The sequence below is a fragment of the Stenotrophomonas sp. NA06056 genome (assembly GCF_013364355.1).
Taxonomy (GTDB): Bacteria; Pseudomonadota; Gammaproteobacteria; order Xanthomonadales; family Xanthomonadaceae; genus Stenotrophomonas.
Map to the genome: position 1 here is coordinate 3,303,576 of NZ_CP054931.1, position 55,921 is coordinate 3,359,496.

Here is a 55,921-nt window from a genome sequence, read left to right on the forward strand (position 1 = left end):
GGTACAGGGATCGAACCTGTGACCCTTGCCGTGTGAAGGCAATGCTCTACCGCTGAGCTAACCGCCCGGTGTGTTGCTGAGCCGCTCATTATAGGGCGGTTTTTCAGGGCGTCAACACCTTTTCACATCGTGTTTCCCGGCCCATTTGCCCAACCAGCCAGGCATGGCCCGGCTCTACCGGGAAGCGCGATCCGCACCCATCACATCGTATGGGTCGGCTTGTCCGAACCGGTCAGGCCGGCCAGGATCGTCTCGATCTTGTGCCGCACGGTCTCGCCTTCCTGCCCGTCGGCCAGCTGCACGCCGATGCCGGCCACGCGATTGCCCTGCGCGCCGGCCGGGGTCACCCAGATCACCTTGCCGGCCACCGGCAGGCGCTCGCTGGAATCGGGCAGGGTCAGCAGCAGGAACACCTCATCGCCCAGGAAGTAGCGCTTGGGCGTGGGCACGAAGATGCCGCCATTCTTCACGAACGGCATGTAGGCGCTGTACAGCGCGGCTTTGTCCTTCACGGCCAGGGACAGGATGCCCTGGCGGGCGTTGCTGGCACTCATCGATTTCCCCTTGCGGCAGGCCGCTCGTTCACCTTGTTCCAGGCCAGCAGCAACTCGACAACCGCAAGGTCTGCACGCACGGTGGTGCGCAGCAGGTCGCGGGTACGGTTGGCCGCATCGAACCAGGCTGCAAGCTTGTGCAATCGCTCCGGCGTGGTCAAGGCATCGGTGCTGGCCTGCGCCAGCGCCAGGTCAGCGGCGAAGCGCAAGCGCAGCGCCGCGTTGTCATCGGCGCACCACTTCTGCGCCAGCTCCACTGCACCGGTCTTGCCGGCGGCCAGCTGTTCCAGCTCGCGGCCGACGTCGCGGCGCAGGCTCAGGCCATCTTCGCGCAGCCAGTTGTCGGCCTGCCCGGGATGGCCGCGCGCTGCATCCAGCGCCTCGCGCGCGGCCGACTCGCTATGGCCTTGCTGCTGCAGCCAGGCCAGCGCTTCCTCGCGCGGTGGCAACTTGAATTCCAGGCGCTGGCAGCGGCTGCGCACGGTCTGCGGCAGGCGCGCCGGGTCACTGCTTATCAACCACAGGTAACGGCCCGGCTGCGGCTCTTCCAGGGTCTTCAGCAGCGCGTTGGCGGCCGAACGGTTGATGGCATCGGCCGGGTCGACGATCACCACCTGCGCCACGCCGTACTGCGGGGTCAGCGCCAGCTTGTTGGTGATCTCGCGCACCTGCTCGATGACGATCTCGGTGCGCAGCTTGTCGCCGCTCTTGTTCGGAATGAAGCTGATCAGCTGCAGGTCGGGGTGCGTGCCGGCCGCAATCAGCTGACGGGTGCGGGTGGCGTGCGTGGCATCGCCGCGTGCCAGCACGTGGTCGGCCAGCGCAAGGGCCACCTCACGCTTGCCCAAACCGGCCGGGCCACAGATCAGCAGGCCATGGCCCAACCGATCCGCATCCAACGCGGCCACGGTCTGGTCAAACGCGCGCTGCTGCCAGGGCGAAAACGTACTCATGCGCCATGCCCCTCCTGCAACCAGCGCTCGACATGCGCAACCACATCGGCGGCCACGCGCTCCTGCACCTGCCCGGCATCGACCAGCGCAAAGCGCTGCGGGTCCTGCTGTGCGCGGCTGCGGAACACTTCGCGCACGCGCTGGAAGAAATCGTCCTGCTCGCTTTCAATACGGTCTGGCCACAGATCGCGGCCGTTGGCGCGCGCGCGACCGACGGCCACATCCACATCCAGCAGCAGGGTCAGACCGGGCAGCAGGCCGACGGCGCGGCGCTCCAGGTCGGCAATCCACTGCGGGTCCAGGCCGCGGCCCCCGCCCTGGTAGGCGTAGCTGGAATCGGTGAAGCGATCGCTGAGCACGTAGGCGCCGCGCTGCAGCGCCGGCCGGATCACCTGGCGCACATGCTGCGCGCGTGCGGCGAACACCAGCAGCAGCTCTGCCTCGGCGCTGAGCGGTTCGGCAGCGATCTCGGCATCGGGCTTCAGCACCAGCCCGCGGATGCGCTCGGCCAGCGGCGTGCCACCGGGTTCGCGGGTCAGTACGACTTCATGGCCGTGGCGGCGCAGGCACTCGCGGATGGCATTGATGGCCGTGGTCTTGCCCGCGCCCTCGCCGCCTTCCAGGCTGACGAAACGGGGATGGCGAAGCAGCGCGGAACTCATTGCGCCGGGGTCTCCTGGGTGCGTTGCTGGCGCAGCTGCTGCAGGTAGCGGGCTACGGCGGCGTTGTGTTTGTCCAGGCTGGGCGAGAACACATGTGCGCCACTGCCATCGCCCACGGCGACGAAGTACAGCGCATCGCCCGGCGCCGGTTGCGCAGCGGCCATCAGCGCGTCGCGGCTGGGCATGGCGATCGGGGTCGGGGTCAGGCCAGACCGGGTGTAGGTGTTGTAGGGCGTATCGGTGGTCAGGTCACGGCGGCGGATGTTGCCGTCGTACGCCGCGCCGATGCCGTAGATCACGGTCGGGTCGGTCTGCAGGCGCATGCCGATCTTCAGGCGGCGCATGAACACGCCGGCAATCTGAGGCCGCTCGCTGGCCAGCGCGGTTTCCTTTTCGATGATCGAGGCCATCGTCAGCAGCTCGTACGGCGTGTTGATCGGCAGATCCGGCGCACGGCTTTCCCAGGCTTCGTCCAACGCCTTCTCCATCGCGCCGTGGGCGCGCTTGAGCACGTCCAGGTCGCTGTCGCCGCGCTGGTAGACGTAGGTTTCCGGCAGGAAGCGGCCTTCCGGATGCTGGCCGGCGAACCCGAGGCGATCCATCAGCGCTGCGTCATCGAGGGTATCGGTGGTGTGCAGCAGCGGATCGGCGCGCTTCAGCGCAGCGCGCAGCTGGCGGATGTTCCAGCCTTCGATGATGGTGACGCGGTGCTGCAGCACCTTGCCTGCGCGCATGCGCAGCAGCAGTTCGCGCGGGGTCAGGTCCTTGCTCAGTGCGTACTCACCCACCTTCAGCTTGCCGGCCGCATCGAGCTGGCGTGCCAGCAGCTGCCACTGGGTGTCCTGGCCCTCGTCCACGCCGGCCTCGCGCAGCTTGCGCAGCACGCTGTTCATGCCATCGCCACTGGCGATGACCACGCTGTCCGCACTGGGGGTCAACGGCACGTCGGCAAACTGGTTCTGCTTGTAGAAGAACCACGCGCCCGCGCCGGCCACGATGGCCGCCAGCACCACCAGCAGCGTTACCACGAACAGACACCCGCGCTTGGCTCCCGCCATGGACTACCTCTGAACTCGATTCCGTCGTGCAGGATACCGTGCCGGGTGGCGCGGGGTCATGACCGGAGCCACGCGTCCGTGCCGACCAACGGTCGGCACCCACCGGGCCCGGTAGCGCCGGGCCATGCCCGGCGGCGGCACTCGATCAGCCCTGCTGGCCCAGCGCCCGCAGCAGGCCGCGGGCCTTGGCGCGGGTTTCGTCCAGCTCCTTGTCCGGATCCGAGTCGACCACGATGCCGGCACCGGTGCGGAAGCTGACCACGTTGCCATCCACTTCAGCGGTGCGGATCAGAATGTTCAGGTCCAGGTCGCCATCGCGGTTCAGCCAGCCGAACGCACCGGTGTACGCACCGCGCGGCACCTGCTCCAGCTCGCTGATGATCTGCATGCAGCGTACCTTCGGGCAGCCGGTGATGGTGCCGCCTGGGAAGGTGGCGGCGATCACGTCGCCCGGGGTGACTTCCGTGCGCAGGTGGCCGCTGACGTTGCTGACGATGTGGTGCACGTGAGCGTAGCTTTCCACGGTCATCAACTCGTCCACGACAACCGTGCCGGGCAGGCAGATACGACCCAGGTCGTTGCGCTCCAGGTCGATCAGCATCACGTGCTCGGCGCGCTCCTTGGGGTGGCCGACCAGCTCCTGGATACGCGCGGCATCGTCGTCGCCCTCGAAGCGCGGGCGGGTACCGGCGATCGGGCGGGTCTGCGCGTGGCCGCCATGCACCGATACCAGCCGTTCCGGCGACGAGCTGACCACATGCCGGCCGTGAGCGCTGAACAGGCCGGCGAACGGCGCCGGATTGGCGCGCCGCAGCTGCGCATACAGCGCCTGCGGACTGACCGGCGCTGCGAAGCGCGCGCTCCAGCGCCGCGACAGGTTCACCTGGAACACGTCGCCGGCGCGCAGGTACTCGATCACCCGGCGCACGCCATCGGTGAAGCGCTGCGGTTCGTCTTCGCTGACCGACTGCGGCGGCTGCCAGCCCTGCCCGGCCTGCGGTAGTTCGCCCGCAACCAACGCGACCAGCGTGTCCAGCAGCGCCTGCTCACCCGCCTCGGCCACCAGGAAGCTGCTCTCGGTATCGTGGTCGTGCAGTACAGCGGCCGGGCAACGCAGGGCGAGCGCCGTCGGCCGGCCATCATCGCGCGCACGTGCCGGCAGCACCGGCTCGACCTGGCTGGCCACTTCGTAGTCAAGCATCAGCGCCCAGCCACCGCGGAACGGCAGCGCGTGGCCGCCGTCATGCGGTAGGCGCGCTGCCTGCCATGCACGGTCCAGCGCCTGCAGGAAACTGCCGGGCTGCAGCGCACCGTGCTGGTCGCGCACCTGGCCATCGGCATCCAGCTGCAGGGTATCGCCCTGCGCGGCCAGCAGCAGGCTCCAGCGGCCCTGGGCGGTACCCGAGGCGGTGGACTCCATCAGCAGCGGGAAACGCGCTGCGTCGCGCTCCTGCAGCGCCAGCAGGTCGATCGGGTGCGGCAGCGGGTGGATCAGAGGGGCGTGAGTCATGGCGGCCAGTTCGGGAGACGGATACACGGAAGCCGCCTTGCGGCGGCCTCGTGGTTGGCGGAGTCAAGCCTGGCTCGACGCTACCGGTGCGATCAGACGCGCCTGAAGATCAGCGTGCCGTTGGTGCCGCCGAAGCCGAAGCCATTGGACATCACCACGTCGACCTTGGCCTGGCGTGCCTCGTTGGGCACGTAGTCCAGATCGCAGCCTTCGCCCGGCTGCTGCAGGTTGATGGTCGGCGGAATCACGTTGTCGCGCATTGCCAGCACCGAGAAGATCGCTTCCACGCCGCCGGCAGCGCCGAGCAGGTGGCCGGTCATCGACTTGGTGGAGCTGACCATCATCTTGTAGGCGTGGTCGCCGAAGGCGGTCTTCATCGCCATGGTCTCGCCGAGGTCGCCCAGCGGGGTCGAGGTGCCATGTGCGTTGAGGTAGCCGACCTGTTCCGGGGTGACGCCGGCGTCCTTCATGGCCATGGCCATGCAGCGCGCAGCGCCTTCGCCGTTTTCGCTCGGCGCTGTCATGTGGTACGCGTCGGAGCTGGCGCCGAAACCGGCCAGTTCGCAGTAGATCTTCGCGCCACGTGCCTTGGCGTGCTCGTACTCTTCCAGGATCAGGATGCCGGCGCCGTCGCCCAGCACGAAGCCGTCACGGTCCTTGTCCCACGGGCGCGAGGCCTGTTCCGGAGCATCATTGCGGGTGCTCATCGCCTTCATCGCGCAGAAGCCGCCCAGCGCCGTCGGCGAGGAACCGCGTTCGGCACCGCCGGCCACCATCACGTCCGCATCACCGTACTGGATCATGCGCATGGCGGTGCCGATGGAATGGTTGGAGGTGGCGCACGCCGAGACCGCCGAGAACGACGGGCCCTTCAGGCCGCTGATGATGCTCAGCTGGCCCGGCAGCATGTTGATGATGGTCTTGGGCACGTAGAAGGGAGAGATCTTCTTCCCCTCGTGGAACTCGATGGTCTGCTCTTCGATGCCGAGCAGGCCGCCGATGCCGGCGCCAACGATGGCGCCAATGCGGTCGGCGTTGGCGTCGGTGATCTCCAGGCCCGAATCATGCAGGGCCATGAAGGCGGCACCGAGGCCGTAATGGATGAACGGGTCCATCTTCTTGGCATCCTTGCCGCTGACCCGGTACTTGCCGAACAGTTCGTTGTCGGCGGTGATGTCAAAGCCCTTGACCTCACCTGCAATCTTGGTGGTGAACCGATCCAGGTAGGCATCAGAAACGTTGGTCAGCGGACCGATGCCCGAACGACCGTGGGTGATGCCTTCCCAGCTGCTGGCCAGATCATTGCCCAACGGCGAGACCATACCCAGGCCGGTTACGACGACGCGACGCTTCATTGCTGATTCTCCTGACCCGAACGTTCTTTGCGGGTAACGCGGTTTACTTCGGTGTGGTGCGCAAACACACGGGGCCGCAAACAGCGGCCCCATGGGGTGTCGTGCGCGGCGAGCTCAACGCCGGCGCGCGCACTGACGTCCTGCATCAGGCCTTGACGTGGGCCGTGATGTAGGTGATCGCAGCCTGCACGGTGCTGATCTTCTCGGCTTCTTCGTCCGGGATCTCGCACTCGAACTCTTCTTCCAGCGCCATCACCAGCTCGACGGTGTCCAGCGAGTCAGCGCCCAGGTCATCGACGAACGATGCGCTGTTGGTGACTTCTTCTTCCTTGACGCCAAGCTGTTCGATGACGATTTTCTTGACGCGTTCTTCGATGGTGCTCATGGGATATCGCTCCAGATGGAGTAGTGGTTCAAAAGTGGTCGCCATCAAAGGCGATGGCCGTGGGATAGTGTAGTGGAAACCGACGCGACCTTGCATTGCAGCAAAAATCCTCGCAGATCAACCACTTGCGGCGCAATCCCTGCGCCCCTTGCTTACGGCATGTACATGCCGCCGTTCACATGGAGAGTTTCGCCGGTGATGTAGCCGGCAGCCGGGCTGGCCAGGAAGGCCACCGCGTGGGCGATGTCCTCCGGCGAACCCAGGCGTTCGAGGGCGATGTCGCCGATCAGCGCGGTACGCGCCTCTTCCGGCAGCGCCTTGGTCATGTCGGTGTCGATGAAGCCCGGCGCGACCACGTTGACGGTGACGCCACGCGAGCCAATTTCCTTGGCCAGCGACTTGGAGAAACCGATGATGCCGGCCTTGGCAGCGGCATAGTTGGCCTGGCCGGCGTTGCCGGTCACGCCCACCACCGAGGCGATGTTGATGATGCGGCCCTTGCGCGCCTTCATCATGCCGCGCATGACCGCCTTGCTGGTGCGGAACACGCTGGTCAGGTTGGTGTCGATGATCGACGCCCAATCCTCTTCCTTCATGCGCATCAGCAGGTTGTCGCGGGTGATGCCGGCGTTGTTGACCAGAATCGAGATCGGGCCGAATTCCTTGGCGATACCGTCAAGCACGGCGTCGAGAGCGGCGGCGTCGGTGACGTTCAGCGCGCGGCCGTGGCCGCCGTGGGCTGCCAGACGCTCGCCGATCGCGGCAGCGCCGGAATCGGTGGTGGCGGTGCCGATGACGGTGGCGCCCTGGGCGGCCAGCAGATCGGCGATGGCGGCGCCAATGCCACGGCTGGCACCGGTGACCAGTGCGATTTCACCCTGCAGGGGCTTGCTCATGATGTTTTCCTCAGACTGGGGCGGCCGCCGCACCCGTGCCGCTTGCAGCGGCCACCGGCACGGTCGGCAGGAACAGGGGCAATCAGGCCGACCACGTCTCGCGGGCGGTTTCGAAGTCGCCCGGGGTGGCCAGGGAGCGGCCGTCGATGGCCTTGTCGATGCGCTTGACCAGGCCGGTCAGCACCTTGCCCGGGCCGCACTCGGCGACCTGGGTGACGCCACGGGCGGCCAACGCCTGCACGCAGCCGGTCCACTGCACGGGCTGGTACAGCTGCTGCACCAGCGCGGCGCGGATCGCGTCCACGCCGTTGTGCACCTTGGCGTCGACGTTCTGCACCACCGGCAGCTGCGGCAGCTGCCAGGACAGGCCGGCCATCACTTCGGCCAGGCGGTTGGCGGCTTCGCGCATCAGCGGGGTATGCGAGGGCACGCTGACGGCCAGCTTGACCGCCTTGCGCACGCCCTTCTCGGCCAGCAGCGCCAGCGCGCGATCGACCGCGGCAGCGTCGCCACCGATCACGATCTGGCCCGGCGAGTTGAAGTTGGCCGGAACGACCACCTGGCTGCCGGCCGCTTCGGCGCAGACGTCCAGTACCAGCTGGTCTTCAGCGCCGAGCACGGCGGCCATGGCGCCGACACCGGCCGGAGCAGCCTCCTGCATCAGCTGGCCGCGCAGGCGCACCAGGTGCGCACCGTCGTGCAGGCTGAGGGCGCCAGCGGCGACCAGGGCGGTGTACTCGCCCAGGCTGTGACCGGCCAGAACCGACGGGCGCGGCCCCCCCACGGCATTCCAGGCGCGCCACGCGCCGATGCTGGCGGCCAGCAGGGCCGGCTGGGTGTATTCGGTACGGTTGAGCATTTCCTCCGGGCCGCCCTGGGACAATGCCCACAGGTCGACGCCGGCACCATCGGATGCCTCGGTGAAGGCCTCACGCACCTGCGGGTGCAGTTCGGCCAGCTCGGCCAGCATGCCCACAGACTGCGAGCCCTGACCGGGGAAGACAAAAGCGAGGGTGGATAGGGTCACGCGGTCATCCGCTTGTTGCAATCGAAGCGGGCCATGATAAGGGGGAACATGCCGTGTCGTCTGTACGTGCGCGTATGCACGGCGTATGGACGATGCCGCGATACGGGGGCCGCCGGGCATGGCCCGGCGCTACCGTTAGCGCCGGGCCATGCCCGGCGGATGCAATCAGCAGAGCAGCTGCAGGATGTCCAGTTCGCCGTCGGCAAACCAGTCCATGCACAGGCCAACCACCATCAGCAGGCCCAGCGTGGTGGCGCCATGGGTGATGAAAATGGAGTGGGCCAGCGCACGCGCCGAGCGCCCCAGCCTCATGCACACCCGCGCCAGGCGCTGCAGGCGGCCACTGACGGCGTGCACGTGCGCGCGCACCGGTGCCTGCACGCCGTTCATCGCCTCGGCCATCATCGCCTGCAGGCATTCGGGGCGATCGGCGTAGTACTTGGCCACGCCGTAGCCGAACATCAGCCAGTCACGCGCCTGCGCCTCGGCCAGATCCATCACTTCCAACGGATCTTCTTCGAAATCGATGAAACCGACGTTCTGGCCATCCCAGGTGAGGTTGCGTGGCAGGGGTTGGCCGAAATAGGCGCCACGCGCGTGCGCTTCGGCAATGGCCTGCATCGCCGCAGCCACAAGATGATCGCGGCCGGCATCGTCGGCCTCGCGCAGGCAGGTGTTGAACGAGCTGCCGTTGTCGCCGATCACCAGCGCGGCATGGCCGCTGCCGATCACTGTGGGTACGTTCACTCCCTGCGCCTGCAGTTCCGCCAGCCGGCGGGCCTCGGTTTCGCGCGCAGCGTCGCCACCACGGTGCGGTGGCGGGCGTAGGGCATCGAGATGGAACCGGCGGGCTACAAAATTGAGCAGGCCCAGGGCCACTGCTCGGCTTCCTTCGCCGTACTGCTTCAGCCAGGCGCGCTGCCCTTCGATGACGATGGGCTCAACCATGACAGTCTCCTTTAACGCATTACGGCCCCAGAGGGGCCGTAACGACGGTTTCACGTTGTCGTAACTCGCACTATCAATAGCGCAGCAGTGCCGAACCCCACGTGAAGCCACCACCGAACGCTTCCAGCAGCAGCAGCTGGCCGCGCTCGACCCTGCCGGAACGGACAGCCGCATCCAGCGCCAGCGGCACCGAGGCGGACGAGGTATTGCCATGCTTGTCGACGGTGACCACGACCTGGTCCATCGACATCTCCAGCCGCTTGGCGGTGGCTTCGATGATGCGCAGATTGGCCTGGTGCGGGATCAGCCAGTCCAGGTCGGACTTGGTCAAGCCGTTGGCATCCAGGGTTTCGTCCACGACCGAGTCCAGCGCCTTGACGGCGTACTTGAACACGTCGTTGCCCTTCATGTTGATGGTGCCGCCACCATTGTTGCCTTCACCGAAGCCGACCGAGACGCCGACCGGATTCCACAGCAGCTCTTTCTTGCTGCCATCCGAATGCAGGTGCGTGCTGAGGATGCCGGTTTCTTCGTCGGCCTTGAGCACGACGGCGCCGGCGCCATCACCGAACAGCACGCAGGTGGTGCGGTCTTCCCAGTCGACGATGCGGGTCAGGGTTTCCGCGCCAATCACCAGCACATGGCGGGCGTCACCGGAACGGATGAATTTGTCAGCCACGCTGAGCGCGAACACGAAGCCCGAACAGGCCGCGTTGACGTCAAAAGCGGGACAGCCGCTCACACCGAGCTTGGCCTGGATCAGGCACGCGGTGGAGGGAAAGATCAGATCAGGAGTGGTCGTGCCGACCACGATCATGTCGAGCTGCGACGCATCGATGCCAGCCGCTTCGATCGCACGCAGCGCGGCCTGGTAGCCGAGATCGCTGGTGGTTTCGCCTTCGGCAGCGATGTGCCGTTCACGGATACCGGTGCGCGTCTGGATCCACTCGTCCGAGGTCTCGACCATTTTTTCCAGGTCGGCGTTGGTCAGGACTTTTTCCGGCAAATAGCTACCGGTGCCCGCGATCCTCGAGTAGATCCGCTTGCTCATCATGTTTCCTGTTGCACGAGCCGCCGTTCACCGGCGTGCCCGGGAAAGAAGGCGAAGGCCGCTGCCCAGCGGGCAGCGACCTTCCGGCACATCAGTCTTCCTGGACAGCCGAAGACTTGGTCTGGATGACCTTCTTGCCGCGGTAGAAACCGTCAGCAGTGATGTGGTGACGCAGATGCACTTCGCCGGTGGTCGGGTCGGTCGACAGCTGCTTGGCGCTCAGGGCGTCATGCGAACGACGCTGGCCACGACGGGACGGGGTAACACGGGATTTCTGGACAGCCATGGGATTGCTCCAAACTCGGTTCGTTTTGCTTCGTCGTTTCGTCGCACAGGACGCCAGCGTCCAGCACACTTTTCGCTTTCGCCGCAGCCGCCGACGACAACCGGCTGCTATTGTTTCTTCAATGCCGCCAACGCCGCGAACGGATTGGCCTTTTCAATTTCTTCTTCGGTCGGCGCCCAGTCCTTGTCGACTGCCTCACCGTACGGCGACAGGGGTACCACCGGCACCGCCAGCACCAGCTCGTCCTCGACCAGGTCCAACGGACGCAGCTGGCCATCTTCCGGCACCAGCAGCGCCTCGTATTCCTCCGGCAGGGACGATTCCTCGTCTTCGTCGCGGATCAGGCCAAGCCTCTGGGTCATCTTCACCGGCAACAGGAAACGCTGCATGCTGCGCTGACAGGTCAGCGGCAACGCGGTATCGATGCTGAGTTCCACATAGGATACCCGCAAGATCTCGTCGCGACCGAATTCCAGCGAGTAATTACACTCACCTTCGGTATCTGCGACAAGCCCCTGCAGGCGAGTCAATTCAGCCAGGGAGACCTGACCGTCGAAGCGCCTTCGCGCTACGACCATCCGCCAGGCATCCAGCGTTTCGGGTACGTTCGCGGACATAAGCCGCCGAATATTAGGGATTGGCAGGTCGCGTGTCAAATGACTGCCATGAAAGGCTTGCTGTGGCTGGCTTCGCCGGGCCAGACTGCCGCGCCCCGCTCCCGGAGATTTCCGCATGCCTGCCCTGGTTCTGGCCTCCACCTCCCGCTACCGCCGCGACCTGCTGGAACGGCTGGGCCTGCCCTTCGACTGCGCACGCCCGGAGGTGGATGAGACCCCGGCAGCCAACGAAGCTCCGCAGGCGCTGGCGGCACGCCTGGCCAGCGCCAAGGCGGTTGCAGTGGCCGCTCGCCATCCCGGCAGCTGGGTGATCGGCTCGGATCAGGTGGCGGACCTGAACGGTCAGCCGCTCGGCAAACCGGGCACCGCCGAAGCGGCCTGCGCCCAGCTGACGGCGATGTCCGGGCAGACGGTACGCTTCCACACCGCCCTCAGTCTCACCCGTGACCGAGAATCCTTCACGGCAATGGATTTGACCGAGGTGCGCTTCCGCACGCTGCAGGCACCGGAAATCGCCCGCTACGTGGCCATCGAACAACCGCTGGACTGCGCCGGCAGCTTCAAGTGCGAAGGCCTGGGCATCAGCCTGTTCGAGGCCATCGACAATCGCGACCCCACGGCCCTGATCGGGCTGCCGCTGATCGCGCTGTGCGGATTGCTGCGCAGGGCTGGATTCGCGGTGCCATAACCCCGGCCCGTGACACGTAGCCCAATGCGTCAGCGCTGTTCCACCACGAACGGCTGCTCCTGCCACTGCTCCACGCTGCCATCGCGACCATGCAGGCGCAGGCCCAGCCAGTGTTTGCCCGGTGACAAGGTCGCCGTATCGAGCGTTGCATCGAAGCCGACAGCCGGATGTTGCGGGTCAGTGCTGTCCGGCCAGGCATGGCGGACATCGAACACCCGCCCGTAGCTGGCATCGCCGATCGAACGGCCATCCACCAGCACCTCCACCCGCGACAGGCCGACGCCTTCCTTGAACGCCCAGCCCTTGATTGCCAGCGTGCCGCTCACCACGTCGCCATTGGAGGGGGCATCAAACCAGGCCAGTGCCGGTGCTACGCATGGCCCCTGCGCGCGCTGCACCGGCAGGCGGAACAGCAGGAAGCGCTGGAATCCGTGATCGTTGCTGACCACACGCGGTGGCGGCAGCGGCCCGACCTGTTCGCAGATGGCGTGATAGCGGGTGAGCAGATCGCGGAAACGCTGATCGCTGGGCGACAGCACCAGCAGCATCGGCACATCACGCTCGCCCTCATGCACCAGGTTCCACTGCGCCAGCTGCGCGGTACGGCCGTGCTTGTCGTTGAGCGGATGCGGTAGTACTTCGATGTCACCGCGGCCCAGCTGGAAACCCAGTTCGGCCCCCACCTTGAAGTTGCCGGCCAGCACCCGGCTGCCTTCAGGCATCTGCTGCAATTCCTCGCGGACCGCAGCGGCCAGTGGCTGCCAGCCGGCGAAGTTGCGCGGGTAGTACTTGTCACCGGCCAACTGCTCGCGCAGCGATGACGAAGACGCCATCAGGTAATAGCCGAAGGCCAGCCCCATGCCCAGCCCGGCCAGCCACCAGCCGGTGCGCCGCAACCAGCGCGGCCAACCGTTGAGTATCACCGGCACCGCCACCAGCAAGGCCAGATAGCCCGGCAGCGGCCAATGGAAGCTGATGCGTTCGACGTCGGTGAAGAAGCCCAGTGCGAAGATGCCCAGCGTCGATACGCCGCCGACCAGGCCGAAATAACGCCACTGTACGCGGGCACCGCCGCCACTGCGGGTGCCCGCCAGCGCCACTTTCCACATCGCGATGCACAGGATGGGCGTCACCAGCATCGGCTGGATCACCAGGAACCACAGGCCGCGCCACTCGAACGCCCACGGATGGCGCTCGACCACCTGGAACTTCAGACCGGCATCATGATTGTCGGCATTCCAGGCCAGCAGCGGCAGCCATGCCAGTACGCCAACGGCCAGGGCCACCCACACGCGCGGATCTGTCAGCATGCGCCGGCCCTGCGGCAGCACCAGCAGGGCAAGGAAGCCGACGCCGATGACGCCGATGAAACGGTAGTGGCTGAGCGCGCCGATCAGCAGGCCCAGCGCCAGCTTCACCGCTGAGGAGGCGTCGACGTTGCGCAGCAGGCGTGCGCCAGCGTCCAGGCACAACACGGCCGCCAGTGCCATCGGCACATCGGGTACGGCAAGCAGGCCCAGCGTGGCCGACAACGGCATCAGCAGCGTCAAGCTGCCTGCCTGCCAACCGGCAACGTTGCCGAACCACCGCGCCGCAATGCGCGATACCAGCAGCGGCAGCAGTGCACCGATGGCCAGGAACGGCAGGCGCAGCGCAAGCACATGTTGGCCGCCAAGCTCCACACCGAGCCGGGCCAACCAGGCCGTCAGCCCCGGCAGATCCGAATAGGCTGCAGCCAGATGCTGGCCTTCCTGCCAGTAGAACGCCTCATCGACGAACAATGGCAGACGTGCGGCCACGACCAGCTTGGCCGCTGTGACGAGCGTCCATAACCAGAGAAAAATCGTACGTGCGCGCTGTTCGCCCTGCATTGCTCTATGGATAGAATCGACCGGTTACCGAACTTGAGACGACCATGACAGCTTCGTCCCCCATGCCCAGCATGCTAACCGATCAACTGCGCCAGTCCCTGCGCAATGCGCAGGACCAGGTCAATGCGCTGGTGCTGGGCAAGGCGCATGAGGTGCGGCTGGCCTTCGTGGCCCTGCTCTCTGGCGGTCATCTGCTGATCGAGGACCTGCCCGGCCTCGGCAAGACCACCTTGGCCCATGCGTTGGCCAGCAGCCTGGGGCTGAGCTTCCAACGCGTGCAGTTCACCTCCGACCTGCTGCCAGCCGATGTACTCGGTGTATCGGTGTACGACGCCGGCAGCCGCCAGTTCCAGTTCCATCCCGGGCCGGTCTTCACCCACGTGCTGCTGGCCGACGAGATCAACCGGGCGCCGCCGCGCACGCAGAGCGCCCTGCTGGAAGCAATGGCCGAGCAGCAGGTCACCCTCGACGGTCAAACGCATGCCCTGCCCGATCCGTTCTTCGTGATCGCCACACAGAACCCGGTGGATCTGTCGGGTACCTTCCCGCTGCCCGATTCGCAGCTCGATCGTTTCCTGCTGCGCCTGGCGATGGGCTACCCCAGCGCGCAGGCGGAACGTGAGCTGCTGCGCGGCAGTGATCGTCGCGACCTGATCGCCCGCGCGCTGCCGCAGCTGGACGACAACCAGGTGCGTGCACTGCGCGAGGCCGTCGGTCAGGTGCATGTCAGCGACGCGCTGGTGGACTACGTGCAGGCATTGCTGACCCGCAGCCGCCAGCACGCCGGCGTGCGCGTGGGACTGTCGCCGCGCGCCGGCCTGGCCCTGCTGCGCGCCGCCAAGGCACATGCACTGCTGCTCGGCCGTGGCCATGTCGTGCCCGAAGATGTGCAGACTCTGTTCGTAGCGGTGGCTGGCCATCGCCTGGTGGGTGAAGCCGAGTCGAGCTCGGGCCCGGCGCTGGCACGCGCGATCCTGCAGACTGTCGCGGTCGATTGACGATGGCATTGCATGCCTGGCGACTGTTGCAGCTGGCACGACCACGCACGCCGGAACCGTTGCCGCAACGGCTCGACCGCCGCCGCATCTACGTGCTGCCCACCCGCTTCGGCCTCTTCGTGGCCTGCCTGCTGGTCGCAATGTTGCTGGGCGCGCTGAACTACAACAACAACCCTGCGCTGCTGCTGGCGCTGCTGCTGGCCGCGGCGGCAATCGCCAGCACCATCGCCGCGCACCTGCAGCTGTCGGGTGTGCAGATCGACGCGATCTCCGCCGAACCGGTGCCTGCCGGGCAACCGCTGCGCCTGCGCGTGGACCTGTCGCTGCGCGACCCGCGAGCGCGCCATGGCCTGCACCTGCAACTGGGCGACAGCCAAGCGTGGCTCGACCTGCCCGCGCACGGCCGTGGTGAAGCCGAGCTGGAAGTGCCCAGCGAACGCCGTGGCTGGCTGGATCTGCCGCGCATCCGCCTGTCCACGACACAACCGCTTGGCTTGGTCAGGGCATGGTCCTGGGTGTGGCCGGAAGAACCCCTGTTGGTCTACCCGCTGGCCGAAGCGAAGGCGCCACCGTTGCCACAGCAGGGCAGCGATCCCCTGCACACCCGCGCCCATGCCAATGGCGAGGAACTGCACCAGTTGCGCCCGTATCGCGCCGGAGATGCGCCCCGCAGCATTGCCTGGAAACACTCCGCGCGCCGCGACACGCTGCTGGTACGCGAATACGAGAAGCCAATCGGCATCGAAGTGGTGCTGGACTGGCGCGCGCTGGCACCTCTGGGCCGGGAGGCCCGCATCTCGCGGCTGGCACGCTGGGTGGACAGCGCCGAGCGCGAAGGCCGTCGCTACACACTGCTGCTGCCGATGCACCCACCCATCGGCCCCGGCCAAGGCGCCAGCCACCACCATCTGTGCCTGCGCGCGCTGGCGTTGCTTCCTCATGACTGAGCCTGCCCTGCTGCTGGACCGCAACACCCGCACGTGGACGCTGGCCAGCGCTGCACTGGCCCTGTTGCCGCTGCTGTTGCAGCTGCCCACTGCGCTGGCGGCCCTGATCGCCGCGGCAGCGGTCGTCACCGCCGCACTGTCGCAGCGCGGCATGCTGCCGATGCCGGTGCGTGTACTGCTGGTGGTGGGCATGCTGGCTGCCATCGCCTGGCAGATGGGGGCGGTGCGCCCGGGCCGGGATACCGGTTGTGCACTGCTGGCGGCGATGCTGGCGATCAAGTCCAGCGAGCTGCGCACCCTGCGCGATGCGCGCAGCCTGCTCGGCTTTGCCCTGTTCTCACCGTTCGCGGCCTTCCTGCTCGACCAGGGACCGCTGACCACCATGCTGGCGGTACTGGCCGGTACCAGCTCGCTGATTGCTCTGCAGCGGTTGGCGCAGGGTGAAGGCCGCAGTGCGCCGCCGCCGCTGACCGCGCAACTTCGTGGCGTCGGTCGCCTGCTGCTGATCGGCCTGCCGCTGGCGCTGGCCTGCTTCTGGTTGTTCCCACGATTGGACACGCCGCTGTGGGGCATTCCCGATCGTGCGGTCGGCACGCCCGGGTTGTCCGACACGATGGAGCCGGACAAGTGGCTGGATCTGATGGCCGACGACACCCCGGCCCTGCGTGCGCAGTTCTTCGGTGCGATTCCAGAGCCGGCACAGCGCTACTGGCGCGGGCCGGTACTGACCCAGTTCGACGGGCATGTCTGGCGACGCGACCGCCGTACCGAACGTTTGCCTCCCGCGGTCGTCGAACATGGCACGGAGGGCTGGGACTACCAGATCGATTACGAACCCACCGACCGTCGCCAGCTGGTCGCGCTGGATCTGCCCACCGCCGCACCGGACGGCAGCCGGCTTGATGCAGCCCAGAGCCTGAGCAGCGACCTCCCGTTGTCCGCGTTGAGCCGGTGGCGCTTGCATTCGGCCCCACCGCAGCGCTTTGACGCCACGCTGTCGCCCTATCAGCGCAGCGCAGCGCTGCAGCTGCCGGAAAACTTCAACCCCCGCACGGCAACCCTCGCCCGGCAGTGGCGGCAGGATGCGGGAAGCGATGACGCTGCCGTGGTCCGTCGCGCCCTGGCGTGGATCACCGCCGATTTTTCGTACACGCTGGAAACACCAGCCGCCGGGCGCGATCCGGTGGATGATTTCCTGTTCGACTACAAGGCCGGCTACTGCCAGCATTTCAGCTCTGCCTTCGTGGTGCTGATGCGCAATGCAGGCATTCCGGCGCGAGTGGTCACCGGGTTTGCCGGCGGCACGCGCAACCGGATCGGCGACTACTGGGTACTGCGACGGATGGACGCCCACGCCTGGGCCGAAGTGTGGCTGCCGCAACGCGGCTGGGTGCGCGTCGACCCGACAGCGGCAGTAGCACCCGAACGCATCCTGGACACGCTCGACGACCGTCTGCTGGCCGATGCCGACACCGGCTTACAGCAGCGCTGGCAGCAGCTGGGCCAGATCGGCGACTGGATGCGCAGGGGCTGGAACGAACTGGTGCTGTCATTCGACGCGCGCCGCCAGCAGCAGCTGCTGCAACCGTTCGGGCTGGATGACCTGCGCCCCGCACAGCTGCTGGCCGGCTTCGTGACGGCGGCGTTGCTGGCGCTGGCGTGGATGGCCTGGCTGCTGGCCCGGGGCGAACGCGAACGCGACCCGCTGCTGCGCGCCTGGCACCGGCTGGGACAGCGCTATGCCCGGCTGGGGCTGGGCCGCGAGCCGCATGAGACCGCCCTGCACTGGGCGCGCCGGGTTCACGGGCAACGCCCCGACCCGGCCCTCATCGCACTCAGCCAGCGTTTCGCTGACGCACGCTACGCTGGCACTTGTACCGAGCTCGCCCCATTATTGCGGGACCTGCGCAGGCATCGCCCGACTTCCGGAGCCTCCCCATGAATACCAAGTTCCTCCTCACCGCCGTGGCCGCCCTGGCCCTGTCGGCCTGCGCCACGGCCCCCAAGCCGCTGCAGGGACAGTTCAGCCTGGTTTCCCCGCGCGACTCGGTTGCCACCCAGCAGGTCGGCACGCCGGTTCGCTGGGGTGGCCGGATCATCGAAACCAAGCCCGGCCAGGGCGAGACCTGTTTCCAGATCATCTCGCGCCCGCTCAACGGCAGCGGCCGTCCGAACACGACCTCCTCCGATGCCAGTGACGGCCGCTTCATTGCCTGCCGTGCCGGCTTCTACGATCCGGCGGTGTTCGAAGCCGGCCGCGACGTGACCTTCATCGGCAAGATCGACGGCTACGCCAACACCCGCATCGGTGATTACGACTACCGCCTTCCGAAGCTGGCGGCCGACGTGATCTACCTGTGGCCGGAACAGCGCCAGGTCGATGTGGTGCCCTACCCCTATGGGCCGTGGGGCCCGGGCCCCTATGGTCCGTACTGGGGCGGCTATCGCGGTTGGGGCTGGTGGTAGTCCAGGTCCGGTATGCATGATGCAGAAGGCCGCCCATGGGGCGGCCTTTTTTCATCCACGCAGGGGGCGGGCCTACTCGGGGCGATGCTGCACTGTGCTGCTTTTTTCATCCACGCATGGCGTGGATCTACTGCTGTTGGCGCACTGTAGATCCACGCCATGCGTGGATGGCTCCATCAACGCCCCGGCGTACCGAAGTGGCCCAGCGGCGCGCCCGCCAGCAGGTGCATGTGGATATGGAACACGGTCTGCCCGGCGTCTTCGCGGCAGTTCATCACGATGCGGTAGCCGTCCTGTGCGAAGCCTTCCCGACGCGCGTACTCGGCGGCGGCCAGGGCCAGCTTGCCGATCAGATGCGCCTGCGAGGGCTGCAGGTCGTCCAGGGTCGGGATGATCTCGTTCTTGGGAATGAACAGCACGTGCACCGGTGCCTGCGGCGCGATGTCCTTGAAGGCCAGGACGTCTTCGTCTTCATAGACGATGGTGGCCGGGATCTCGCGACGGATGATCTTGCTGAAGAGGGTTTCGCTGCTCATGATCGGCCTCGGCGGGTGTTTTCCGCATTGTAGGCCGGTAACGCCGGAACATGCCCGGCTCGGCTCAATCGCGCACTTCGCTGCGGGAACCGAACGCGTGCGACAGCGTCCCGCGATCGACGTACTCCAGCTCACCACCGAGGGGCAGCCCTTGGGCCAGTCGACTCGGCCGCACCTGGCGGGCACGGGCCAGCTGCGCGAGGTAGTGCGCGGTGGCTTCGCCTTCGACGGTGGCGCTGGTTGCAATGATCAGCTCCTGCACTTCCGCTTCCGCCAAGCGCTGTTCCAACTGCTCCAGACCCAGCTCGCGGGGGCCGATGCCATCCAGCGGCGACAGGCGCCCCTGCAGCACGAAGTAGACGCCGCGATAGCCGGTGGCGTTCTCGATCGCCAGGCGATCAGCCGGCGACTCCACCACGCACAGCTGGCTGCGCTCGCGGCTGCCATTGGCGCAGGTCGGGCACAGCTCGGTTTCGCTGAAGTCGCGGCATTGCGCACAGTGACCGATGCGTTCGACCGCCTGCGCCAGCGTCTCGGAAAGACGTTTGCCACCTTCGCGCTCACGTTCGAGCAGGTGGTAAGCCATGCGTTGCGCGGTCTTCTGGCCGACGCCAGGCAACACCCGCAGTGCATCGATCAGTTGTTCAAGCAGGGGTGCGGACACGGCGGCGTGCTTTCATGGCGTCGAGCAAGCTCGACGGCTACAGGTTCTGTGGCACCGGCTTGCGCAGGTGCCACTCTGAAAATCAGAACGGCATCTTCATGCCCGGCGGCAGCTGCATGCCGGCGGTGGCCGAACCCATCTTCGACTTCGACTCGGCGTCGATCTTGTTGGACGCATCGTTGAAGGCGGCGGCGATCAGGTCTTCCAGCATTTCCGGATCGCTGGTCAGCGACGGATCGATACGTACCTTGCGGCACTCCTTGGCACCGGTCAGGGTAACGCTGACCATGCCGCCACCGGCGCTGCCGGTCACTTCGATCTTGGCGATTTCTTCCTGGGCCTTCTGCAGGTTTTCCTGCATCTTCTGGGCCTGCTGCATCAGTTGGGCGATATTGCCGCGCATGTCGTCTTACTCGTCAAAAGAACGGATGGAATCGGAAACAACCCGGGCGCCGTGCTGCTGGATCAGCAGCTGGACTTCCGGATCGTCCATGAAAATGGCCTCGGCAGCCTGCTGCCGCTCGCCACGCTGGCGGTCGGCACGCTGGTGCAGGGTCTCGGCCGGAGCCTGCTCGGCCTCTGCGGTCTCGACCACGATCTTCAGCGCCTGGCCGAGGGACTTTTCCAGCACCTCGCCCAGCGCTGCCAGCGCGCGTTCGGAGCGCAGGTACTCAAATCCGGGCGAAAGGCCCAGTTTCAAGACCCCATGCTGGCAACTGATGAACGCGGCATTGGCCGCAAGCTGACGCGATGGGCCGCTCAGGCCACTGTTGGCGACCAGGTCAAGCCAGTCTTCGGCGCAGGCCAGGTCACTGACGTTTTCCGCCGGTGAGGCCTTCCCCGATTCTGATCCCGAAACCGGCGCCGGGGCGATGTCGATGCCCTCGGCACGGAACGGGCGCTCCGGCACGGCAGGCGCGGCTTCAACAGGTGTTGCCACCGGGGCCGGCGGCTCGTGCCAAGGCGCGACCATGGCGGCGTCGGGGCCGGCCATCCCGGCCGCCAGTCCCGCGTCACGGGCCTCGGCTTCGTCTGTGGCCCACGGCGGCAGATCGTCGCTTGCCACGACCTCAGCGACCGGCGCCTCCGCCTCGGCCTTTACCGGCGGTGGCGATACGGGTTCTTCAACTGGCACCGGCTCGGGCTCCGGTGTCGGGTCCGATTCGGGCTGCGGCGCCGGCTCGGGCTCGGGTTCGCGCGGCGCGGCCTGCACCGGCGCTGCCACCTGAGCCACGGCCGGGCTCGCTGACGCAGCCGCCGCCGGAGTCGCTTCGTGGGGATCTGTGCCGGCACCGCCGCCGGCAGCGTTGCCGCCCGTCGCTCCCCCCACCGCACCGTCGACCGACTTCGGTACCGGCGGTACCGCCGCTGCCGGACGGAACGCCAGCATGCGCAGCACGGCCATTTCAAAGCCGGCGCGCGGGCTGGGCGCCAACGGCAGATCACGCCGACCGTTCAGGGCCATCTGATACCAGAGCTGGACCACTTCCGGGCGCAGGCGCTCGGCGAATACGCTGGCATCCAGTCCTTCGGCGGCGGCGGACGCGCCCGGCACCAGCTGCTGCACCTGGATCCGGTGCAGGCCTTCGGCCAGCGCCTCGAGCACGCCGCTCCAGTCCGGCGAGAACTCGGCCAGTGCGGCAACGACCTGCAGCAGGCGCGGGCCATCGCCCTCGGCCAGGGCATCGAGCATGGCCGCCACCTGGGTACGGTCGACCGTGCCCAGCATGGTGCGCACCACGTCCTCGCGCAGCGCACCGCCGGCATAGGCGATGGCCTGGTCGAGCAGCGACAGGCCGTCACGCAGGCTGCCGTCAGCGGCCTTGGCCAGCTGCACGATGGCAGTCGGGTCCGACTCGATCTGCTCGGCAGCGAGGATGCGGGTCATCTGCCCCTGGATCTGATCTTCGTCCAGGCGCTTGAGATTGAACTGCAGGCAGCGGCTGAGCACGGTGACCGGCAGCTTCTGCGGGTCGGTGGTGGCCAGCAGGAACTTCACATGTTCCGGCGGCTCTTCCAGCGTCTTCAGCAGCGCATTGAACGCAGCCTTGGACAGCATGTGCACTTCGTCGATCAGGTACACCTTGTACTTGCCGCGCGAGGGCATGTACTGCGCGTTCTCGATCACCTCGCGTACATCGTCCACGCCGGTATTGGACGCGGCATCGATTTCCAGCAGGTCGATGTAGCGACCGGCGTCGATGTCCAGGCAGGCCGCACACTGGCCGCAGGGATCGGCACTGGTGCCCTGCTCGCAGTTCAGCGACTTGGCGAAGATGCGCGCGATCGTGGTCTTGCCCACGCCGCGGGTGCCGGTAAACAGGAACGCATGGTGGACCCGGCCACTGTCCAGCGCATTGCTGAGCGCACGGACCACGTGTTCCTGGCCCACCAGCTCGGCAAAACGCTTCGGACGCCACTTGCGGGCAAGGACGAGATAGGACATCAGGCCACCGTCTTCCATCGGATGTTCCATTGTGCCACGCCTGTCCAGCCCTCTCGCCCTGCAAACCAGTGCTTGTGTCCTGTCGCGGCGCCCGCTAGAATTTGCGCCCCTGCTGAGGCGTTTGCCGATGGCAGGGATCCGGAGAGGTGTCCGAGTGGTTGAAGGAGCACGCCTGGAAAGTGTGTAAGCGTCTAAACCGCGCTTCGGGGGTTCGAATCCCCCTCTCTCCGCCAGATAAATGAAGAAGCCGCCCAGTGGGCGGCTTTTTTATTTGGCTGGCGGAGAGCATCGGGCGAGAGAAGCCCCGCCGGGGTTCGACGGTTCTGCAGGAGCAGAACCGGACCGCCGCAGGCGGGTCCCGGTGCGCAGCGCGCATCGGGATCGGGTGCAGGGATGCACCCGACAATCCCCCTCTCTCCGCCAGATAACTGAAAAAGGCTGCCCGAAAGGGCGGCCTTTTTCAGTTATCTGGCGCGGGACGCGACGCGCGTTCCGCACGTCGCCCCAAACGTTGCTGCGCAACCTTTGGGCCCCTCCCTTTGCCTGCCTCTCCCCGCCCCTGTCGGGGCAGCCCCTCAACAGAGGGGCTTGTTCCTCCAGTTGCATCAGTAGATCCACGCCATGCGTGGATGCCTCGGCCCGGTGAGTCGTCTACCCACCCATGCGCCGCCACCCGCTGCCCCGTCCCCAGCGCCCTCACCTTTCGCTGAACAGCTGATTCAGGGCCGCATGGCCCGGCGCGCCCTCCGGCATCGCCATCGCGCCACCCAGAAAATCCGTGGTCGCCGCAGCCATCGCCGTCCACGCGTGCATGAACAACGCGGGCCCTGCGCTCAACCGCCTCACGCCGGCCTGCGACAGCGCAGCAAACGACGCCATCCCCGGCAGCCACATCAGATTGAGAGGCAGCGATACGGCACTGGCAACGGCCGCAACCTCGTCCAGCGCGCGCAGCCCCGGCACGAAGCCGCCGTCGGCACCGGCACGCGCGTAGGCCTGCAGGCGATCGATGCTCATCCTGACCGCCTCATCCCCTTCGACCAGGCTGCGCAGATACACATCGGTGCGCGCATTGATGAACAGCGATCGTCCACCCAGCGCCGAGCGGATGGCGGTGATCTTGTCCACCAGGGCCGCAGGACTGCCAGCGCCGTCCTCGATGTTGATCCCGACCACACCGGCCTCCACCAGGCGCTGCACCCGCGCCGCGACCTCATCCGGGGCATCGCTGTAGCCATCCTCGATATCGACCGTGACCGGCAGCGAGGTCACACCAACAATTTCGGAAACCCGCTGCAGCAACGCGATATCGGGCAGCGCACCGCCATCGGCATGACCGCAGGACCACGCCATGGCAGCACTGGATGTTCCCACCGCGAGAGCCCCCTGCTGCTGGACCAGCCGGGCGCCACCGGCATCCCATACGTTGGGCAGCACGTAAAGATCGGCACCTTGGTGGAGTTGTACAAAACGGGCATGAGCGTTTGACATGGAACCTCCTGATGACCGGAACCGGCAGTCTGCGCCCGAACCGGATTCCGGGCTCGCCATGTTCGGACATCAATGGTGCGGACCATGCGCACAATGTGCCCGCCACCACCATGACGTGCATGCATGACACCCCGCCCCTACCGCTGCACCGACATCGCCGCTTGCCTGTCGATCTTTGACAGCAACGTGCCCACCTACTTCGCCCCCGAAGAGCGCGGCGATTTCGAGCGTTTCCTGCGCGAGCAGGCCAAGGAGTGCGCCTTCCAGGTAATCGAGCACGAAGGCAGTGTTGTAGCGTGCGGCGGCCTATCGCGCCGTGACGACGGATGTGCCGGTTTCTGCTGGGGGATGGTCGAGCGCGCGCTGCACCAGCACGGCATCGGCCGCGAACTGGCGCTGGCACGCCTGCACCAGGCTGCCGCTGATCCATCGATAGAACGCATCACGCTCAGCACCAGCCAACACACCCAAGGGTTCTACGCCCGCCTGGGTTTCCAGGTGACACGGGTGATAGCCGATGGCCACGGCGCGGGGATCGACGCCGTGGAGATGGAGCGGAGGGTGTAACCCTCCGCCCTGCCCCGGATCCACGCGAGGCGTGGATTCATTGCGGCCCTACTCCCCTCAGAAACCCACGCGCAGGTTCAACTGGCCACCGATATCGTTGCGGCCATCACCATGCTGGCCCTGCACGAACAGCGACAACTGGCTGCTGCGTCCCAGGCCGACCGCTACGCCGACCTGGCTGACCAGCGCATTGCGCGCCATCACGGCACTGTAGGCATCGAACGCATTGCCACCGACGGCGAAACGCTGCCGGCTGGCGACGTCGGTGTCACCGGACGCATGCTGCCAGCCCAGGCCGACCGTCAGCTGTGCGGGATAGCGCTCGCCGCTGCCCACATCCCAGCGGCCGCGAACGCCGACGGTGCTGACATTGAGCGTGTCCTTGCCGCCCTCCAGTACCAGCGCCGCACTGCCGCCCTGCTCCACCGCGCTATCGCTGTCCACCCAGTGCTTGGTGAACTGTACGTACGGTTGCAGTTGGGTCCTGCCATGGGTCCAGGTCCAGCTGCCTTCGATCTGGGCGATGGTGACATCCGCATCCTGGCGGCTGTGCAGGGTCTGGGCCAGCAGCGGCACCTCACGCGTGGTGCGCGTGCGGTAATCGCCGCGCGACACGCTGCCGCCGACCGCGAACCCGTTGTTCCACTCGCCCTGCGCATACAGTCCATAGGTGTTGCCACGCAGGCGTGCACGCGAATGGCGATCGTACAGCCGCGTGTCCAGGCGCTCGCTGCCCGCAGCCGCACCCAGTACCACGTGCTCGCCGAGCTTCCAATCCACGCCGGCCATCAGCGCATTGCGGTTGGCACGGATCTCATCGCCATTGCCATCACCGTCCTGCTTGAACACCTTGCCGCTACCTGCCAGCCACGCCGAAGCGCGTTCGCCACGCACGGTTGGCAGCTCGCTGCCCAGGCGCTGGCGGATGCCCTCTTCAAGGTAGTTGTCGTACAGCAGCACCGCACGGCTGGCCGCATGCACTTCACCGGAGAGCTGGTTGAACGCATTGCGCGCGGTGGCGGCATCGTAGGCCAACAGCGTGTTGTACAGCCCCAGCGCCGCGCCTGTCTGCGGCAGGCTGTCGAGCGCCGATGCCAGGCCCAGCTGGTTGCGGGTCTGTGCTGCCGTAACGAAGGCCGCTGTCTGCTTCACATCGATCTTCAGTTGCGCGGCATTCGGCGTGTAGATCGGGGTCAGTGACAGGAAGGCCGAGGTGGTGGTGGGCGGAACGAACTGCCCGCTGACGCCACCGCCTGCGTTGATGATCGTGTACTGCTGGCCCTGCTGGTAGCTGGTATTCGGGTCGATGGCATTGACCACCACCGATGCACCACCGATGCTCGCGCTGCCGCCCACCTGCACCACGTCACTGCCGGTAGCACCCAGGTCGACCGACAGCGTGCTGCCCGGCGCCAGGGTGAGATTGCCCCCCACGGTGATCGTGCCCGTACCGTTGCCGCCACTGCTGCCATTGCCTTGGCCGTTGCCCGGCGACAGCACGCCGCCACTGCCCACGGTGACGCCGCCAGCGCCGCTGCCGATGGTGCCGGTACCCGACAACGTGGTGCCGCTGCCGATGTTCCATTGGCCACCGATGGTGCCGGTGACATTCAGGCCACCACCGGTGACCTGACCGGTACCGGTGAACCCGCCACTACTGCCCCCCAGGTTGAGTGGACCCGGGCCGGCCTGCACGATGCTGCCTGTGCCACTGATGCTGCCACCCAGTGTCGTGGTGCCGCCGGTGTTGACCACCAGGCCACCATTGTTGGTGATGTTGCCGGCGATCGCGCCGCCGGCGCCGCCGTTGCCAATCTGCACGGTGCCGCCAGCGTTGATCGTGGTGCCGCCGGTATAGGTGTTGTTGCCGGTCAGGGTCAGCGTGCCGCTGCCCGCCTGGGTCAACCCGCCGCTGCCACTGATCACGCCGCCAAGCGCGGTGTTGCCGCCCACGTTGAACACCAGGCTGCCGTTGTTGCTGACGTTGCCGGCGATCGCACCGCTGGCCCCGCCATTACCGACCTGCAGCGTGCCGCCCGTGTTGATGGTGGTACCGCCGGTATAGGTGTTGTTGCCGGTCAAGGTCAGCGTGCCGGTGCCGGCCTGGGTCAGTCCGCCGCTGCCACTGACCACGCCACCGAGCGTGCTGTTGCCACCCACGTTGAACACCAGGTTGCCGTTGTTGCTGACGTTGCCGGCGATCGCACCGCTGGCCCCGCCATTGCCGACCTGCAGCGTGCCGCCGGTGTTGATGGTGGTACCGCCGGTATAGGTATTGTTGCCGGTCAGGGTCAGCGTGCCGCTGCCCGCCTGGGTCAGTCCGCCGCTGCCGCTGACGGTGCCACCGAGCGTCGCGTTGCCCGACAGGTTGACCACCAGGGCGCCGTTGTTGGTCACGTCGCCAACGATCGCCCCGGTCGCGCCGCCATTGCCGATCTGCAACGTGCTGCCGCCGTTGATGGTGGTGCCACCGGTGTAGGTATTGTTGCCGGTCAGGGTCAACGTGCCGGTACCGGTCTGCACCAGTCCACCACTTCCACCGATGGTGCCGCCGAAGGTGGTGCTGGCATTGCCGCCGCCGGTGGTCAGGGTGGAGCCGCCCAGCACCACGTTGCCGCTTGCAACACCGGCCAGGCCACCAATGCTCTGGTTGCCGGCTGCACTGATGTCCAGCGTTCCGGCGCCAGCCAGATTCACCGTGCTGGCCGAGGACAGGCTGCCGCCGGCAGCGACCGCCAGGGTGCCGCTGTTGATCGTCGTGGTACCGGTGTAGCTGCTGGCACCGCCCAGGGTCACCGTCGCTGCGCCATCCTTGAGCAGGCTGCCATTGCCAGCGATATCGCCATCCAGCGTCAGTGGCGTGCCACCGAGCAGGGTCAAGGTGCCGCTTGCCAGTTGCACGTTGTTGCCAAGGGTCAACGGCACACTGCCGTCCAGCGTGGCATCGCCACCCACGGTCAATGCGCCGGTACCCAAAGCACCGCTGCTGCCCAGCGACAGACCACCGGCATTGAGGGCGACTCCGCCACCGAAGGTGTTGTTGCCGGTCAGGCCGAGTACGCCCGCACCGTTCTTGACCAGGCCACCGGTGCCGCCGATGTCGCCGGCAAACGTGCTGTTGCCCGCCGCGTTGGTGGTCAACGTATTGCCACCAAGGCTGATCGTACTGCCGGCAACGCCGGACAATGTACCGATGGCCTGATTGCCACCGCTGGAGATATCAAACGCGGTACCGGCATTGGCCAGGTTCACCGCCCCGGTCGCGGACAGGCTGCCACCGGCACCGATCGCCAGCGTTCCGGCGTTGATGGTGGTGCCACCAGTGAACGTGTTGACGCCGGTCAGTGTCTCGGTGCCCGTGCCGGCCTTGATCAGGCCACCGGTGCCGCCGATCGAGCCACTGAACACACCGTTGCTGGCATCGCCGATGGTCAGCGTGTTCGCGCCGAGGTTGACCGTACCGTTGCCGATCAGCGTACCGAATACCTGCGTACCACTGCCCGCCGAAAGATCGAAGGTGGCACCCGTGGCCAGATTGACGATGCCGCCTGCGTTGAGGCTGGCGCCGGCACCGAGGGCGAGCGTGCCCGCGTTGATGTTGGTCCCGCCGGTATAGGTGTTGGTGCCGTTCAAAGTGAGGGTGGCCGCGCCGTCCTTGGTCAGGCTGCCAGTCCCTGACAGGTTGCCATTGAGCGTGAGATCGTTGCTCCCCAGTACGGTCAAGCCAGCGTTGAGCACCATGTTGTTGGCCAAGGTCACCGCACTGCTGGAATCGAGCGTGGAAGTGCCACCCACCGTCAGCACGCCCGTGCCCAGCGCAGTGTTGTTGCCCACCACCAGGCCACCGGCATTGAGGGTGACGCCGCCACCGAACGTGCTGGCACCGTTGAGGGTCTGTACGCCGCTGCCATTCTTGACCAGTCCACCACTGCCGGTCAGCGCGCCGTTGAAGGTCGTATCAGTGGTGCCTCCCAGGGTCAGGCTGTTGCCGCCCAGCGATACCGTGCTGCCAGCCACGCCCGCCAGCGAACCGATGCTCTGGTTGCCACCGGCAGAAATATCGAACGTGCCGGCACCTGCCAGGTTCACCGCACCGCTCGGTGACAGGCTTCCGCCTGCGCCGATCTCCAGCGTTCCGCTGTTGATGACGGTGCCGCCGGTGAAGGAGTTGCTGCCGGTCAGCGTGACCGTTGCCGCACCATTCTTGATCAGGCCGCCGTCGCCGGAGATCGCCCCGCCGAGGGTCAGCGCATTGCTGCCGAGCAGGTTGAGCGTAGCGCCCGCCAGCAGGCCGATGTCGTTGCCAAGGTTCGCAGCGATGCTGCTGTCCAGCGACGCATTGGCGCCCACGGTCAGTGCGCCGGTACCCAGCGCGGCATTGTTGCCGACCACCAGGCCGCCACCGTTGAGTGCAACCCCGCCACTGAAGAGGTTGGCACCGCCCAGCGCCTGGATGCCCGTGCCGTTCTTGATCAGCCCACCGGCACCACCGATCACGCCATCGAAGGTACCGTTGTCAGTGCCACCGAAGGTCAGCGTGTTGCCACCCAGCGCCACGGTGCTGCCGGCGACGCCGTTGAGCGCGCCGATCGCCTGGTTGCCCGCGGCCGAGATGTCGAAGCCGGTGCCCGGCGCGGAGAGCGTAACCGCGCCTGTTGCCGCCAGGCTGCCACCGGCACCGATCGCCAGCGTGCCCGCATTGATCAGCGTGCCACCGGTGTAGGTATTGATGCCGGTCAGTGTTTCAGTGCCGGTGCCCTCCTTGATCAGGCCACCGGTTCCGGCGATGGAACCGCTGAAGACGCCGTTGGTCGGTCCGCCGACGGTGATCGAGTTCGCGCCCAGGTTGACCGTGCCATTGCCGGTCAGGGTACCGAACGTCTGGGTGCCACTGCCCGCAGAGAGATCCAGGGTAGCGCCGGAGGCCAGATTGACCACGCCGCTGGCAGCCAGGCTGGCACCTGCGCCCAGTGCCAGCGTGCCGGCATTGACGTTGGTGCCACCGATATAGGTGTTCACGCCGTTCAAGGTGAGCGTGGCAGCGCCGTTCTTGGTCAGGCCGCCGGTGCCGGAGATCACCCCGTTGAGCGTCAGCGCATTGCTGCCCAGCACGGTCAGGCCGGCGTTGAGCGCGATGTTGTTGACCAGCGTCGCTGCCAGGCTGGTGTCGAGGGTGGCCGCGCCGCCCACGGTCAGCGCACCACTGCCCAGCGCCGCGTCATTGCCGAGCACCAGGCCACCGGCGTTGAGACTGACGCCGCCGCCGAAGGTGTTGGCGCCGGACAAGGTCTGCACACCTGCGCCCACCTTGACCAGACCACCTCCTCCGCTGATCACGCCGTCGAATGCCGCATTGGTGGCGTTGCCGAAGGTCAATGAATTTCCGCCCAGGGAAAGGCTGCTGCCGGTCACGCCCGCGAGCGCGCCGATGGTCTGGTTGCCACCAGCACCGGAGATATCCAGGCCTGCGCCAAGGCCGCCGAGTGTCACGCTGCCGCCCGCGGCAAGACTGCCGCCTGCCCCCAGCGCCAGCGTGCCCGCGTTCACCAGGGTGCCGCCGGTATAGGTATTGGCACCACTCAGAGTAAGCGTGGCGGTTCCGTTCTTGGTCAGAGCACCCGCGCCGGACAGCGCCCCGCCCAGCGTCAGTGCGTTGCTGCCCTGTATCGCCAGCGTTGCGCCCGATGCCAACGCGATGTTGTTGCCGAGTGCAAGCGCGATACCGGCGTCCAGCGATGCGTTGCCGCCCACGCTCAGCGCACCGGTGCCCAGCGCACCTGCATTGCCCAGCGTCAGGCTGCCGGCATTGAGCGCCAGGCCGCCGCTGAAGGTGTTGGCGCCGTTGAGCGTCAGTGCGCCGGCACCGTTCTTGATCAGGCTGCCGGTCCCGCCCACGGTGCCACCCAGCGTCAACGCGTTGCTGCCACCCAGATTCAACACACCGCCTGCGCCAAGGTTGACCGCATTGCCCAGCGCAAGCGGCACGCTGCCGTCCAGGGTTACGTTGCCACCGACGTTGAGCGCGCCGCTGCCCAGCGCGCCGGCATTGCCGAGCATCAGCCCACCGGCATTGAGGTTCAGGCCGCCGCTGAACGTGTTGGCGCCATTGAGGGTCAACAGGGCCGCGCCGTTCTTGACCAGGCTGCCGTTGCCGGACACCACACCTCCCAGGGTGATGGCCTGGCTGCCCGGCAATGTCAGCACCGCGCCCGCACCCAGCCCGACGTTGTTGGCAAGATTCAGCGCGCTCGATCCGTCCAGCGACACGTTGCCACCGATGCTCAACGCGCCGGTCCCGGCCGCTGCACTGCTGCCCAGCAGCACGCTGCCGGCATTGAGGTTCAGACCGCCGCTGAAGCCATTGGTGCCATTCAAGGTCAGCTGCGAAGCACCATTCTTGGTCAGGCTGCCGACACCGGAGATGTCGCCGGTCAGCGTGATGTTGTTGCTGCCGCCCAGGGTCAGTGCAGCACCAAGATTGACGGCGTTGCCCAGGTTGAGCGCGGTGGTTCCATCCAGCGTCGCGGCACCGTTGATGCTCAGCGCACCGGTTCCCAGCGCACCGCTGTTGCCCAGCAGCAGCCCGCCGGCATTGAGCGCAACGCCGCCGGTAAAGGTATTTGCGCCCGTCAATGTCTGTACGCCAGCCCCGTTCTTTACCAGGCCTCCGCCGACGCCACTGATCACACCCGCGAAGGTCTGGCTGGTCGCATCACCAAAGGTGAGGGTGTTGCTGCCCAGGGCCACGCTGCTACCTGCCACGCCGGAGAGTGCACCGATGGTCTGGTTGCCGCCAAGGGAGAGATCCAGCGCCGCGCCAACCCCCGACAGGCTGACGGCGCCGGTTGCGGCCAGGCTGCCGCCACTGCCCAGCGCTACGGTACCGGCTGCAACGTTCAAGCCGCCGGTGAAGGTATTGGCGCCGGTCAGCGTCAGCGTCGAAGCGCCACTTTTTATCAGGCTGCCGTTGCCACCCAGCACGCCACCCAGCGTCAGCGGCTGGCCGCCCAGCACGTTCAGCGAGCCACCGGCGGCAAGGTTGATGTTGTTGCCCACGTTCAACGCCGCACTTGCGTCCAGCGTGGCCGCACTGTTGATGTCCAGAAGACCGGTGCCCAGCGCTGTGCTGTTGCCCAGCAACAGGCTGCCGCCATTGACGACGACACCGCCGCCGAATGTGTTTGCGCCATTCAACGTCAACAGTGCGGCGCCGTTCTTGACCAGGCTGCCGTTGCCGGAAATCACACCATTGAATACCAACGGCTGCCCGCCCTGCAGCGCCAGCGAACCTCCGGTGCCAAGTGAAACGTTGTTACCCAACGCAAGCGCCGTGGTGCCGTCCAGGGTAACTGCAGCGCCAACGCTCAACGTACCTGTGCCCAGCGCGTTGCTGTTGCCCAGCAGCAGGCCGCCGCCGTTGAGGGCCACGCCGCCGGTAAGCACGTTGCCGCCCGCCAGGGTCTGTATGCCGGTACCCACCTTGATCAAGCCGCCCGTGGTACCGATGAAGTTGCCGGCGAAGCTGGTATTGCCCAGTCCTCCCAGCGTCAACGTGCGCGTACCAAGGTTGACCGTACCGCCAAGCCCGGCCAGCGACCCAACGGTCTGGCTGGCTGCCGCGGTGAGGTCCAGCGTGGTACCGGTGGCCAGCGTCAACGCACCGGTCGGCGACAGCGTGCCACCCGCACCGAGCGCCAGCGCACCACCGATGATCGAGAAGCCACCGGTCAGCGAATTGGCGCCGCCCAGGGTGAGCGTGCCCCCACCGCTCTTGATGAAGTTGCCCGCACCGGACAGCGATCCATTGAGGGTGAGCGCATTGCTCCCCAGCAGATTCAGGCTGCCTCCGCCATTGACGACAATGTTGTTGGCGAGATTGAAGGCACTGCTGGTATCCAGCGATGCGGCACCGCCTACCGTCAGGTTGCCACTGCCCAGTGCGCCCGCGTTGCCGAGCAGCAGGCCACCGGCATTGAGGTTTACGCCGCCGGAGAACAGATTCGCGCCGCCCAGGCTGACCACACCGGCATTGGTCACGGTCAGCCCGCCCGCCCCCGAAAGCACGCCACTCAAACCAAAGGCGTTGGTGCCGCCCAGCGTCAGCCTGCCCGTATTGAGCGCGAAGGGATTTGCAAGCGTGAGCCCGGCTGTCGATGCCGCGATGGCGCCGCCATTGACGTTGAAGGTGCCGGTACCGAACGAAGCTGCATTGTTGAAATTGACCAGACCATCGTTGATCGTGGCGCCGGTTCCGCCCCATCCGCCCAGCAGATTCCAGGTGCCGCTGTTGACGGTCAGGTTCTGGAAGTTGACGTGTCGGTTCCAGTCCAACGAGGTCACCGCGCCGCCGGTACCCGCCCCCGGGCCACTCGCACTGTTCTGCAGGACGAGACGGTTGTTGCTGGCCGAGCCACCGTCGACCACACCGGCCGCCGCCAGATTGACGTTGACGCTGCCGAGAACACCTGCAATCGCAATGCCGGCGTTGTTTACGCTGGAGCCGGACACCGCGGTGAAGGTATTTCCAGCCGTTGAATTGCCCAGGTTCACGCTGCCGTTGAGCGTGCCCGCGTTGAGGAAGGTATTGCCATTGGTTGCCGACGCAGAACCGCCAAAACCAACGCGACCGGTGATCGTTCCGGTATTGGTGAAGTGCGTCTGAGCGCCGCCGTAGCTGACGATGGCCGGAGCATCGGCGGTCGTGAACGCGCCGGCGCCGAAGATCGACATGCCCACGGTGCCGTTGTTGACGACGGTGTTGGTACCTCCGGACGCATTCTGCAGCACCAGCGCCTGCCCACCGAAACCCAGCAGGGAAAGGACATTGACCACGCCGTTGATCGAGCCACCGGCCTGGTTGTTGACGTTGATGGCGTTGCCACCGACCGTGGCGTTGCCCAGCACCATGCCCGATGCCGCCAGGCTCAGGCCACCGCTGATGGCGGGATCGACCGTGCCCTGGTTGTTCACGGTGATGCCGTTGCCATTCAAGGTAACCGCACTGCCGCCGACGATCGGCGGCACGCTGAGCTGAGCGCCCGTCTGGATATCGAGCGTCACGCCATTGATGCTGCTGGCCAGCGAATTGGTATTGGAGCCGGTCGCGCAGGTGACCGTGGTACCAACGGTATTGCATGCCGCAAATGCCGAGCCACTGGCCAGCGTGGCAGCCAATGCGACGGCCAGCTGTTGCTTTCTCAATCGCGGCAACCGCTGCGCGGCGACCGCACTTCCGCCGGGATTCTGGGCGACCTCCGAAGCAACCTGCATTACCCCGAGGGCGCGATTGAAAACCAGACGGTAAATGCGGTTCATCGGTAAATCTCCATGAAATGACCGGTGGCACAGCTGGCAGGTTTTTTCGAGGTGATGACGTCCCGCCCTGCTCCACCCGGGGAGCAAGACCTGCGGTATCAACCTTGGAAAACATTCACACTTTCACATCCAAGCGCTGCAGGAGCTGCGTGCTCCTGCGTGTCCGTCAGAGCGAAAACTCCCCGGTTCCGCTTGACGAATGGCCGCACTGTGCGGTCGTCGCCGCCAGCACCATGTGAATCCGGCACGTTATTTTCATGATGGCCGTCAAATAATCCGGGCAGTCGTCACGACTTTGCCGAAAATGCATATTCTCTTATTCCAGAAGAACGGGAATATCCTTATTCCCGTCGCCCCCATTTCCGGCCTTAGCTGCTGGAGAGTTTCATCAACACCAGCCCGGCGACGATCAATACCGCCGCGCCAATCCGCATCGGGCTGACCTGCTCGCCCAGGAACACGATGCCGACCACGAAGGCACCGACCGCACCGATGCCGGTCCAGATCGTATAGGCGGTGCCCAGCGGCAGGCTGCGCATGGCGACGGCCAGCAGCCAGAAGCTGGCGATCATGCCAACAATCGTGACCACCGTAGGGGTGAGCTTGGTGAAGCCTTCGGACTGCTTCATCGACACGGCCCAGACGATTTCCAGCAGACCGGCAAACAACAGATAGATCCAGGCCATGACAGCCCTCCTTTGGTAGGGCCAGGCCGTCCTGGTCATTGAATCCCGATGTGGGGGAGGTCGTTCCTCCTGCGGCCGGATTCTAGCAACGGCGGCAGTCACGGGCCGATACCGCGGCCAACGGGTTACATCGGATTCAGCGCGTGAAGCTGGCGTCAGCGCCCCTGCCTGCGCTAGAATGCGCGTCTGCCATCGGTCAATTGATGCGCAGTCCGGCTGTGGTCTCCGGCGCTCAACGCGCTGCTTCCCCTGATCCGTGAATCGGCCGCCTCCGGGCGGCCAACGTCTCTATGGTGGCCCCGTCGGCCCCTCGCGACGCTAGGTCGAAAACTCCGCCAGGGCCGGAAGGCAGCAACGGTATCGATCGACGCGGGCGCCGAGGTCAGCCGGCGGGGCCACCGCCTTTTTGGGGCGAGCCCGCCCTGGTAGATGCCAACCCTGGTTGGCGCCCTTCGCCGGGCATGGTCCGGCGCTACCGCGCCTCCGGCGTGCCCTGATGGAACACCAGACGCCACCCGTGCGCATGCCGGCGCCACAGCGAACTGCGCAGCACCCAGCGTTGCGGTTGGCCATCGATGTGATAGCGGCTGCGGTAGCGCACCTGGGCCAGGCCCTCCGCCAGCATCCACACCGCGTACTGGTCCGACTCGATCACCCCCTGCGCACGCTCCAGCGGGATCTCTTCCAGCGCAGCCTCACGACCGTAGCACTGGCCGAAGCTGCCGATCTCACTGAAGTCCTCATCCAGCAGTTCCGCCAGCCACGCGCGGTCACCGCGCACCTGCGGGGTGTGCAGTGCGCGTTCAAGGCGCTCCAGTTCTGCGGCCAACGCTGCATCGGCAGGCTGGCCAACGGCCGTCACGGCGGATCCTGCGCCAGTACGTGCGGTGCGGTTGGGCTGGCCAGCGGCACGCACTGCCCCGGCTGTGCGACCCGATGGCCACGCGCCGCCAAGGCCTGGCCATCGGCCACGCTGGCGTAGTGGTACAGCATCATCCGTGCCTGCAGCTCAGCGCTGTACTCGCGCTCCAGGTCATCCACCCCGGTGTGCGACGGATTGCCATGCAACCCGCAGTCGTGGGCGATCAGTTCATTGTCGTTGGCAAAGCGCGCCAGCATTTCCGGAATCGGCCGCGTATCGCCGCTCCAGGTCAGCGCGCCCTGCAGGCGCAGGCCATAGGCCGTCTCCGGCCAATGGTGGCGCACCGGGAACACCTCCAGGCGTACGCCCTCGTGCCAGAACGCATCGCCCACCACGATCAGCTGGAAGGCATCCCAGAAGTTGGCACCGCCTTCGGCGAGCACATTCGGGTAGTCGCCGATCCGCTTGTGCAGCAACGGCACCACGGTGGCCGGCACGTACAGGCGCACCTTGCCGCGTCGCTGCGCGCTGAAGAAGGTATCCACGAACAGCCGCTCGAAACCCGCCACATGATCCAGGTGCACATGGGTGACGAACAGCGCCTGCGGCATATGTCCGTAGTGCGCCTTGAAGGCGGTCAGGCCTTCACCGCCGCAGTCGATGGTCAGCCAGGGCCGGCCGTCGCGCTCGATCACCGACATCGGAGAACCCAGCTCGACCGCCGACGCATTGCCGACGCCGAGGAAACGCAACGACCAGTCCATCAGGTGCCCCGGTTCCAGGCCATGTCATAGGCGCGACGCAGGCGCGCATAGTCTTTTTCCACGTCTTCCACGCTGCGCTCGCCGCGCAGCTTGATCAACGAGCGCAGCAGGCGCTTGAGATTACGCTCGCGCCAGGCGGTGGCGGGGATGCGGATCACGCCCCGGTCGAAGTCGATCAGCCAGCCGTGGCCATTGCCATCGAACAGGATGTTGTGAGCGTTGAGGTCGGCGTGGTCCAGGCCGGCGCGATGGAAGCGCGCGATCATCCGCCCGGTTTCCTCCCATGGCGCACCGCGCCCGGCCACCAGCGCACGGTCGGCCAGCGAGCGCACCCCTTCGATCCGTTCCATCAGGATCGCGGCGCGGTAGCGCAGGCCCTCACGCATGTAGAAGGCGGCAATCGGCCTGGGCACCGGCAGTTTCTTCTCGCGCAGTGCGCGCATCAGCCGGAATTCGGCAAAGCTGCGGGTCCGGTCCGCCCCCCGCCAGATGTACTGGTCGTGGCTGATCCGGGCCGCCAGCCCCCCGCGCAGGTAGTGCCGCAGCACGCTGGGACCGAACGGTGCATCCACGAACCAGGCGCTGCCGCGGCCGCCCTCGCCCACCGGCCGGGCCTTGCCGGCCCAGTGCTGTGGCGAGAACAGACCGATCTCGGCTTGCCGCAGCCGCTCGCGGTCGAACAGAATGGCCCCGATGCCGCGACCCTCGCGGCATGGCGTCAGCGCTTCATTGGCGTCGAATGCGACCATTCCTTTGAGTCTAACAACACATGGCATCAGCGTCCTCCTCCTTGTGTCTTCTGCGCCTGTCCGCTCTTGGCGATGTGACCCACGTAGTGCCGCTGGTGCGCACCCTGCAGGCCGCGCGCCCGGACACACCGATCCACTGGATCATCGACAAGGTCGGGCAGAAGCTGCTTGATGGCCTGCCGGGCGTGACCTTCCATGCCTACGACAAGAAAACCGGCATGGCCGGGGTAAAGGAACTGCGCAAGCAGCTGCCGCCCGGTCGTTTCGAGGCGCTGCTGCAGATGCAGGTGGCGTTCCGCGCGAACGTGCTGTCCGCCTTCATCCCCGCCGAGCGCCGCATCGGTTACGACCGCAGCCGCTCCAAGGATCTGCACGGTCTCTTCATCAACGAACGCATTGCTGATCGCCCTGGCATCCATGTGCTCGATGCCATCGGCAGCTTCTGCGAGCCGCTTGGCCTGCGCCAGACCGAGGTCAGCTGGGACCTGGCCGTACCGCAGGCAGCCTATGACTGGGCCGCTGCGCAGTGGCAGGACGATGGCCGGCCAGTGCTGATGATCTCGCCCTGCTCCAGCCACGTGCGCCGCAACTGGTACGCCGACCGTTATGCCGAGGTCGCCAACCATGCCGTCACGCGTGGCTGGCGGATCGTGCTGTGTGGCGGCCGCAGCGAACTGGAGCGCAGCATGGCCGACGCCATCCAGGCCCAGCTGGATGTTCCGGCGCTGGACCTGGTCGGCAAGGACACGCTCAAGCAGTTGCCGGCGTTGCTGGCCCGCGCCAACCTGGTGATGACCCCGGACTCTGGCCCGATGCACATCGCCAATGCGATGGGCACCAAGGTGCTGGGCCTGCATGCGGCCAGCAACCCGAACCGCAGCGGCCCGTATTCGGACCGCCGCTACTGCGCGGACCGCTACGACGACGCAGCGCGCAAGTACCTGAGCAAGCAGGCGGCCGACCTCAAGTGGGGCACCAAGATCGAGTTCGACGATGTGATGGAACTGATCACCGTCGAGGACGGCATTGCCGCGTTCGAGCGTTACGTGGCCGACCATCTGGGCTGAGTGGCAGACCGGGCAGCTGAGCGGTGTCTGATGGGTGCGGCCCCCTGGTCCGCACCTTCCCGCAGCCCGGTTGCTTCATCCACGCGTGGCGTGGATCTGCTGCATCGGGCTGCGCGGGATTACGCGCGCTGCGTGTAGTCCTGATAGGACTTCTCTTCCACGTAGGCCGAGCCCAGCGCCAGGTTGATCGCCTTCTTGATCCGCGCGCGTTCGTCGTTGCGCAGGTACACGCTGCGCGCCAGGTCGATGAACCCCTGATCGAAGGCCTGCGCCTTGTCCTTCAGGCGGATGTCGTCCTCGATTTCCCACAACTGCTCGTTGACCGCTTTCAACTCAGCGCGCAGCTTGGCGATGTCCTTCACTGCCGCCGGGTGCGCCATCCAGGTGGTCTCCAGTGCGGACAGCTCCTTGCGCACATTGACCAGCTTGCCTTCGTCACTGATCCGCTCGGATTTGATCTGCAGGATCGAGATCTTGTCCAGCAGTTCGCCGAATGAAACGGGGACGAGGATTTCAGCGGTCATGGGGGCGCTCCAGCAAGTAATGGCACATGGTAACCCGCAGCGTGCGAACGGCATCCACGCATGGCGTGGATCTACCCAAGCATCCGGAGAAGACCGGCAAAGGGAGGGGCCCCAACGTTGCACCGCAACGTTTGGGGCGACGCGCGCAGCGCAGTCGCATCCCCACGCCAGATTAAAAAAGAAGGGCTGCCTTTCGGCAGCCCTTCTTTTTTAATCTGGCGGAGAGGGGGGGATTCGAACCCCCGAGGCGCTATAAACGCCTGCCTGATTTCGAGTCAGGTACATTCAACCGCTCTGCCACCTCTCCAGATGTTCCCCGGCGAACCGGGGACGCGCATCATACGAGGAAGCGCGGCTGACGACAAGTCATTGCGCCCAATGAAGTGAAATTTTCCTGACTGCATGGCTTGCCGGATGTCCGCTTGGCCGTGATGATGCCGTTCTCCCCGGCATTACCCCGTCCCCAGCAGCCACCATGATCGAATTCGGACATCTCACCCACCCCGGCCTGCGCCGCGAGCTCAACGAGGACACCTATTACGGTGACGGCGAGCTGGCCCTGTGGCTGGTGGCCGACGGCATGGGCGGGCACGCCTGCGGCGAGGTGGCCAGCGCGCTGGCGCGCGAGACCATCGTCCGCGAGATCCGCCGGGGCGCACCGTTGGCGCAGGCGATCCGCACGGCCGACGAAGAAATCATCCGCGCCTCGCGCCGGCGCAACGACAGCCTGCCGATGGGCACCACCGTGGTCGCTGCCCGGGTGCAGGGCAATCGCTACGAAGTCGCCTGGGTTGGCGACAGCCGCGCCTATCTGTGGCGTGATGGCCAGCTTGCCCAGCTCAGCCAGGACCACAGCGTGGTGCAGGAACTGGTCGCGCAGGGCAACCTGACCGCCGAGCAGGCGCGTGCCCATCCCCACCGCAACGTCGTCACCCAGGCACTGGGCGTGACCGACCCGGCACACCTGAACGTGGCAACCACCAGCGGCGAACTGCGGCCGGGCATGCAGTTGCTGCTGTGCAGCGACGGCCTGACCGAGGAGGTGGATGATCGCGGCATCGCCCGCACCCTCGCCTTCGACGATGCCAGCGCCCAGGAATGCGTGGACAGCCTGGTCGCCACCGCCCTCGACGGTGGCGGTTCGGACAACATCACCGTGATCCTGGTGCGCTGCCACTGACCAGCGCCATCCACGCATGGCGTGGATCTACAGTAGAGCCACGCCATGCGTGGCTGCATTTCGAACGAATCACCACGCCATGCGTGGCTGCCGCGGCCGCTTACGCGCTCGCGGCTTCTTCCACCTTCGGGCCATCCCACAATGCGTGGCCGGCCTTCTTGCGCAGCCGCTCCAGGCGCGCCGCATGCGCCTCCTGTTCCGATGGCGTAGCCACCACGCGCGGGCGCGGCAGCAGCTTGGATGCATCGAACGCCTGCAACGCCGCAGCGCCACCGGTATCGTCATCGCCCAGTCCGAAACCGATCTCCTCCTGGCCCGAGGTCAGCGCGATGTAGACATCGCCCAGAATCTGCGCATCCAGCAGACCGCCGTGCAGTGCGCGGTGCGAGTTGTCCACGCCCAGCCGCTTGCACAGCGCGTCCAGTGAGTTGCGCTGGCCCGGGAAGCGCTCGCGTGCCATCGCCAGGGTATCGATCACCGTGCAGCGGTCGGTGATCTTCCCGTACTGCGGCCCCAGCAGGGACAGCTCGTTGTCGAGGAAGCCCAGGTCGAACGCCGCGTTGTGGATGATCAGCTCGGCGCCATCGATGAAGGCGAGGAATTCCTCGGCGATCTGCGCGAAGTCCGGCTTGTCGTCCAGGAACTCCAGGGTCAGGCCGGTGACTTCCTGCGCGCCCTGTTCGAATTCGCAGTCCGGCTTGATGTACTGATGGTAGTTGTTGCCGGTCGGGCGGCGCTTGAAGAGCTCAACGCAGCCGATTTCGACGATGCGATTGCCCTTTCTCCACTCCAGGCCGGTGGTTTCGGTATCGAGGATGATCTGACGCATGGGCTCAGTTTACCGGGCTGGAGTCGCGGATCTGGATCGCGGCGTTGCGGGCCAGCGTATCCACGCGTTCATTGTCCGGGTCACCGGAGTGGCCTTTCACCCAGCGCCAGTCGATCTGGTGCCGCAGCGTGGCTGCCTGCAGGCGTTCCCACAATTCACGGTTCTTCACCGGGTCACCGCCGGCGGTCTTCCAGTTCTTGCGGATCCAGCCCGGCAACCACTGGGTCAGGCCTTGCCGTACGTACTGCGAATCGGTGTAGAGGACGATCTCGCAGGGTTCGGTCAGCGACTCCAGGCCGGAAATGGCCGCCATCAGCTCCATCCGATTGTTGGTGGTATGTGCTTCACCACCGCTCAGTTCGCGCTCATGCCCCTTGTAGCGCAGCAGCGCCGCCCAGCCACCGGGGCCGGGATTGCCGAGGCAGGAACCGTCGGTGTGGATTTCGATGGTTTTCAATACAACTCCAGATCAGGTAGCAACGGTGCCGTGCCAGCGCACGGGCAACGGGGTCGGCCCAGGTAGGGCCAGCGTGCGTTTTTCGGCGTGGAACAGACAGGCCGCTCGCAAGGGCGCCCAGCCGCCGCGACGGCGGCTGCCGGCCCCCTGCCACATCGGCCCGAGGTAACGCATGTCCTCGCATTCCAGCCCATGACGCCCAAGCAGCTGGCGGATGCGCTGCGGCGTGCGCACCACCAGCCCATGCTGGCGCCAGCGCGTGCGGAACGGGCTGAACGGATTGAGGCTGGTCAGCCACAGATGGCCGCCGGGCATCAACACGCGCTCGCATTCGTCCAGCAGATGGTCAGCATCACCGACGGTCACGTGCTGCAGCACGATGGCGTTGACGCTCTCGTTGGGCAGCGGCAACGGCAGTGCGCAGCGGGTATCACCGGCGTATCCAGTACCCTGGCGATGCAGGCGCAGCCCTCGCCCGCCCAGCTGCGCATCGGCCAGCCACGCAGCACTCGGCGCGATCCACAACCAGGGCCGCGTCGGCAGCAGCGACAGCTGCGGCAGCAGCAGTTGCCGTTCAAGCACGCGCAAGGACTCCGCCGGTTCGCTGTCGAACCACGGGGCCTGGCTCGCTTGACGGGTGCTCTGCAGCGCGGGCATGGTCCAATTCTATGCGACTGACTGCCCTGCCCGCATTTGCGGACAATTACATCTGGATGCTGATCGCCGACGACGGTGCTGCCGTGGTCGTCGATCCCGGCGACGCTGCGCCGGTACTGGCGCTGGCCGCGCAAGGCGTGCGTGTGGACACCATCCTGCTCACCCATCACCACGACGATCACATCGGCGGGGTACCAGCGCTGCAGGCGCGTTTCCCCGGCGTGCGCGTGGTTGCACCGGTCGAAGAGCGCATCCCGATGGCCACCGAACGAGTCGGTGAAGGTGAACGTGTTCAGGCACTGGGCCGGATGTTCCACGTACTATCCGTCCCCGGGCACACCCGCAGCCACATCGCGTTTCACACCGCTGAACAGCTTTTCAGCGGAGATTCGTTGTTCAGCCTGGGCTGTGGACGCCTGTTCGAAGGTACGCCGTCCCAGCTGCTGGCATCGATGCGCAAGCTGGGTGCCCTGCCCGCGCAACTGCTGCTGTGTTGCGCTCACGAGTACACCGTGTCAAATGCCGTCTTCGCGCGGCATGTCGACCCCGCCAACGCTGCCTTGTTGCAGCGCCAAGAGGAGGCTTTGGCCATGCGCCGCGATGACCGTTCCACCCTGCCAGTATCCCTGGCCGATGAAATTGCCTGTAATCCGTTCCTGCGTACCCACACTGCGCCCATCCGCGCGGCCGTGTCGGCGCACCTGGGGCGCGAGGTCGTGGACGACGTCGACGTCATGGCCGGTCTCCGGCACTGGAAAGACGGCTTCCGCGCATGAGTCGCCGAAGTCTGCCGCTGGCCCTGGGTCTTGTCCTGGGGTTGGCCGGAACTGCCGGCGCACAATCGCTGGGCGCCGGCATCAGCCAGAACCTGACCGCCGCCTCGGCCCTGCCGCTGGATCCGTCGACACTGCCGGCCGCATCGGTACGCAACGGCCAGGAGATCTTCTCCAGCTTCCGCGACGGTCTGGCCGAACCGAGCTGCGACGCCGAGGCGACCAGCCCGCGCTGGCAGAAGCAGTTCGCCCACGCCCCTTCGCGGCTGGCCAACCAGGATGACGACGCGCTGGTGCTGTTCGGTTACGTGGTCGAAGAACTGCGCAAAGCCAACCTGCCGACCGAATTCGCCCTGATTCCCTTCGTCGAAAGCGGCTACCGGCCCAATGCCCGCAACGGCAGCGGCCCGACCGGCCTGTGGCAGTTCATCGCCACCACTGCACGCAACCATCGCGTGCCGATGAGCAACAACTACGACGGCCGGCTGTCGGCAGTGGAGTCCACCCAGGCCGCCGTGCGCTACCTGAAGACCCTGCATGGCATGTTCGGTGGTGACTGGCGCCTGGCTACCATGGCCTACAACGCCGGCGAGTACCGCGTGCTGCAGTCCATGCGCAAGGCTGGCATGAATGCGCAGAACGCCAAGCCGGCCGGCCTGCCCGGGCTGTCGCCGGTCACCCATGCCTACGTCGAGAAGCTGCATGCCCTGGCCTGCGTGCTGGAAGACGTGGAAGACCAGCCGGGCGTGATGGCCTCGCTGGACCGCACCGTACCGGTGCTGAAGGACCACACCCTGCCGGCGGGCACCAGCGTCCAGCAGTGGGCCGCACAGCGCGCCCTGGACCCGGCGAAGATCGCCCGCTTGAACCCGGCGCTGGCCGCCGGCAACCGCCCGTCGGGCACGGCGCGCGTCCTGGCGCCGGTCTCAGCGTCCAACGCGAACGTTGCCGACATCGCCAGCACGGCCGTCGCCACCGCCCTGGCCAGCACCGCCAGCACTGCGCCGGCCCCGCAGGTGGCAAAGGTGGTCGCGTCGGCTGCTGATCGTCCGCGCAACCGTCGCCACACCGTGCGCAACGGCGAATCTGCCTGGACCATCGCCCGTCGCTACGGCATGCCGGTCAAGGCACTGTTGTCGCTGAACGGCTTGAGCGGCAGCGCCGTGTTGAAGCCAGGCGCGGTACTGCGCGTCGAAGACTGAGGTCTTCGCGGCGCTGTCGCGCGGTTTACGGCCAACGGCGGAGCCCCTCGCGGGTGGCCGCAGCAGCAATCATGAGTTGGGACGAGCGAGGTGGGCCCACGGGGGACGCCGTGAACCCATCCTTGGGGGCTTGGCCGCGGCATCCATGCCGCGGACACCCCCGCGCGCCCACCCCGCCCGTCCCCTGATAGTTTCTGGTGGCACCCACGGATCAGAAGATGAAGAGCAGGGGCAGACGCGTGTCGCTTCTGGTAGCGGCCGACCTTGGTCGGCACTCATTGCTCGGGTCACGGTTTGATCGAGGTTGCGACAACAAAAAAGGCCCGGCTGTGCCGGGCCTTTTCGTTCCTGCTCGCCAGCGGGCTTACAGGTTCGCTTCGGTGGTCTGCACCAGGAAGCGCTTGCGCATCGCGTCGATGTAGGCCTTGGCCGCAGCCATGCCGTCGATCTGGCTCAGCTGGTCCTTCAACTGCTTCTGCTGCTCGGCGGTCACTTCCTTGATGTCGCCCGGGTTGACCTTGTTCACCGCGAAGACCAGCGCATGGCCGTTGACATCGACCTTGCCGTAGCTCGGCTTGCCTTCGGCCGGCATCGGCGCGCTGAAGATTGCGCGGTTGATTTCCGGGGTCGGCACCGGCTGGCTGCGCGGCAGGCCCGGCATCGGGCTCAGCTGCAGCTTCTCGCTGGCGGCCAGCGACTGCAGGGTCGCGCCCGCCTTCAGCTTGGCCAGCAGGGCATCAGCGGCCTTGTCACCGGCCTGGCGCTGACGATCGGCACGGATCGCGGCGATCACCTGCTCGCGGGCCTTGTCCAACGGCATCGCCTGCTCCGGGGTATGCGCGGCTACGCGGATCACCACGCTGTGGTTGCTGCTGCCACCCAGGGCGATCGGATCGCTGGCGGTACCGTCCTGCACCAGGACGTCGGAGAAGGCAGCACGCAGTACGGCCGGATCAGCGGCAATGCCGGTGGCGGACGTACGGGTGATCGGGCCCAGCGTCTGCATCGACAGACCGACGTCCTTGGCCGCTGCGGCCAGATCGCTCGGGCTCTTGTTGATGGCATCGACCAGGCGGCCTGCCAGATCGTTGAAGCCGCGCTCGCCGTCGGCCTTCAGCTGCTCGGCAGCCAAGGTGTCACGCACTTCTTCGAACGACTTGCCCTGGCCACCACGAACCGCCGCGACCTTGATGATGTGATAGCCGAAGTCGGTCTTGACCGGGCCGATCACTTCACCCGCCTTGGCACCAAACAACGCGTCTTCAAACGGCTTGACCATCGCGCCGCGTTCCACCCAACCCAGGTCACCGCCCTGCGCCTTGGAACCGGGATCTTCCGAGTTCGCCTTGGCCAGCGCGGCAAAGTCGGCACCTGCCGCCTTTGCTTCCACAGCCAGCTTGGCAGCCTTGGCTTCCGCACCGTCGCCAGTGATCAGGATGTGCGCCGCCTGGCGCTGTTCCGGCGTGGTGAACTTGGCCTTCTCGTCGTCGTAGCGCTTGCGCAGGGTCGCTTCGTCGGCCGCGGTCGGCGCCGGCAGATTCGCACCATTGAGCTCGACATATTCCAGCGACACCGATTCGGCCTGGCGGAAATCCTTGCCATGGCTGTCGTACCACTGCTTGATCTGCGCATCGGTCACCGGCGCGGTATCGGCCGGGACTTCCGGCAGCGCGGCCAGTTCCACGTCACGGGTCTCGCCCAGCAGCTTCAACAGGCGCTCGGTCTCGGCCTGGGTGACAAAGCCGGAATTCTGCAGGCCCGACGGGATCACCGACTGCTGCAGGCTCTCACGCACCAGCTCCTGGAACTGGGTCGGCGTGCGCGGCGGATTGCCACCGGCCAGGGCCAGGCGGTAGTTGCTCTCGCTGAACTTGCCATCGGCACCCAGGAAGCCCGGAATGGTGGTGATGTATTCGCGGACAGCACCGTCGCCAATCACGACACCGGCCTGCTCACCAACCAGGCGCACGACCTGCTCGTCGATCAACTGGTCGAGCACGGCCAGCTTGTTCTCGGTGCTTTCGAACGCGCGCGGGTCGAAGTTCTCGCCCTGCTGCTGGCGTTCGCGCATGCGCTCCTGCTCGAAACGGGTGCGGAAGTCCTGTGCACTGATCTCATGGTGCTGCCACATCATGCGCACCGGCCACCAGGACGGTGCCGAGCGCCACCAGGTCGGCGGCGCCGAAACCTTGGCTACGTTCTGTGCGCCGACGCCACCGAGGTAGCTGTTGTCGATCACGAACAGGAACGGAATCATCAGCAGCCCCAGGATCACAGTGACGATCCAGCCTGAGGTCTTGTCGCGGAGTTTCTGCAGCATGGTGAGGAATCACAAGGCTTGATAGGCGAGCCCGGCAGTGTAACCCGCTTCGCGGCGTGGACCAAAAGCAGTGCCGGTGGGGCCTGGCGCCTCCCGACCCCGGCGGTCGACACGATCGCGTGCATCAAATGATGAAAACGGCACAAAGAAAAAGCCCCCGACTTGCGTCGAGGGCTCTTAGAGTTGGCGGAGCGGACGGGACTCGAACCCGCGACCTCCGGCGTGACAGGCCAGCATTCTAACCAGCTGAACTACCGCTCCGCGCTTGAAACTTTGCAGGCGCTCAGTATATCCGAAGACTTCCTGAAAACCTACCCCGCTGAACACTTTTTTCAAAGTTTTTTCACGAGGATTTAAGAGTTTTGCAATGGCGGAGCGGACGGGACTCGAACCCGCGACCTCCGGCGTGACAGGCCAGCATTCTAACCAGCTGAACTACCGCTCCGTATTGCAGACCTCTTTGTTTTCTCTGCAACCGGATGGTTGGAGAGAAAACAAGGCCCCCAGCTTTTCGGCCGGGGGCCTCGTTGAAATTGGCGGAGCGGACGGGACTCGAACCCGCGACCTCCGGCGTGACAGGCCAGCATTCTAACCAGCTGAACTACCGCTCCACATTTCAAACTTACCGCGGTGCTGTGGTGGGTGCTGAGGGTTTCGAACCCCCGACCCTCTCCGTGTAAAGGAGACGCTCTACCGCTGAGCTAAGCACCCCAGCGAGCCGCTTAGTTTACAGCATCCTTCAGGGCCTTACCAGCCTTGAACGACGGATTCTTCGAAGCAGCGATCTTGATGGTGTCGCCGGTCTTCGGGTTGCGGCCGGTGCGGGCGGCACGGTCGCGGACCTGGAAGGTACCGAAGCCAACCAGGGTGACCGCATCGCCGTCCTTCAGCGCCTTGGTGACGGCAGCAACGACGGCATCGACAGCGCGGCTGGACTCGGCCTTGGTCAGGTCGGCGGCTTCAGCAACGGCATCGATCAATTCGGTCTTGTTCATTCTGTACAACTCCTTTGGCGGTGGGTTCCGCGTATTCGACAGGGAAGCAACCGCACGACGTCTGCATGCGGTTGCCATGTGGAAACGGTTCGCCGAATTCAGTGAGCGCTGACTGCGGTCACTCATTCGCGAGTGCTGCTTTTATACCAGCGGCCCTACCCCCACGCAAGCTGGAAAGCCAGCAACGACGCGGGTTTCAAGCATTTCGACAGGACGCATCAATGCTTGACGCGCGCGTTTCCACTCGGTTTGGCCTTGCTGCGCACCGTGACGCGCTGCGCACTCTTGCGCGTCTTCTTCGGTGCCAGCGGACGTTCCAGCGCCAGATCGAGCACTTGCTCGATGTACTTCACCGGCACGATCTCCAGATCGCGGGTGACGTTGGCCGGAATGTCGGCAAGATCCTTGCGGTTCTCTTCGGGGATGATGACCGTGCGGATTCCGCCGCGCAGCGCAGCCAGCAACTTCTCCTTCAGGCCGCCGATCGCGGTGACGCGACCACGCAGGGTGATTTCGCCGGTCATCGCCACATCGGCACGCACCGCCACCTTGGTCAGCATCGACACCAGCGAAGTCACCATCGCCGCACCGGCACTGGGGCCATCCTTCGGCGTCGCACCATCGGGTACGTGCAGATGCACGTCATGCTTCTGCAGGAACTCCGGATCGATACCGAAGCCGACCGCGCGCGAACGCACCACCGACAACGCCGCCGACGCCGACTCCTTCATCACGTTGCCGAGCTGGCCGGTCAGGATCAGCTGGCCCTTGCCCGGTACCAGCGTCGATTCGATCTGCAGCAGATCGCCACCGACTTCGGTCCAGGCCAGACCCGTGACCAGACCGATCTCGTTCTCTTCTTCGGCACGGCCGAAATCGAAGCGACGCACGCCCAGGTACTTGTCCAGGTTCTTGCTCGACACGCTCACCAGCGCCTTGGTCCTGCGCGCGCCCTTCTTCGCCTTCGCCACCGGCTGCGGCCCACCCAGTGCGATTTCCTTCACCACCTTGCGGCAGATCTTGGCAATCTCGCGTTCCAGGTTGCGCACGCCGGATTCGCGCGTGTAGTAACGCACGATGTCCTGGATCGCATCGCTGCCGATCTCCAGCTCTTCCGGCTTCAGGCCGCTGGCCTTGATCTGCTTGGGCGACAGGTAGCGGGTGGCGATGTTGAGCTTCTCATCCTCGGTGTAACCGGGGATGCGGATCACTTCCATGCGGTCCAGCAGCGGGCCCGGAATGTTGAGCGAATTGGACGTGGCCACGAACATCACTTCGGACAGGTCCAGGTCCACTTCCAGGTAGTGGTCGTTGAAGGCGTTGTTCTGCTCGGGGTCGAGCACTTCCAGCAGCGCCGAGGACGGATCGCCGCGGAAGTCCATCGACATCTTGTCGATCTCGTCCAGCACGAACAGCGGGTTCTTGCTGCCGACCTTGTTGAGGTTCTGCACGATGCGGCCCGGCATCGAACCGACATAGGTACGACGGTGGCCACGGATCTCGGCTTCGTCGCGCACGCCGCCCAGCGACATGCGCACGAACTTGCGGTTGGTGGCCTTGGCGATGGACTGCCCCAGCGAGGTCTTGCCCACGCCCGGCGGCCCGACCAGGCACAGGATCGGGCCCTTCATCTGCTTCACCCGCGACTGCACCGCCAGGTACTCAAGGATGCGTTCCTTGACCTTCTCCAGGCCGTAGTGATCGGCATCGAGGGTGTCCTGCGCGGCTTTCAGGTCCTTGCGCACCTTGCTGCGCTTCTTCCACGGCACGCCCAGCAGCCACTCCAGGTAGTTGCGCACGACCGCCGCTTCGGCGGACATCGGCGACATCTGCTTGAGCTTGTTGAGCTCGTTGCGCGCCTTGGTCTCCACCGGCTTGGGCATGCCCGCTTCGGCGATCTTGCGCGCCAGTTCTTCCAGTTCGCCCGGCGCGTCGTCCAGATCACCCAGTTCCTTCTGGATGGCCTTCATCTGTTCGTTGAGGTAGTACTCGCGCTGGCTCTTTTCCATCTGCGACTTCACGCGGCCGCGGATGCGCTTTTCCATCTGCTGCACGTCGATCTCGCCGTCGACCAGACCGACCAGCATCTCCAGGCGCTCGCCCACGGCCAGCGTTTCCAGCAGGCGCTGCTTGTCCGACAAGCGCACGCTGATATGCGCGGCAATGGTATCGGCCAGGCGCGTCGGCTCATCGATGCCGGCCAGGGTCTGCAACAGCTCCGGCGGCAGCTTGCGGTTGGTCTTGACGTACTGCTCGAACAACGACATCAGCGAGCGGGCGATGGCCTCGATCTCGCGCGGCTCGCGCGCGTCGGCGGCCTCGATTTCCACGGCCTGGCCGTGCAGCGATCCATCACGTTCGCTGACGCTGGTCACCTGCACGCGCGACAGGCCTTCGACCAGCACCTTGATGGTGCCGTCGGGCAGCTTCAGCAGCTGCAGTACCTGCGCCAGGGTACCGACCTGGTAGAGGTCGGCGGCCTGCGGATCGTCGGTTTCGGCCGACTTCTGCGCCAGCAGCAGGATGCGCTTGTCCGCTTCCATCGCCTGTTCCAGCGCATGCATGGACTTGTCGCGGCCGACAAACAGCGGGATGACCATGTGCGGGAATACCACTACGTCGCGCAGCGGCAGGACCGGCAGGTCGAGGGTCTCACTTGGGGAACGGGCCATGGGGGCTCCAGGGAAGGGGAAAACCGTCTCCGGGAGGGCATCTTCCGGAGACAAAAAAAGCCGATGGCCCCGTTATGGGGCCATCGGCTTTCAGATGCAAGGCGTTCGGAGAAAATTCTTTCTATTCAACAAGTTGAAAGAATCACTCGGCGCCCGCGGCCTTCTGTTCAGGGGCTGGCGGGGCCTGGTAGATCAGGTACGGCTCGGACTTGTGCTCGATCACCGATTCATCCACGACAACCTTGCTGACGTTTTCCTGCGACGGCAGGTCATACATGGTGTCCAGCAGGACCGATTCGACGATGGTACGCAGGCCACGGGCACCGGTCTTGCGCTTGAGCGCCTTCTTGGCGATGGCCGACAACGCGTCCGGACGGAACTCCAGCTCGACGTTCTCCATCTCGAACAGCTTCTTGAACTGCTTGGTGATGGCGTTCTTCGGCTCGGTCAGGATGCGGATCAGGGCCGGCTCGTCCAGTTCCTCCAGGGTCGCGACCACCGGCAGGCGGCCCACGAACTCGGGAATCAGGCCGAACTTGATCAGGTCTTCCGGCTCGACTTCGGCCAGCACCTTGCCCACTTCCTGCTTGCGCTCGCTGCTCTTCACCTTGGCGCCGAAACCGATGCCGCCGGCGTCGTTGGAACGCTGCTGGATCACCTTGTCCAGCCCAGCGAACGCGCCGCCGCAGATGAACAGGATGTTCTTGGTGTCCACCTGCAGGAATTCCTGCTGCGGATGCTTGCGCCCACCCTGCGGCGGAACGCTGGCCACGGTGCCTTCGATCAGCTTCAACAGGGCCTGCTGCACGCCTTCGCCGGACACATCGCGGGTGATCGACGGGTTCTCGCTCTTGCGCGAGATCTTGTCGATTTCATCGATGTAGACGATGCCCTGCTGCGCCTTCTCGACGTCGTAATCGCACTTCTGCAGCAGTTTCTGGATGATGTTCTCCACGTCCTCGCCCACGTAACCGGCTTCGGTCAGCGTGGTGGCGTCGGCCATGGTGAACGGCACGTTGAGCAGGCGGGCCAGGGTCTCGGCCAGCAGGGTCTTGCCCGAACCGGTCGGACCGACCAGCAGGATGTTCGACTTCGCCAGCTCGACTTCGTCGTTCTTCTGGCGGCTCTCGATGCGCTTGTAGTGGTTGTACACGGCCACGGCCAAGGTCCGCTTCGCACGGTTCTGGCCGATCACGTACTGGTCGAGCACCTCGAGGATCTCGCGCGGCTTGGGCAGCGAACTGCGCGCCGACTGCGCCTTTTCCTCAAGCTCTTCACGGATGATGTCGTTGCACAGCTCCACGCACTCATCGCAGATGAACACGCTCGGACCGGCAATCAGCTTGCGCACTTCATGCTGGCTCTTGCCGCAGAAAGAGCAGTAGAGGATCTTGCCGGTGTCCGTGGAACGACCTTGGCGGTCTTCGCTCATGCTTCGCTTACCCAGTTACGCCACCCGCTGAACGGGGGTTCGATTCGAGAATAACACAGGGCCGGAAGGACATCAGTCCACCCGACCCTGCAGGAACGGGGCCTGCCATGGCCCCGTGGATGCCGGTCAGCCGGCCTGGATCGACTCTTCCGGACGACGCTCCAGCACCTGGTCGACCAGGCCGTAGGCGACCGCATCGACCGCGCTCTTGAAGTTGTCGCGCTCGGTATCACGCGCGATGGTCTCCAGCGACTGGCCGGTGTGCTTGGCCAGCACCTCGTTCAGACGCGCACGCAGGGTCAGGATCTCGCGTGCGTGGATGTCGATGTCGGTGGCCTGGCCCTGGAAACCACCCAGCGGCTGGTGGATCATCACGCGCGAATTCGGCAGCGCATAGCGCTTGCCGGCCGCGCCGGAAGCCAGCAGCAGCGCGCCCATCGAGGCGGCCTGGCCGACGCAGATGGTGCTCACGTCCGGCTTGATGTACTGCATGGTGTCGTAGATCGCCATGCCGGCGGTGACCACGCCACCCGGCGAGTTGATGTAGATGCTGATGTCCTTTTCCGGGTTTTCCGCTTCCAGGAACAGCAACTGCGCCACCACCACGTTGGCCATGTGATCGTCGATCGGGCCAACCAGGAAGATCAGGCGCTCCTTCAACAGGCGCGAATAGATGTCGTAGGCACGCTCGCCGCGGCTGGTCTGCTCGACCACCATGGGAACCATGTTCAGGGCTTTGGTTCGGTTGTCCATTTCGTGAGGTACCTATCTTGGGGGGAAACACCCCCGCGCCAGGGCTGACGCGGGGTATCCGGCAATCCGCCAGGGATTACTGGCGGATCGCGTCCTGGAACGACAGCTTTTCTTCAGTGTGCTGGGCGCGCTCGGCGATCCAGTCGATCACCTGCTCTTCCATCACGCGGTTCTGCAGGCCAGACATGAGCTGGGGGTCGTTGCGGTACATCTCAATGACCTGCTCCGGCTCTTCGTAGGTCGACGCGATCAGACGCATCGTTTCATTCAGACGCTTCGGCTCCAGGCGCAGGTCGTTGCTGCGGGCCACTTCGCCGACCACCAGGCCGACCAGCACGCGCTTGGCCGCCGCGTCCTTGAAGCCTTCGTGGGCGTCGGCCGGGATTTCGCCCGGGTTGCGGCCGCTGCGGCGGATCTGCTCGACCTGCTGGGCCAGCATGGCGCGGGCTTCGTTCTCGACCAGGCGCGGCGGCATTTCCACCGAAGCGTAGGCGGCGATCAGCTGCTCGCCGACTTCACGACGCAGGCGATTCATCAGCGCGCCCTTCAGCTCGCGCTCGAGGTTGGCGCGGATGTCGCTGCGGAACTGCTCGACGTCGCCGCCCTTCACGCCGAAGCTCTTGATGAAGACTTCGTCGACCGCCGGCACGACCGGCTCGGAGACGTCGGTGACCTTGACGGTGACCTGCACGGTCTTGCCCGCCAGCGCCGGCACGCGCCAGTCAGCCGGGAACGCGACGTCCAAGGTCTTCTCTTCGTCCTTGGCCATGCCGACCAGGCCCTGCTCGATGGTCTCGAACATCATGCCCTGACCGAGCACGATGCTGCCCTTCTCGGTGCCTTCGGCCGGCAGGCGCTCGTCACCGGCCTGCGACCAGGTTTCCAGTGCGACCAGGTCGCCGTCCTGTGCGGCACGGGTGACCGGCGACCAGCTGCGACGCTGGGTCTGCAGGTTTTCGATCATCTGGTCGATGTCGGCGTCGGTGATCTCGGCGGTGTGGCGCACGACGGTCAGCTTGCTGACGTCGATGTCACCGAAGTCCGGCACCACTTCGACGGTGGCCACGAAGGAGAACTCGCCCTCGTCGCCCTTGTCGATGCGCGGGCTGCCGACGATGCGCAGGTCGTGCTCACGCACGGCGGCGTCGAAGGTTTCACGCAGCAGGCCGTCCAGCGCCTCGCCACGGACCTGCGCGCCGAAGCGCTGCTCGATCACCTTGGCCGGCACTTTGCCCGGACGGAAACCCTTGATGCGGGTGGTGCGGGCGATTTCGCCCAGGCGGCCGTTGATGTGGCTCTGCAGACGGTCTTCCGGCAGCGAGAAGCTCAGGCGGCGTTCCAGGTTGCCGATGGTTTCGATCGAAGCTTGCATGTTGACTCCTGCCACCGGTGGCGCCCTGGCCCCCGGCTCGATGATGGATGAAACGGTTGTAAGGACACGACGTCGATGACGCGCCTGCTTGCCGCAGCCCTTTAGTTTCGCCCAATTCGGGCGGCGCCGCCAGCATGGCCGGGCGCAGGGGTTGACGCGGGATGCCCGACTGGGCGGGGGACGAGCCGGCCTGGTGCGAAAGGGGGGACTCGAACCCCCACGCCTTGCGGCACTGGAACCTAAATCCAGGGCGTCTACCAATTCCGCCACTTTCGCGTGGCCGGCTCAGGTGTTCATTGTTGCAGGCGGGGGCGGAAAGCGGAAGGCTTCCACAAAACTGAATACGCCAGATGACTGGCAGAAGCGGCCCGGGCGGCGGCGGCCGCCCCGGACCATCGGATCACTGCGCGGGCTGTGCCGGCTCCGACACCGCAACGTCACCGTCCAGCCCCGCATCACGCTTGCGGATCTCAAGCGTCGAGCCGTCTTCGGAGCGCCTCATTTCAACCGCATCCGCCGGCACCCCCTGCCCCGTCGCCTGGGCCGGACGCATGGCCGTCGCCACGTCGACCGGTTGCGCGGGGACATGCTCGACATCCGCAGCGCGCTCCACCGTCTGCGCGTGGTCAGGCGCGCCCCCGGCAGTGGCGGTGTCGTCAGCCCTGCAGCCAGACAGGGCGATCAGCACCGCGCTGGACAGGATCACGCCCACGCTTTTGTTGACTGCCATCGAAGCACTCCTCATGCATGCGCCTTCGGCGCGGAACACCTATTGGGAGCGATGCGGCCGGCAACCGGTGAGAAGCAGCTCACAGCATTGAACATGCCGATGACGCATTTGACGCTGATTTCAGCTGTGCTTCAGTAGATCCACGCCGCGCGCGGATGAACACATCAATGCGTTCGGCACCCACTCCATGACGGGGATCCACCGACGCTGCCGCAGGCAAGAAAAAAGCCACTTGGCGGACCAAGTGGCTTTCGTCTGGTGGGCTGTCAAGGATTCGAACCTTGGGGACGCGGCTGCGCATTCGCGCTGCCGCCCCACGCGCCGCTGCGCATCGCGCGGGCCCCTCTCACCAACACCCACATCCCCCCGGCTTCGCCGCGCCCCCTTGACTCAAGGGGGCTATCCTCCAGCCGGCTCCACGCCAGTGGAGACATAAAGAAAAAAGCCACTTGGCGGACCAAGTGGCTTTCGTCTGGTGGGCTGTCAAGGATTCGAACCTTGGACCTATTGATTAAGAGTCAACTGCTCTACCAACTGAGCTAACAGCCCGAAATCGGGGGGCGAATTATCACCCGATCCGCGGGGGTGTTGCAAGTACTTTCTTCAACCTCGCTGAAACAAGCACTGCAACCGGCGATCCATCGCGAAGGGTTACATCTGAAGAAAAAAACCACCGGGCTGACCCGATGGCTTCTGTCTTGGTGGGCTGTCAAGGATTCGAACCTTGGACCTATTGATTAAGAGTCAACTGCTCTACCAACTGAGCTAACAGCCCTTGAAACTCAGACGCACATTGTAGCGTGCACTCTGTTTATTGCAATACCGTTTCGGCGCTGCCGATGCGGTTGAATCAGTGGGGTGGCTGAGGGGATTCGAACCCCCGACCACCGGAATCACAATCCGGTACTCTAACCAACTGAGCTACAGCCACCACTGAAACTTTCGCTTCACCGCCTATACCGCCGACGCTGAGGCTTGATACGTTGCCCGAGGACTGTCACCGAAGTTCCGGTCCGCCGAAGCGAGTCCGACATTCTGGTGGAGTCGCCCGGGTTTTGCAAGCACTTCTTCACATCTGCCAGTTGCGTTCCGGTGTCGCACCAATGGCGCGCCCGACAGGAATCGAACCTGTAACCGCCGGCTTAGAAGGCCGGTGCTCTATCCAGTTGAGCTACGGGCGCCCGAACCGGAACGGCGTCCAATCCGACGTGATGTGGATTGGTCGGGGTAGAGGGATTCGAACCCCCGACATCCTGCTCCCAAAGCAGGCGCGCTACCAGACTGCGCTATACCCCGGTGTTGCAATCCCCTCGGGCGTGAACCCGGGGAGCTGACCATTGTGGCCAAGCGCCCTGCGAACTGTCAACGCGCAATCCCCGCCCCACGTCACCATGACCACAGCTTACGCAGCCATCGGCTATGCTCGCATCCATCGGCCGGATGGCCGAATCGCCCCCTTTTCGCACGGAGACCTCGCATGCGCAGCGGCAACCCGGCTCTTTCCGAGTCGACCTTCCTCGATCTGGCCAGTGGCTCGGTGGTAACCAGCCCCGGCCAGGTCATGACCCTCAATGGCACCGTCAACAAAACCGGCTTCCTGCTGCTGCTGACCGTACTGACCGCAGCGTTCGCCTGGAACCAGACCGTGGACGACTACGGCCAGGTGATGGCCGGCGCCAAGCTGTACGCCATGGGCGGCGCGATCGGCGGCCTGGTGCTGGCCCTGATCACCGTCTTCAAGAAGGAATGGTCGCCGGTCACCGCGCCGCTCTATGCACTGGTGGAGGGCCTGTTCCTGGGCGCCATCTCGGCCGTGTTCAACATGAAGTTCCCGGGCATCGTGTTCCAGGCGGTGCTGCTGACCTTCGGCACCTTGTTCGCGCTGCTGTTCGCCTACCGCAGCGGCTTGATCAAGGCCACCGAGAACTTCAAGCTCGGCGTGGTCGCCGCCACTGGCGGCATCGCCCTGCTGTACCTGGCGTCGTTCGTGCTGGGCTTCTTCAACATCAACGTGCCGGTGATCCATGACGCCAGCTGGCTCGGCATCGCCTTCAGCCTGTTCGTGGTGGTCGTGGCCGCTCTGAACCTGGTGCTGGATTTCGACTTCATCGAAACCGGCGTGGCCCAGCGCGCGCCGAAGTACATGGAATGGTATGGCGCATTCGGCCTGATGGTGACCCTGGTCTGGCTGTATGTGGAATTCCTGCGCCTGCTGTCGAAGATCCAGCAACGCTGATCCAGACCATGCCGTAAACGACAAGGCCGCGGTCCGTCTGGATCGCGGCCTTTTTTGTAGCGTCGAGCACGCTCGCCCCCCCCGCAAACACGCCCCATGACAGACACCCTCCCTCCCCGCGTCCACAGCTACCGCCCGGCCGAGGGCCATCGCCTGCCACACGATCCCTTCAACGCCATCATCGGCCCGCGCCCGATCGGCTGGATTTCCAGCCGCGACAGCGAAGGCACTCTGAACCTGGCGCCCTACAGCTTCTTCAACGCCTTCAACTACACCCCACCGATCATTGGTTTCTCCAGCCAGGGGCGCAAAGACTCGCTGCGCAACATCGAAGCCACGGGTGAGTTCGTCTGGAACCTCGCCACGTTCG

47 protein-coding genes, 13 tRNA genes and 1 other RNA gene (2 of these 61 only partly in view) are annotated in these 55,921 nt (G+C 65.8%); 14 read left to right on the forward strand and 47 right to left on the reverse strand.

Features of this window, described 5'->3' with window-relative positions:
• From HUT07_RS14895 to HUT07_RS14960, 14 genes are all read right to left on the reverse strand, one after another.
• Positions 1–67: transfer RNA gene (locus HUT07_RS14895), tRNA-Val, on the reverse strand; it reaches 8 nt to the left of the window's first position.
• A 133-nt stretch (positions 68–200) separates the two neighbouring features.
• Positions 201–554, reverse strand: a complete 354-nt coding sequence (locus HUT07_RS14900) for a PilZ domain-containing protein (RefSeq protein ID WP_089239172.1) — start codon at positions 552–554, stop codon at positions 201–203.
• On the reverse strand, positions 551–1,507 hold the full coding sequence (locus HUT07_RS14905) for a DNA polymerase III subunit delta' (RefSeq protein WP_176021584.1): 957 nt from the start codon (positions 1,505–1,507) through the stop codon (positions 551–553). Before HUT07_RS14905 ends, HUT07_RS14900 begins: the two co-directional genes overlap by 4 nt.
• Positions 1,504–2,169, reverse strand: coding sequence for a dTMP kinase (gene tmk / locus HUT07_RS14910; protein ID WP_176021585.1), 666 nt, complete (start codon positions 2,167–2,169; stop codon positions 1,504–1,506). Before tmk ends, HUT07_RS14905 begins: the two co-directional genes overlap by 4 nt.
• A complete protein-coding gene (gene mltG / locus HUT07_RS14915) occupies positions 2,166–3,227 on the reverse strand; it encodes an endolytic transglycosylase MltG (protein ID WP_176021586.1) in 1,062 nt (353 codons plus the stop codon). Before mltG ends, tmk begins: the two co-directional genes overlap by 4 nt.
• Positions 3,228–3,372: 145 nt before the next feature.
• Positions 3,373–4,737 (reverse strand): aminodeoxychorismate synthase component I, encoded by a 1,365-nt coding sequence (locus tag HUT07_RS14920; protein WP_176021587.1) that lies wholly within the window; start codon positions 4,735–4,737, stop codon positions 3,373–3,375.
• A gap of 92 nt (positions 4,738–4,829) precedes the next feature.
• Positions 4,830–6,092: a beta-ketoacyl-ACP synthase II gene (fabF, locus tag HUT07_RS14925; protein WP_176021588.1), complete on the reverse strand. Its 1,263-nt coding sequence runs from the start codon at positions 6,090–6,092 to the stop codon at positions 4,830–4,832.
• A gap of 145 nt (positions 6,093–6,237) precedes the next feature.
• Complete coding sequence (gene acpP, locus HUT07_RS14930) at positions 6,238–6,477, reverse strand: acyl carrier protein (protein ID WP_025874077.1); 240 nt, start codon at positions 6,475–6,477, stop codon at positions 6,238–6,240.
• Positions 6,478–6,629: 152 nt separating this feature from the next.
• Positions 6,630–7,373 carry a 3-oxoacyl-ACP reductase FabG gene (fabG, locus tag HUT07_RS14935; RefSeq protein ID WP_176021589.1) on the reverse strand — a complete coding sequence of 248 codons (744 nt, stop codon included), beginning with the start codon at positions 7,371–7,373 and terminating at the stop codon, positions 6,630–6,632.
• 82 nt (positions 7,374–7,455) lie between these two features.
• Entirely contained in the window at positions 7,456–8,400 is a 945-nt protein-coding gene (gene fabD, locus HUT07_RS14940; RefSeq protein WP_176021590.1) for an ACP S-malonyltransferase, read from the reverse strand.
• A gap of 165 nt (positions 8,401–8,565) precedes the next feature.
• The gene (locus HUT07_RS14945; RefSeq protein WP_176021591.1) at positions 8,566–9,348 is read right to left on the reverse strand and encodes a serine/threonine protein phosphatase; all 783 of its coding nucleotides are present in this window, start codon (positions 9,346–9,348) and stop codon (positions 8,566–8,568) included.
• 73 nt (positions 9,349–9,421) lie between these two features.
• On the reverse strand, positions 9,422–10,399 hold the full coding sequence (locus tag HUT07_RS14950; protein WP_099819200.1) for a beta-ketoacyl-ACP synthase III: 978 nt from the start codon (positions 10,397–10,399) through the stop codon (positions 9,422–9,424).
• A gap of 91 nt (positions 10,400–10,490) precedes the next feature.
• Positions 10,491–10,685, reverse strand: a complete 195-nt coding sequence (gene rpmF / locus HUT07_RS14955) for a 50S ribosomal protein L32 (RefSeq protein WP_025879386.1) — start codon at positions 10,683–10,685, stop codon at positions 10,491–10,493.
• A gap of 107 nt (positions 10,686–10,792) precedes the next feature.
• Positions 10,793–11,302 (reverse strand): YceD family protein, encoded by a 510-nt coding sequence (locus tag HUT07_RS14960; RefSeq protein ID WP_176021592.1) that lies wholly within the window; start codon positions 11,300–11,302, stop codon positions 10,793–10,795.
• A 115-nt stretch (positions 11,303–11,417) separates the two neighbouring features.
• Here HUT07_RS14960 and HUT07_RS14965 point away from each other — a divergent pair, with 115 nt between their 5' ends.
• Positions 11,418–11,990, forward strand: coding sequence for a Maf family nucleotide pyrophosphatase (locus HUT07_RS14965; protein WP_176021593.1), 573 nt, complete (start codon positions 11,418–11,420; stop codon positions 11,988–11,990).
• Positions 11,991–12,019: 29 nt separating this feature from the next.
• On the opposite strand, the gene HUT07_RS14970 is transcribed toward HUT07_RS14965, so the two are convergent.
• Positions 12,020–13,861 carry a glycosyltransferase family 39 protein gene (locus HUT07_RS14970; protein ID WP_176021594.1) on the reverse strand — a complete coding sequence of 614 codons (1,842 nt, stop codon included), beginning with the start codon at positions 13,859–13,861 and terminating at the stop codon, positions 12,020–12,022.
• 44 nt (positions 13,862–13,905) lie between these two features.
• On the opposite strand from HUT07_RS14970, the gene HUT07_RS14975 reads away from it, so the two are divergent.
• Genes HUT07_RS14975 through HUT07_RS14990 form a run of 4 tightly spaced genes read left to right on the forward strand, consistent with a single transcriptional unit; the run spans position 13,906 to position 18,272 of the window.
• On the forward strand, positions 13,906–14,859 hold the full coding sequence (locus HUT07_RS14975) for a MoxR family ATPase (protein WP_176021595.1): 954 nt from the start codon (positions 13,906–13,908) through the stop codon (positions 14,857–14,859).
• A 2-nt stretch (positions 14,860–14,861) separates the two neighbouring features.
• On the forward strand, positions 14,862–15,806 hold the full coding sequence (locus HUT07_RS14980) for a DUF58 domain-containing protein (RefSeq protein WP_176021596.1): 945 nt from the start codon (positions 14,862–14,864) through the stop codon (positions 15,804–15,806).
• On the forward strand, positions 15,799–17,748 hold the full coding sequence (locus HUT07_RS14985) for a DUF3488 and transglutaminase-like domain-containing protein (protein ID WP_176021597.1): 1,950 nt from the start codon (positions 15,799–15,801) through the stop codon (positions 17,746–17,748). Before HUT07_RS14980 ends, HUT07_RS14985 begins: the two co-directional genes overlap by 8 nt.
• Positions 17,745–18,272 carry a Slp family lipoprotein gene (locus HUT07_RS14990; RefSeq protein WP_089239146.1) on the forward strand — a complete coding sequence of 176 codons (528 nt, stop codon included), beginning with the start codon at positions 17,745–17,747 and terminating at the stop codon, positions 18,270–18,272. The genes HUT07_RS14985 and HUT07_RS14990 overlap by 4 nt, the downstream gene beginning before the upstream one ends.
• Before the next feature lie 176 nt (positions 18,273–18,448).
• Here the strand turns inward: HUT07_RS14990 and HUT07_RS14995 are convergent, their stop codons facing one another.
• The 4 genes from HUT07_RS14995 to dnaX all read right to left on the reverse strand — a co-directional run bounded on the left by HUT07_RS14995 (position 18,449) and on the right by dnaX (position 21,936).
• A complete protein-coding gene (locus HUT07_RS14995; RefSeq protein ID WP_176021598.1) occupies positions 18,449–18,808 on the reverse strand; it encodes a histidine triad nucleotide-binding protein in 360 nt (119 codons plus the stop codon).
• A gap of 64 nt (positions 18,809–18,872) precedes the next feature.
• Positions 18,873–19,472: a recombination mediator RecR gene (gene recR, locus HUT07_RS15000; protein ID WP_176021599.1), complete on the reverse strand. Its 600-nt coding sequence runs from the start codon at positions 19,470–19,472 to the stop codon at positions 18,873–18,875.
• Between the two features lie 82 nt (positions 19,473–19,554).
• Positions 19,555–19,875: a YbaB/EbfC family nucleoid-associated protein gene (locus HUT07_RS15005; protein ID WP_176021600.1), complete on the reverse strand. Its 321-nt coding sequence runs from the start codon at positions 19,873–19,875 to the stop codon at positions 19,555–19,557.
• A 6-nt stretch (positions 19,876–19,881) separates the two neighbouring features.
• Entirely contained in the window at positions 19,882–21,936 is a 2,055-nt protein-coding gene (gene dnaX, locus HUT07_RS15010; protein ID WP_176022562.1) for a DNA polymerase III subunit gamma/tau, read from the reverse strand.
• A 122-nt stretch (positions 21,937–22,058) separates the two neighbouring features.
• Here dnaX and HUT07_RS15015 point away from each other — a divergent pair.
• Positions 22,059–22,151, forward strand: a tRNA-Ser gene (locus HUT07_RS15015).
• Between the two features lie 463 nt (positions 22,152–22,614).
• Here the strand turns inward: HUT07_RS15015 and HUT07_RS15020 are convergent.
• On the reverse strand, positions 22,615–23,469 hold the full coding sequence (locus HUT07_RS15020; protein ID WP_176021601.1) for an isocitrate lyase/phosphoenolpyruvate mutase family protein: 855 nt from the start codon (positions 23,467–23,469) through the stop codon (positions 22,615–22,617).
• A gap of 63 nt (positions 23,470–23,532) precedes the next feature.
• On the opposite strand from HUT07_RS15020, the gene HUT07_RS15025 reads away from it, so the two are divergent.
• Positions 23,533–23,976: a GNAT family N-acetyltransferase gene (locus HUT07_RS15025; protein ID WP_176021602.1), complete on the forward strand. Its 444-nt coding sequence runs from the start codon at positions 23,533–23,535 to the stop codon at positions 23,974–23,976.
• Positions 23,977–24,033: 57 nt separating this feature from the next.
• On the opposite strand, the gene HUT07_RS15030 is transcribed toward HUT07_RS15025, so the two are convergent.
• Positions 24,034–33,291 (reverse strand): autotransporter-associated beta strand repeat-containing protein, encoded by a 9,258-nt coding sequence (locus HUT07_RS15030; protein WP_176021603.1) that lies wholly within the window; start codon positions 33,289–33,291, stop codon positions 24,034–24,036.
• Positions 33,292–33,659: 368 nt separating this feature from the next.
• Positions 33,660–33,977 (reverse strand): quaternary ammonium compound efflux SMR transporter SugE, encoded by a 318-nt coding sequence (gene sugE / locus HUT07_RS15035; protein WP_176021604.1) that lies wholly within the window; start codon positions 33,975–33,977, stop codon positions 33,660–33,662.
• A 299-nt stretch (positions 33,978–34,276) separates the two neighbouring features.
• On the opposite strand from sugE, the gene ffs reads away from it, so the two are divergent.
• Positions 34,277–34,373, forward strand: an RNA gene (gene ffs / locus HUT07_RS15040) — signal recognition particle sRNA small type.
• A gap of 76 nt (positions 34,374–34,449) precedes the next feature.
• Here the strand turns inward: ffs and HUT07_RS15045 are convergent.
• The 3 genes from HUT07_RS15045 to HUT07_RS15055 are packed head-to-tail and all read right to left on the reverse strand — an operon-like array spanning position 34,450 to position 36,352.
• The gene (locus tag HUT07_RS15045; protein WP_176021605.1) at positions 34,450–34,839 is read right to left on the reverse strand and encodes a nuclear transport factor 2 family protein; all 390 of its coding nucleotides are present in this window, start codon (positions 34,837–34,839) and stop codon (positions 34,450–34,452) included.
• Positions 34,836–35,603, reverse strand: coding sequence for an MBL fold metallo-hydrolase (locus tag HUT07_RS15050; protein ID WP_176021606.1), 768 nt, complete (start codon positions 35,601–35,603; stop codon positions 34,836–34,838). Before HUT07_RS15050 ends, HUT07_RS15045 begins: the two co-directional genes overlap by 4 nt.
• Positions 35,603–36,352 carry a 3-deoxy-D-manno-octulosonic acid kinase gene (locus HUT07_RS15055; RefSeq protein ID WP_176021607.1) on the reverse strand — a complete coding sequence of 250 codons (750 nt, stop codon included), beginning with the start codon at positions 36,350–36,352 and terminating at the stop codon, positions 35,603–35,605. The genes HUT07_RS15050 and HUT07_RS15055 overlap by 1 nt, the downstream gene beginning before the upstream one ends.
• A 20-nt stretch (positions 36,353–36,372) precedes the next feature.
• Here HUT07_RS15055 and HUT07_RS15060 point away from each other — a divergent pair, with 20 nt between their 5' ends.
• Entirely contained in the window at positions 36,373–37,419 is a 1,047-nt protein-coding gene (locus HUT07_RS15060; protein ID WP_176021608.1) for a glycosyltransferase family 9 protein, read from the forward strand.
• Between the two features lie 119 nt (positions 37,420–37,538).
• Here HUT07_RS15060 and HUT07_RS15065 read toward each other — a convergent pair whose 3' ends face one another.
• Positions 37,539–37,943, reverse strand: coding sequence for a DUF6165 family protein (locus tag HUT07_RS15065; RefSeq protein ID WP_176021609.1), 405 nt, complete (start codon positions 37,941–37,943; stop codon positions 37,539–37,541).
• Between the two features lie 216 nt (positions 37,944–38,159).
• Positions 38,160–38,250, reverse strand: a tRNA-Ser gene (locus HUT07_RS15070).
• Between the two features lie 168 nt (positions 38,251–38,418).
• Here HUT07_RS15070 and HUT07_RS15075 point away from each other — a divergent pair.
• Positions 38,419–39,123, forward strand: a complete 705-nt coding sequence (locus HUT07_RS15075) for a protein phosphatase 2C domain-containing protein (RefSeq protein WP_099819184.1) — start codon at positions 38,419–38,421, stop codon at positions 39,121–39,123.
• A gap of 100 nt (positions 39,124–39,223) precedes the next feature.
• Here the strand turns inward: HUT07_RS15075 and dnaQ are convergent, their stop codons facing one another.
• The 3 genes from dnaQ to HUT07_RS15090 are packed head-to-tail and all read right to left on the reverse strand — an operon-like array spanning position 39,224 to position 41,066.
• Positions 39,224–39,952 carry a DNA polymerase III subunit epsilon gene (gene dnaQ, locus HUT07_RS15080; protein ID WP_176021610.1) on the reverse strand — a complete coding sequence of 243 codons (729 nt, stop codon included), beginning with the start codon at positions 39,950–39,952 and terminating at the stop codon, positions 39,224–39,226.
• A gap of 4 nt (positions 39,953–39,956) precedes the next feature.
• Positions 39,957–40,409: a ribonuclease HI gene (gene rnhA / locus HUT07_RS15085; RefSeq protein WP_176021611.1), complete on the reverse strand. Its 453-nt coding sequence runs from the start codon at positions 40,407–40,409 to the stop codon at positions 39,957–39,959.
• A gap of 12 nt (positions 40,410–40,421) precedes the next feature.
• Positions 40,422–41,066 carry a methyltransferase domain-containing protein gene (locus HUT07_RS15090; RefSeq protein WP_176021612.1) on the reverse strand — a complete coding sequence of 215 codons (645 nt, stop codon included), beginning with the start codon at positions 41,064–41,066 and terminating at the stop codon, positions 40,422–40,424.
• Positions 41,067–41,077: 11 nt separating this feature from the next.
• On the opposite strand from HUT07_RS15090, the gene gloB reads away from it, so the two are divergent.
• Positions 41,078–41,842 carry a hydroxyacylglutathione hydrolase gene (gene gloB / locus HUT07_RS15095; protein WP_132825805.1) on the forward strand — a complete coding sequence of 255 codons (765 nt, stop codon included), beginning with the start codon at positions 41,078–41,080 and terminating at the stop codon, positions 41,840–41,842.
• On the forward strand, positions 41,839–43,041 hold the full coding sequence (locus tag HUT07_RS15100; RefSeq protein WP_176021613.1) for a lytic transglycosylase domain-containing protein: 1,203 nt from the start codon (positions 41,839–41,841) through the stop codon (positions 43,039–43,041). Before gloB ends, HUT07_RS15100 begins: the two co-directional genes overlap by 4 nt.
• A 364-nt stretch (positions 43,042–43,405) precedes the next feature.
• Here the strand turns inward: HUT07_RS15100 and HUT07_RS15105 are convergent, their stop codons facing one another.
• The 17 genes from HUT07_RS15105 to HUT07_RS15185 form a co-directional block, all read right to left on the reverse strand.
• A complete protein-coding gene (locus HUT07_RS15105) occupies positions 43,406–45,361 on the reverse strand; it encodes a peptidyl-prolyl cis-trans isomerase (RefSeq protein WP_176021614.1) in 1,956 nt (651 codons plus the stop codon).
• A gap of 184 nt (positions 45,362–45,545) precedes the next feature.
• A tRNA-Asp gene (locus HUT07_RS15110) sits at positions 45,546–45,622 on the reverse strand.
• A 107-nt stretch (positions 45,623–45,729) separates the two neighbouring features.
• Positions 45,730–45,806: transfer RNA gene (locus HUT07_RS15115), tRNA-Asp, on the reverse strand.
• An 89-nt stretch (positions 45,807–45,895) separates the two neighbouring features.
• Positions 45,896–45,972: transfer RNA gene (locus tag HUT07_RS15120), tRNA-Asp, on the reverse strand.
• Positions 45,973–45,997: 25 nt separating this feature from the next.
• A tRNA-Val gene (locus tag HUT07_RS15125) sits at positions 45,998–46,072 on the reverse strand.
• Positions 46,073–46,083: 11 nt separating this feature from the next.
• The gene (locus HUT07_RS15130; RefSeq protein WP_004146343.1) at positions 46,084–46,356 is read right to left on the reverse strand and encodes an HU family DNA-binding protein; all 273 of its coding nucleotides are present in this window, start codon (positions 46,354–46,356) and stop codon (positions 46,084–46,086) included.
• Between the two features lie 218 nt (positions 46,357–46,574).
• Positions 46,575–49,028, reverse strand: coding sequence for an endopeptidase La (lon, locus tag HUT07_RS15135; RefSeq protein WP_176021615.1), 2,454 nt, complete (start codon positions 49,026–49,028; stop codon positions 46,575–46,577).
• A 142-nt stretch (positions 49,029–49,170) separates the two neighbouring features.
• Positions 49,171–50,460: an ATP-dependent Clp protease ATP-binding subunit ClpX gene (clpX, locus tag HUT07_RS15140; RefSeq protein ID WP_176021616.1), complete on the reverse strand. Its 1,290-nt coding sequence runs from the start codon at positions 50,458–50,460 to the stop codon at positions 49,171–49,173.
• Positions 50,461–50,586: 126 nt separating this feature from the next.
• Positions 50,587–51,213, reverse strand: coding sequence for an ATP-dependent Clp endopeptidase proteolytic subunit ClpP (clpP, locus tag HUT07_RS15145; RefSeq protein WP_025878142.1), 627 nt, complete (start codon positions 51,211–51,213; stop codon positions 50,587–50,589).
• A gap of 76 nt (positions 51,214–51,289) precedes the next feature.
• Complete coding sequence (gene tig / locus HUT07_RS15150) at positions 51,290–52,585, reverse strand: trigger factor (protein ID WP_176021617.1); 1,296 nt, start codon at positions 52,583–52,585, stop codon at positions 51,290–51,292.
• Positions 52,586–52,776: 191 nt separating this feature from the next.
• Positions 52,777–52,861, reverse strand: a tRNA-Leu gene (locus tag HUT07_RS15155).
• A gap of 124 nt (positions 52,862–52,985) precedes the next feature.
• Entirely contained in the window at positions 52,986–53,315 is a 330-nt protein-coding gene (locus tag HUT07_RS15160) for a hypothetical protein (RefSeq protein ID WP_176021618.1), read from the reverse strand.
• 473 nt (positions 53,316–53,788) lie between these two features.
• Positions 53,789–53,864 (reverse strand) — tRNA-Lys (locus tag HUT07_RS15165).
• Positions 53,865–54,014: 150 nt separating this feature from the next.
• Positions 54,015–54,090: transfer RNA gene (locus HUT07_RS15170), tRNA-Lys, on the reverse strand.
• A gap of 79 nt (positions 54,091–54,169) precedes the next feature.
• Positions 54,170–54,246 (reverse strand) — tRNA-His (locus tag HUT07_RS15175).
• Positions 54,247–54,419: 173 nt separating this feature from the next.
• Positions 54,420–54,496: transfer RNA gene (locus HUT07_RS15180), tRNA-Arg, on the reverse strand.
• Between the two features lie 38 nt (positions 54,497–54,534).
• Positions 54,535–54,611 (reverse strand) — tRNA-Pro (locus HUT07_RS15185).
• Positions 54,612–54,792: 181 nt separating this feature from the next.
• Here HUT07_RS15185 and HUT07_RS15190 point away from each other — a divergent pair.
• Entirely contained in the window at positions 54,793–55,551 is a 759-nt protein-coding gene (locus HUT07_RS15190) for a Bax inhibitor-1/YccA family protein (RefSeq protein ID WP_176021619.1), read from the forward strand.
• A gap of 96 nt (positions 55,552–55,647) precedes the next feature.
• Positions 55,648–55,921, forward strand: the start of a protein-coding gene (locus HUT07_RS15195) for a flavin reductase family protein (protein ID WP_176021620.1). 359 nt of this gene lie beyond the right edge of the window; 274 of the gene's 633 nt are visible here — the first part of the coding sequence; it begins with the start codon at positions 55,648–55,650; its stop codon lies beyond the right edge, outside the window.

What these genes read in the sequence shown, in the direction of transcription:
- HUT07_RS15065 (WP_176021609.1), bottom strand. Translation starts at nt 37,943, where the DNA reads ATGACCGCTGAAATCCTCGTCCCCGTTTCATTCGGCGAACTGCTGGAC.
- mltG (WP_176021586.1), bottom strand. Translation starts at nt 3,227, where the DNA reads ATGGCGGGAGCCAAGCGCGGGTGTCTGTTCGTGGTAACGCTGCTGGTG.
- dnaX (WP_176022562.1), bottom strand. Translation starts at nt 21,936, where the DNA reads ATGGAAGACGGTGGCCTGATGTCCTATCTCGTCCTTGCCCGCAAGTGG.
- HUT07_RS15075 (WP_099819184.1), top strand. Translation starts at nt 38,419, where the DNA reads ATGATCGAATTCGGACATCTCACCCACCCCGGCCTGCGCCGCGAGCTC.
- clpX (WP_176021616.1), bottom strand. Translation starts at nt 50,460, where the DNA reads ATGAGCGAAGACCGCCAAGGTCGTTCCACGGACACCGGCAAGATCCTC.
- fabF (WP_176021588.1), bottom strand. Translation starts at nt 6,092, where the DNA reads ATGAAGCGTCGCGTCGTCGTAACCGGCCTGGGTATGGTCTCGCCGTTG.
- HUT07_RS15050 (WP_176021606.1), bottom strand. Translation starts at nt 35,603, where the DNA reads ATGGACTGGTCGTTGCGTTTCCTCGGCGTCGGCAATGCGTCGGCGGTC.
- HUT07_RS14945 (WP_176021591.1), bottom strand. Translation starts at nt 9,348, where the DNA reads ATGGTTGAGCCCATCGTCATCGAAGGGCAGCGCGCCTGGCTGAAGCAG.
- rpmF (WP_025879386.1), bottom strand. Translation starts at nt 10,685, where the DNA reads ATGGCTGTCCAGAAATCCCGTGTTACCCCGTCCCGTCGTGGCCAGCGT.
- tig (WP_176021617.1), bottom strand. Translation starts at nt 52,585, where the DNA reads ATGCAAGCTTCGATCGAAACCATCGGCAACCTGGAACGCCGCCTGAGC.
- HUT07_RS15100 (WP_176021613.1), top strand. Translation starts at nt 41,839, where the DNA reads ATGAGTCGCCGAAGTCTGCCGCTGGCCCTGGGTCTTGTCCTGGGGTTG.
- HUT07_RS15060 (WP_176021608.1), top strand. Translation starts at nt 36,373, where the DNA reads ATGGCATCAGCGTCCTCCTCCTTGTGTCTTCTGCGCCTGTCCGCTCTT.
- HUT07_RS14980 (WP_176021596.1), top strand. Translation starts at nt 14,862, where the DNA reads ATGGCATTGCATGCCTGGCGACTGTTGCAGCTGGCACGACCACGCACG.
- clpP (WP_025878142.1), bottom strand. Translation starts at nt 51,213, where the DNA reads ATGGACAACCGAACCAAAGCCCTGAACATGGTTCCCATGGTGGTCGAG.
- HUT07_RS15090 (WP_176021612.1), bottom strand. Translation starts at nt 41,066, where the DNA reads ATGCCCGCGCTGCAGAGCACCCGTCAAGCGAGCCAGGCCCCGTGGTTC.
- HUT07_RS14965 (WP_176021593.1), top strand. Translation starts at nt 11,418, where the DNA reads ATGCCTGCCCTGGTTCTGGCCTCCACCTCCCGCTACCGCCGCGACCTG.
- HUT07_RS14990 (WP_089239146.1), top strand. Translation starts at nt 17,745, where the DNA reads ATGAATACCAAGTTCCTCCTCACCGCCGTGGCCGCCCTGGCCCTGTCG.
- HUT07_RS15025 (WP_176021602.1), top strand. Translation starts at nt 23,533, where the DNA reads ATGACACCCCGCCCCTACCGCTGCACCGACATCGCCGCTTGCCTGTCG.
- HUT07_RS14985 (WP_176021597.1), top strand. Translation starts at nt 15,799, where the DNA reads ATGACTGAGCCTGCCCTGCTGCTGGACCGCAACACCCGCACGTGGACG.
- fabG (WP_176021589.1), bottom strand. Translation starts at nt 7,373, where the DNA reads ATGAGCAAGCCCCTGCAGGGTGAAATCGCACTGGTCACCGGTGCCAGC.
- HUT07_RS15020 (WP_176021601.1), bottom strand. Translation starts at nt 23,469, where the DNA reads ATGGCGAGCCCGGAATCCGGTTCGGGCGCAGACTGCCGGTTCCGGTCA.
- HUT07_RS15105 (WP_176021614.1), bottom strand. Translation starts at nt 45,361, where the DNA reads ATGCTGCAGAAACTCCGCGACAAGACCTCAGGCTGGATCGTCACTGTG.
- gloB (WP_132825805.1), top strand. Translation starts at nt 41,078, where the DNA reads ATGCGACTGACTGCCCTGCCCGCATTTGCGGACAATTACATCTGGATG.
- dnaQ (WP_176021610.1), bottom strand. Translation starts at nt 39,952, where the DNA reads ATGCGTCAGATCATCCTCGATACCGAAACCACCGGCCTGGAGTGGAGA.
- HUT07_RS14920 (WP_176021587.1), bottom strand. Translation starts at nt 4,737, where the DNA reads ATGACTCACGCCCCTCTGATCCACCCGCTGCCGCACCCGATCGACCTG.
- HUT07_RS15130 (WP_004146343.1), bottom strand. Translation starts at nt 46,356, where the DNA reads ATGAACAAGACCGAATTGATCGATGCCGTTGCTGAAGCCGCCGACCTG.
- HUT07_RS15160 (WP_176021618.1), bottom strand. Translation starts at nt 53,315, where the DNA reads ATGGCAGTCAACAAAAGCGTGGGCGTGATCCTGTCCAGCGCGGTGCTG.
- HUT07_RS15030 (WP_176021603.1), bottom strand. Translation starts at nt 33,291, where the DNA reads ATGAACCGCATTTACCGTCTGGTTTTCAATCGCGCCCTCGGGGTAATG.
- sugE (WP_176021604.1), bottom strand. Translation starts at nt 33,977, where the DNA reads ATGGCCTGGATCTATCTGTTGTTTGCCGGTCTGCTGGAAATCGTCTGG.
- HUT07_RS14900 (WP_089239172.1), bottom strand. Translation starts at nt 554, where the DNA reads ATGAGTGCCAGCAACGCCCGCCAGGGCATCCTGTCCCTGGCCGTGAAG.
- acpP (WP_025874077.1), bottom strand. Translation starts at nt 6,477, where the DNA reads ATGAGCACCATCGAAGAACGCGTCAAGAAAATCGTCATCGAACAGCTT.
- HUT07_RS14950 (WP_099819200.1), bottom strand. Translation starts at nt 10,399, where the DNA reads ATGAGCAAGCGGATCTACTCGAGGATCGCGGGCACCGGTAGCTATTTG.
- HUT07_RS14905 (WP_176021584.1), bottom strand. Translation starts at nt 1,507, where the DNA reads ATGAGTACGTTTTCGCCCTGGCAGCAGCGCGCGTTTGACCAGACCGTG.
- HUT07_RS15055 (WP_176021607.1), bottom strand. Translation starts at nt 36,352, where the DNA reads ATGGTCGCATTCGACGCCAATGAAGCGCTGACGCCATGCCGCGAGGGT.
- HUT07_RS15005 (WP_176021600.1), bottom strand. Translation starts at nt 19,875, where the DNA reads ATGCGCGGCAATATCGCCCAACTGATGCAGCAGGCCCAGAAGATGCAG.
- HUT07_RS14975 (WP_176021595.1), top strand. Translation starts at nt 13,906, where the DNA reads ATGACAGCTTCGTCCCCCATGCCCAGCATGCTAACCGATCAACTGCGC.
- HUT07_RS15190 (WP_176021619.1), top strand. Translation starts at nt 54,793, where the DNA reads ATGCGCAGCGGCAACCCGGCTCTTTCCGAGTCGACCTTCCTCGATCTG.
- lon (WP_176021615.1), bottom strand. Translation starts at nt 49,028, where the DNA reads ATGGCCCGTTCCCCAAGTGAGACCCTCGACCTGCCGGTCCTGCCGCTG.
- HUT07_RS14970 (WP_176021594.1), bottom strand. Translation starts at nt 13,861, where the DNA reads ATGCAGGGCGAACAGCGCGCACGTACGATTTTTCTCTGGTTATGGACG.
- HUT07_RS14995 (WP_176021598.1), bottom strand. Translation starts at nt 18,808, where the DNA reads ATGAGCAGCGAAACCCTCTTCAGCAAGATCATCCGTCGCGAGATCCCG.
- HUT07_RS14960 (WP_176021592.1), bottom strand. Translation starts at nt 11,302, where the DNA reads ATGTCCGCGAACGTACCCGAAACGCTGGATGCCTGGCGGATGGTCGTA.
- tmk (WP_176021585.1), bottom strand. Translation starts at nt 2,169, where the DNA reads ATGAGTTCCGCGCTGCTTCGCCATCCCCGTTTCGTCAGCCTGGAAGGC.